The organism is Lactobacillus sp. B4026, from assembly GCF_026535825.1.
Lineage (GTDB): Bacteria > Bacillota > Bacilli > Lactobacillales > Lactobacillaceae > Lactobacillus > Lactobacillus panisapium.
Genome location: NZ_JAFNPD010000006.1, coordinates 57,672 through 115,342, shown reverse-complemented (window position 1 = coordinate 115,342; position 57,671 = coordinate 57,672). Strand labels below are relative to the sequence as shown.

At 39.6% G+C, this 57,671-nt stretch carries 46 protein-coding genes and 2 tRNA genes (2 of these 48 cut by a window edge); 43 read left to right on the top strand and 5 right to left on the bottom strand.

Translation table 11 applies throughout. The annotated features are described in order from the left end of the window. The 4 genes from J3U69_RS06535 to J3U69_RS06520 form a co-directional block, all read left to right on the top strand. A protein-coding gene (locus J3U69_RS06535) for an alpha-N-arabinofuranosidase (RefSeq protein ID WP_267413473.1) crosses the window boundary here: on the top strand, positions 1-1,168 show its 3' portion. It extends 335 nt beyond the left edge of the window; only the last 1,168 of its 1,503 coding nucleotides appear in the window; its start codon lies off the left edge, out of view; the stop codon is at positions 1,166-1,168. 72 nt (positions 1,169-1,240) lie between these two features. Further along, complete coding sequence (locus J3U69_RS06530; RefSeq protein ID WP_267413450.1) at positions 1,241-2,392, top strand: sialidase family protein; 1,152 nt, start codon at positions 1,241-1,243, stop codon at positions 2,390-2,392. A gap of 70 nt (positions 2,393-2,462) precedes the next feature. After that, the gene (gene araA / locus J3U69_RS06525; protein WP_267413449.1) at positions 2,463-3,887 is read left to right on the top strand and encodes an L-arabinose isomerase; all 1,425 of its coding nucleotides are present in this window, start codon (positions 2,463-2,465) and stop codon (positions 3,885-3,887) included. Between the two features lie 135 nt (positions 3,888-4,022). Next, positions 4,023-5,060, top strand: a complete 1,038-nt coding sequence (locus J3U69_RS06520; RefSeq protein WP_267413448.1) for an aldose epimerase family protein — start codon at positions 4,023-4,025, stop codon at positions 5,058-5,060. Between the two features lie 170 nt (positions 5,061-5,230). Here J3U69_RS06520 and J3U69_RS06515 read toward each other — a convergent pair whose 3' ends face one another. Beyond that, entirely contained in the window at positions 5,231-6,685 is a 1,455-nt protein-coding gene (locus J3U69_RS06515; protein ID WP_267413447.1) for an FAD-dependent oxidoreductase, read from the bottom strand. Between the two features lie 102 nt (positions 6,686-6,787). Between J3U69_RS06515 and J3U69_RS06510 the strand changes: the two genes are divergently transcribed. Further along, positions 6,788-7,702, top strand: a complete 915-nt coding sequence (locus tag J3U69_RS06510) for a LysR family transcriptional regulator (protein ID WP_220220084.1) — start codon at positions 6,788-6,790, stop codon at positions 7,700-7,702. A 33-nt stretch (positions 7,703-7,735) separates the two neighbouring features. Here J3U69_RS06510 and J3U69_RS06505 read toward each other — a convergent pair whose 3' ends face one another. After that, entirely contained in the window at positions 7,736-9,049 is a 1,314-nt protein-coding gene (locus J3U69_RS06505; protein ID WP_220220083.1) for an APC family permease, read from the bottom strand. 340 nt (positions 9,050-9,389) lie between these two features. On the opposite strand from J3U69_RS06505, the gene J3U69_RS06500 reads away from it, so the two are divergent. The 14 genes from J3U69_RS06500 (at position 9,390) to alr (ending at position 23,800) form a co-directional block, all read left to right on the top strand. Further along, positions 9,390-10,253: a PRD domain-containing protein gene (locus J3U69_RS06500; RefSeq protein WP_267413445.1), complete on the top strand. Its 864-nt coding sequence runs from the start codon at positions 9,390-9,392 to the stop codon at positions 10,251-10,253. Position 10,254: 1 nt separating this feature from the next. Next, on the top strand, positions 10,255-11,700 hold the full coding sequence (locus J3U69_RS06495) for a PTS transporter subunit EIIC (protein WP_267413444.1): 1,446 nt from the start codon (positions 10,255-10,257) through the stop codon (positions 11,698-11,700). A gap of 42 nt (positions 11,701-11,742) precedes the next feature. After that, a complete protein-coding gene (locus J3U69_RS06490; protein WP_267413443.1) occupies positions 11,743-13,455 on the top strand; it encodes a glycoside hydrolase family 3 protein in 1,713 nt (570 codons plus the stop codon). Between the two features lie 125 nt (positions 13,456-13,580). Beyond that, positions 13,581-14,495, top strand: coding sequence for a ribokinase (gene rbsK, locus J3U69_RS06485; protein ID WP_267384536.1), 915 nt, complete (start codon positions 13,581-13,583; stop codon positions 14,493-14,495). A gap of 153 nt (positions 14,496-14,648) precedes the next feature. Continuing rightward, on the top strand, positions 14,649-15,557 hold the full coding sequence (locus tag J3U69_RS06480) for an L-lactate dehydrogenase (RefSeq protein ID WP_103752335.1): 909 nt from the start codon (positions 14,649-14,651) through the stop codon (positions 15,555-15,557). A 390-nt stretch (positions 15,558-15,947) separates the two neighbouring features. Then, on the top strand, positions 15,948-16,607 hold the full coding sequence (locus tag J3U69_RS06475) for an amino acid ABC transporter permease (RefSeq protein ID WP_220232245.1): 660 nt from the start codon (positions 15,948-15,950) through the stop codon (positions 16,605-16,607). Then, a complete protein-coding gene (locus tag J3U69_RS06470; RefSeq protein WP_267413442.1) occupies positions 16,588-17,262 on the top strand; it encodes an amino acid ABC transporter permease in 675 nt (224 codons plus the stop codon). Before J3U69_RS06475 ends, J3U69_RS06470 begins: the two co-directional genes overlap by 20 nt. A 9-nt stretch (positions 17,263-17,271) precedes the next feature. Beyond that, on the top strand, positions 17,272-18,012 hold the full coding sequence (locus J3U69_RS06465) for an amino acid ABC transporter ATP-binding protein (protein ID WP_267413441.1): 741 nt from the start codon (positions 17,272-17,274) through the stop codon (positions 18,010-18,012). A 9-nt stretch (positions 18,013-18,021) separates the two neighbouring features. Further along, positions 18,022-18,864: a transporter substrate-binding domain-containing protein gene (locus J3U69_RS06460; RefSeq protein WP_267413440.1), complete on the top strand. Its 843-nt coding sequence runs from the start codon at positions 18,022-18,024 to the stop codon at positions 18,862-18,864. Between the two features lie 114 nt (positions 18,865-18,978). Next, positions 18,979-19,224 (top strand): type B 50S ribosomal protein L31, encoded by a 246-nt coding sequence (locus J3U69_RS06455; protein WP_103752340.1) that lies wholly within the window; start codon positions 18,979-18,981, stop codon positions 19,222-19,224. Positions 19,225-19,351: 127 nt separating this feature from the next. Further along, positions 19,352-20,719, top strand: a complete 1,368-nt coding sequence (locus J3U69_RS06450; RefSeq protein WP_103752341.1) for a UDP-N-acetylmuramoyl-tripeptide--D-alanyl-D-alanine ligase — start codon at positions 19,352-19,354, stop codon at positions 20,717-20,719. A gap of 10 nt (positions 20,720-20,729) precedes the next feature. Then, positions 20,730-22,235 carry a DEAD/DEAH box helicase gene (locus tag J3U69_RS06445; protein WP_103752342.1) on the top strand — a complete coding sequence of 502 codons (1,506 nt, stop codon included), beginning with the start codon at positions 20,730-20,732 and terminating at the stop codon, positions 22,233-22,235. Positions 22,236-22,313: 78 nt separating this feature from the next. Next, positions 22,314-22,667, top strand: a complete 354-nt coding sequence (acpS, locus tag J3U69_RS06440; protein ID WP_103752343.1) for a holo-ACP synthase — start codon at positions 22,314-22,316, stop codon at positions 22,665-22,667. 2 nt (positions 22,668-22,669) lie between these two features. Further along, a complete protein-coding gene (gene alr / locus J3U69_RS06435) occupies positions 22,670-23,800 on the top strand; it encodes an alanine racemase (protein ID WP_267413439.1) in 1,131 nt (376 codons plus the stop codon). 271 nt (positions 23,801-24,071) lie between these two features. Here the strand turns inward: alr and cbpA are convergent, their stop codons facing one another. Beyond that, on the bottom strand, positions 24,072-24,779 hold the full coding sequence (cbpA, locus tag J3U69_RS06430; protein ID WP_103752345.1) for a cyclic di-AMP binding protein CbpA: 708 nt from the start codon (positions 24,777-24,779) through the stop codon (positions 24,072-24,074). Positions 24,780-25,004: 225 nt separating this feature from the next. Here cbpA and pth point away from each other — a divergent pair, with 225 nt between their 5' ends. The 12 genes from pth to lysS all read left to right on the top strand — a co-directional run bounded on the left by pth (position 25,005) and on the right by lysS (position 39,686). Continuing rightward, on the top strand, positions 25,005-25,571 hold the full coding sequence (gene pth / locus J3U69_RS06425; protein WP_103752346.1) for an aminoacyl-tRNA hydrolase: 567 nt from the start codon (positions 25,005-25,007) through the stop codon (positions 25,569-25,571). A 3-nt stretch (positions 25,572-25,574) separates the two neighbouring features. Then, positions 25,575-29,066 carry a transcription-repair coupling factor gene (gene mfd / locus J3U69_RS06420; RefSeq protein ID WP_267413438.1) on the top strand — a complete coding sequence of 1,164 codons (3,492 nt, stop codon included), beginning with the start codon at positions 25,575-25,577 and terminating at the stop codon, positions 29,064-29,066. Positions 29,067-29,080: 14 nt separating this feature from the next. After that, on the top strand, positions 29,081-29,323 hold the full coding sequence (locus tag J3U69_RS06415) for an RNA-binding S4 domain-containing protein (RefSeq protein WP_103752348.1): 243 nt from the start codon (positions 29,081-29,083) through the stop codon (positions 29,321-29,323). 76 nt (positions 29,324-29,399) lie between these two features. Continuing rightward, a complete protein-coding gene (locus tag J3U69_RS06410) occupies positions 29,400-29,777 on the top strand; it encodes an FtsB family cell division protein (protein WP_103752349.1) in 378 nt (125 codons plus the stop codon). After that, a complete protein-coding gene (locus J3U69_RS06405) occupies positions 29,777-30,142 on the top strand; it encodes a S1 RNA-binding domain-containing protein (RefSeq protein WP_220220070.1) in 366 nt (121 codons plus the stop codon). The genes J3U69_RS06410 and J3U69_RS06405 overlap by 1 nt, the downstream gene beginning before the upstream one ends. Further along, complete coding sequence (gene tilS, locus J3U69_RS06400; protein WP_267413437.1) at positions 30,132-31,391, top strand: tRNA lysidine(34) synthetase TilS; 1,260 nt, start codon at positions 30,132-30,134, stop codon at positions 31,389-31,391. The genes J3U69_RS06405 and tilS overlap by 11 nt, the downstream gene beginning before the upstream one ends. Positions 31,392-31,477: 86 nt before the next feature. Further along, on the top strand, positions 31,478-33,715 hold the full coding sequence (gene ftsH, locus J3U69_RS06395; protein ID WP_267413436.1) for an ATP-dependent zinc metalloprotease FtsH: 2,238 nt from the start codon (positions 31,478-31,480) through the stop codon (positions 33,713-33,715). Between the two features lie 47 nt (positions 33,716-33,762). Next, positions 33,763-34,638 (top strand): Hsp33 family molecular chaperone HslO, encoded by an 876-nt coding sequence (gene hslO, locus J3U69_RS06390; protein ID WP_103752353.1) that lies wholly within the window; start codon positions 33,763-33,765, stop codon positions 34,636-34,638. Positions 34,639-34,712: 74 nt separating this feature from the next. Further along, positions 34,713-36,269 carry an ATP-binding cassette domain-containing protein gene (locus J3U69_RS06385; protein WP_267413434.1) on the top strand — a complete coding sequence of 519 codons (1,557 nt, stop codon included), beginning with the start codon at positions 34,713-34,715 and terminating at the stop codon, positions 36,267-36,269. A gap of 108 nt (positions 36,270-36,377) precedes the next feature. Further along, the gene (locus J3U69_RS06380) at positions 36,378-37,001 is read left to right on the top strand and encodes a histidine phosphatase family protein (protein WP_220220066.1); all 624 of its coding nucleotides are present in this window, start codon (positions 36,378-36,380) and stop codon (positions 36,999-37,001) included. Between the two features lie 102 nt (positions 37,002-37,103). Next, positions 37,104-38,141: a tRNA dihydrouridine synthase DusB gene (gene dusB / locus J3U69_RS06375; RefSeq protein ID WP_220220065.1), complete on the top strand. Its 1,038-nt coding sequence runs from the start codon at positions 37,104-37,106 to the stop codon at positions 38,139-38,141. Beyond that, positions 38,142-39,686: a lysine--tRNA ligase gene (gene lysS, locus J3U69_RS06370; protein ID WP_267413433.1), complete on the top strand. Its 1,545-nt coding sequence runs from the start codon at positions 38,142-38,144 to the stop codon at positions 39,684-39,686. It begins immediately after the preceding gene. Positions 39,687-39,765: 79 nt separating this feature from the next. On the opposite strand, the gene J3U69_RS06365 is transcribed toward lysS, so the two are convergent. After that, a complete protein-coding gene (locus J3U69_RS06365; RefSeq protein WP_267413432.1) occupies positions 39,766-40,584 on the bottom strand; it encodes a DUF2785 domain-containing protein in 819 nt (272 codons plus the stop codon). A gap of 228 nt (positions 40,585-40,812) precedes the next feature. On the opposite strand from J3U69_RS06365, the gene J3U69_RS06360 reads away from it, so the two are divergent. The 6 genes from J3U69_RS06360 to rpoC all read left to right on the top strand — a co-directional run bounded on the left by J3U69_RS06360 (position 40,813) and on the right by rpoC (position 52,130). Then, positions 40,813-40,884: transfer RNA gene (locus J3U69_RS06360), tRNA-Gly, on the top strand. Between the two features lie 43 nt (positions 40,885-40,927). Further along, positions 40,928-41,001, top strand: a tRNA-Pro gene (locus J3U69_RS06355). A gap of 687 nt (positions 41,002-41,688) precedes the next feature. Beyond that, positions 41,689-41,874, top strand: coding sequence for a hypothetical protein (locus tag J3U69_RS06350; RefSeq protein ID WP_103752366.1), 186 nt, complete (start codon positions 41,689-41,691; stop codon positions 41,872-41,874). Between the two features lie 212 nt (positions 41,875-42,086). Next, positions 42,087-44,594 carry an ATP-dependent Clp protease ATP-binding subunit gene (locus J3U69_RS06345; RefSeq protein WP_267413472.1) on the top strand — a complete coding sequence of 836 codons (2,508 nt, stop codon included), beginning with the start codon at positions 42,087-42,089 and terminating at the stop codon, positions 44,592-44,594. 212 nt (positions 44,595-44,806) lie between these two features. Continuing rightward, the gene (gene rpoB, locus J3U69_RS06340; RefSeq protein WP_220232231.1) at positions 44,807-48,448 is read left to right on the top strand and encodes a DNA-directed RNA polymerase subunit beta; all 3,642 of its coding nucleotides are present in this window, start codon (positions 44,807-44,809) and stop codon (positions 48,446-48,448) included. Positions 48,449-48,464: 16 nt separating this feature from the next. Next, entirely contained in the window at positions 48,465-52,130 is a 3,666-nt protein-coding gene (rpoC, locus tag J3U69_RS06335; RefSeq protein ID WP_103752369.1) for a DNA-directed RNA polymerase subunit beta', read from the top strand. A gap of 59 nt (positions 52,131-52,189) precedes the next feature. Here the strand turns inward: rpoC and J3U69_RS06330 are convergent, their stop codons facing one another. Then, positions 52,190-52,882, bottom strand: a complete 693-nt coding sequence (locus J3U69_RS06330; protein ID WP_267413431.1) for an A24 family peptidase — start codon at positions 52,880-52,882, stop codon at positions 52,190-52,192. A 179-nt stretch (positions 52,883-53,061) separates the two neighbouring features. Here J3U69_RS06330 and rpsL point away from each other — a divergent pair, with 179 nt between their 5' ends. From rpsL to rplD, 6 genes are all read left to right on the top strand, one after another. Further along, positions 53,062-53,469 carry a 30S ribosomal protein S12 gene (gene rpsL, locus J3U69_RS06325; RefSeq protein WP_103752371.1) on the top strand — a complete coding sequence of 136 codons (408 nt, stop codon included), beginning with the start codon at positions 53,062-53,064 and terminating at the stop codon, positions 53,467-53,469. A gap of 14 nt (positions 53,470-53,483) precedes the next feature. Further along, entirely contained in the window at positions 53,484-53,954 is a 471-nt protein-coding gene (rpsG, locus tag J3U69_RS06320; protein ID WP_103752372.1) for a 30S ribosomal protein S7, read from the top strand. Positions 53,955-53,977: 23 nt separating this feature from the next. Then, on the top strand, positions 53,978-56,074 hold the full coding sequence (gene fusA, locus J3U69_RS06315; protein WP_103752373.1) for an elongation factor G: 2,097 nt from the start codon (positions 53,978-53,980) through the stop codon (positions 56,072-56,074). A 430-nt stretch (positions 56,075-56,504) separates the two neighbouring features. Next, a complete protein-coding gene (gene rpsJ / locus J3U69_RS06310; protein ID WP_046307586.1) occupies positions 56,505-56,813 on the top strand; it encodes a 30S ribosomal protein S10 in 309 nt (102 codons plus the stop codon). A 25-nt stretch (positions 56,814-56,838) separates the two neighbouring features. Continuing rightward, positions 56,839-57,468: a 50S ribosomal protein L3 gene (gene rplC / locus J3U69_RS06305; protein WP_103752374.1), complete on the top strand. Its 630-nt coding sequence runs from the start codon at positions 56,839-56,841 to the stop codon at positions 57,466-57,468. A gap of 14 nt (positions 57,469-57,482) precedes the next feature. Continuing rightward, positions 57,483-57,671 carry the beginning of a 50S ribosomal protein L4 gene (gene rplD / locus J3U69_RS06300; RefSeq protein ID WP_103752375.1) on the top strand. Its footprint extends 444 nt past the window's final position, so only the first 189 of its 633 coding nucleotides appear in the window; it begins with the start codon at positions 57,483-57,485; the stop codon falls past the right edge of the window.

Sequence of the window (57,671 nt, the reverse complement as noted above, 5' to 3'; positions counted from 1 at the left end):
GTGTAAGACGATTAACGCTCAGGCAGATATGGCTATTAATCTTGGAACGAGAGGAATAGACGCTGCGCGCAATCTAGTTGAGTACTGCAATTTTCCAGCTGGCACTTACTGGAGCGATCTTCGCATTCAAAATGGTCAAAAAGCTCCGTTCAATGTTAAATTATGGAGTTTAGGCAATGAAATGGATGGAGAGTGGCAGATTGGTCATAAAACGGCTCATGAATACGGACGACTTGCTCACGAAACTGCTAAAGCAATGAGAATCGTTGACCCGTCAATTGAACTAATTGCTTGTGGTAGTTCGCTACATTCCATGCCTTCATTTGGCAGCTGGGAAGAAGAAATTCTCGATAATGTTTATGATGATGTCGATTATTTATCATTACACCAATATTATGATGATAATGATCACGACATTAAAAAGTTTTTATCTTCATCTGTTGATTTAGATAGTTTTATTAATGAAGTAATTTCAATTTGTGATGCGGTTAAAGCTCGCAAACATCAGACCAAGACCATGTATTTGGCTATGGACGAATGGAATGTTTGGTATCATTCAAAAGAATCTGATGCTAAACAAAAGCCGTGGCAGCACGCACCACATTTACTAGAAGATCATTATACTTTTGCCGATGCACTAGTGGTTGGTTCACTGGCACTAACTTTAATTAAACATGCTGACAGGATTAAGATCGGATGTTTAGCCCAATTAATTAATGTTATTGCTCCGATTATGACTAATAATCAAGGAACGCCAACTATTTGGTACCAATCAATTTTTTACCCATTTATGCAGGTTGCAAATTACGCTCAAGGAACTTCTTTAAAGGTAAATAGTGAAGTCGCTGATTATACTGTTTCCAATCGGGTAGTTCCATATGTTAGTTCTTCTGCTGTATATAACCAGTCTAAGGGTGAAGTTGTTCTATTTATCGAAAATAAAGCAGCTGAAGAGGCTAATTTCAGTTATAAATTAGCTAATTTCCCACAAGTTACGCTAAAAGAAGCTACTCAATTTGCAGGCTATGATTTAGACGAAACTAACGAAAAGCAAACTATGCAAATTGAAACCTTAAAGGATATTAATGTTGATAATCAGAATTGTGTTAACGGAAAAGTTGCGCCGTATTCCTGGAACATGATCTGTTTATCAGTGGCCAGTCATTAGACTGACAGTAACTAAAACCATAATCAAGATAGTTACCTTCTATCTAATTAAAGCAATTTTGAGAGGTTAACAATGAAATTAAATAAAGGAAAGGGCCTGCTCTTTTCATTAGGAGCTGTTGCATTAGGCCTATCACTTCTAGGTGGAATTAATGAAAAAGTCAGTGCTAATTCAAGTACGCCAATAACTACAATTGCTAGCAAAAGCCAAATACCGGGAACCAAAAGTCCAAGTTTTCTATATGGTAGGGGACTTGTAACTACTCATACCGATAAAAGTCACAACGGCAGATTGTATGCGACTTCCGAACACTATGTGAATGGTACGCCAACATTTTTAATTTTTGAAAGTCTAAATAATGCCAAAAGCTGGAAGAAAATTAGTGAAATCAACGATACCCACAATTTTTTAGCTAATAAAAAACCATGGGGTAATCGTTATCAACCATTTTTGTATGAATTACCGGAAAGAATTGGCAAAATGCCTGCCGGAACAATTATCTGTGCTGGCAACTCAATCCCTAATGATTTGAGTAAGACTTCAATTGATTTATATTTCAGTAAAGATCATGCCCGTAGTTGGCAATACTTGAGTACGATTGCTGTTGGTGGACACGCTGACGTTAATACTACAAGTAATGGCCCAGTTTGGGAACCGTTTGTCAGTGTAATTGATCACAAACTGGTCTGCTATTTCTCTGATGAACGTGATAAGCCACTTCATAGTCAAAAATTATCACACCGGGTATCAAAAGATGGTATCAACTGGGGTGACGAAGTTGATGATGTCGCCTTCAAAGAACCAGCAGCTCGTCCAGGGATGGTCACTGTAGCTCGGATGAAGAATGGTAAATATATCATGACATATGAAGTTGTTAATTCCGGTGAATGGCGGACTAACTACAAGATTTCTGCTGATGGCTTGAACTGGAATGCTAGCGACGAAGGAACCAGATTAGCTTATGGTGGTGCACCTTATGTAGTTACTTTACATAATGGTGACATTGTTGCTAATACTGATGGTAGCGGCGACTTGTATGTTAACAAAAACAATGGCGAGGCCGGAGCATGGCAAGATGTCAAAACCGGTATTCCTTTAGCTTATTCTCGCTCATTGACAGTTTTACCTAATGACGATTTGTTAATTGTAAGTGGTGGACCTTTAAAGGCACCAACAGATCCGAACAGTAACGATTTGACATCAACTATTTTTAGTTTTAAGTAAGAAAATTTAAGTATCTAATGAATTGCGACGATTCATTAAATATGTAATGTAATGCAAGGAGAATTTTGTAATGTTGGAAGTACCTAAATATGAATTTTGGTTTGCGGTCGGCAGCCAACACCTATATGGTGAAGAAGTTTTAAAAGAAGTTGCTGACGATGCCGAAAAGATTGTAGCTGGCTTGAACGAAAATGGTAACTTACCATATAAGATTGTTTTCAAACAAGTTTTAACTACAGCAGATGAAATAACCAAGTTTATGAAAGAAGCTAACTATGAAGATAAAGTAGCTGGTGTGATTACTTGGATGCATACATTTTCACCTGCAAAGAACTGGATTCGTGGCACAAAGCTTTTACAAAAACCATTATTGCACTTTGCAACACAATATTTAGACTATATTCCTTATGACACCATTGATTTTGACTACATGAACTTAAATCAAAGTGCTCACGGTGATCGTGAATATGGCTATATTAATGCCCGTTTGCAAAAGCACAATAAGATTATTTATGGTCATTGGCAAGATCCAAAAGTAATGAAACAAATTGCCGACTGGGAAGATGTTGCTGTTGCCTATGATGAGTCATTTAACTTAAAAGTTTGCCGGTTTGGCGATACGATGCGTGACGTTGCCGTTACTGAAGGCGACAAGGTTCAAGCACAGATCCAATTAGGCTGGACAGTTGATTACTATGGCGTAGGCGACTTAGTTGACGAGATGGCTAAAGTTAAAGAAGCAGAAATTGATGATGAGTATGCTGATTTAAAGTCACGTTATATCATGGTCCAAGGATCAATGGATAAAGACGCTTATGTAAAAACCGTTCGCTATCAATTAAAACAATATATTGCTTTAAAGCGGTTCTTAGAACGTGGCGGCTATACTGCAGTAACTAGCAACTTTGAAGACCTACACGGTTTAGAACAATTACCAGGATTATCGGCTCAATTATTAATGCGTGATGGTTACGGCTTTGCCGGTGAAGGTGACTGGAAGACAGCTGCATTATTACGGACAATTAAGATTATGACTCATAATCAAAAGACCGCATTTATGGAAGACTATACGTTAGACTTGCGCCCAGGTCACCAAGCAATCTTAGGCTCCCATATGTTGGAAGTTGATCCTTCGATTGCCTCTGAAAAACCACGCGTTGAAGTTCATCCCCTAGATATTGGTGGTAAGGCAGATCCTGCACGGTTTGTCTTTTCTGGCTCAGAAGGGGATGCAATCGATGTCACTTTAGCAGACTTTAGAAATAACTTTAAGTTAGTTACTTATGCTGTTGACGCCCATAAAGCTGAAAAAGAAACACCACATTTGCCAGTGGCTAAGCAAATGTGGACTCCAAAAGTTGGCTTAGAAAAAGGGTCGAAGCAATGGATTCAGGCTGGTGGCGGTCACCATACAGTCTTCTCATTTGCAGCAACTGAAGAGCAAATAACTGATCTGGCTACACTTTATGGTGTTGATCTTTGCAGCATTAACTAACTAACAAACACTCCTCACAGAAAAACGTAGATCCTTACATATCTCATGGAAAAATTAAAGTAATCCGTTTAAATACACTATTTCAATTATCTTGTTGAAGTAGTGTATTTTGCTAAAAAGAACAGGAGAACAAAAATGAAGGTAATTAAAGAATTTTTTGAAAAATATCAAGATCACGATGTTACCAAGGTAACTTTGGAAAATGACAATGGTGTTGCAATTTCGTGCTTATCAATGGGTGCAACATGGTATGAGTTCCTAGTACCGCGGGAAAATGGCCAACAGAAAAATTTGATTATGAATTTTGCTCATTGTGCTGATTATTATGCAAATGGACTTTGCTGTTGTCAGGGAATTGGTCGTGTAGCTGGCCGAATTAAAAAAGGTCAATTCACTTTAAACAACAAGCAAGTTCAAGTACCAACAAATGAGAATGGAAATACTCTCCATGGTGGTAATGGCGGTTTTCGCTTTCTGAATTGGTCAGTAGCAACAGAGCAGACCGATGACAGTGTCAGCGTCATTTTCAAAAAGACAATCGATGAAAAAACAGATGGCTTTCCTGGTGACTTTGAAGTGACAATCACTTACACGTTAAATAATCAAAATCAGGTAACAATTTCTGAAAAGGCAGTTAATGGTGGAAAGGCAACACTATTTAATCCAACTATTCATGTTTACTTCAATTTAAGTGATGCATCCAATCTAGATTCACATGAAATTAAAATCAATAGTCAGAAATACTTACAACTAGATTCTCAGTTGATTCCAACAGGCAAAATGTTAATGACCGCCAATACCCCATATGATTTTCATGAATTTAAAAACCTAGCTACTGCTATTAGAGAAAACGCTGGTTTTGATGATGCATTTGTTATTGATGGACCAGAAAATGAAATGAAGGAAGTAGCAATTCTGCGTGAAAAAGAAAGTGGTCGTCAAGTTAAGATTACTAGTGAATCAAACTGTCTTGTGATGTATACGATGTCGCAAGAACAGCCAGGAGTAAAGTTTGTGCGCGATCAGGGGATTGTTGCCCAGCCAAGTGAAGCAGTTGCATTAGAAGCGCAGGTTTTGCCTGATGCGATAAACCACAGCAATTTTGGCAATATTATTCTGCCGGTAAATGAAACTAAGACACATCAAATTACATTTAGCTATTTGCAAAAATAAGCTGGGGAGTTTGTGAGTAGTGCAAACTAAATTCTGTGGCAAAACTATTTTTTAATCATTTTTATTTAAAACAAAAGTCCTATTAAATCGATGTTTCTTAACACCCAAATTTAATAGGACTTTTAAAATTTTAAGTTTTACTAGAATTATTTAGGGATTGAATTCGTTAATTAACCCTTAATTTGATCGTAAACTACGTTAGCGACATGTTTGCCGGAATAGAATACAAAGCCAGCTTCAGTTCCTGGCATATTTGGACCATATGTATCACCAATTAACATTCCCGCTGCATCGTTACCCGCAGCGTATAATCCTGTAATTGGTTTACCATCTTTATCCAATACTTTGTGCTCAGTATCAGTTTTGAGACCACCCATTGTACAAAAGGCGCCGATTCCTAACTCAATTGCATAAAATGGTCCATTTTCGACGGGTATCATGAAGTCCGCTTTTTTACCAAAGTCTAAATCTTGACCATCATGAGCAAGTTGATTATACCGCGTAACGGTCTTTTCTAAATCGACCAACCCGATCTTTTGGGCCAGTTCGTGAACTGAATTTGCCTTAGTCAAGTAAGGTGCATTCTCGGCAAAGGCTTGCTGAATTTCTTCCTTAAGGTGCGGTAAACGAGTATCGTGGTAATCCCAAGTACCCATTGGCTTATAAATGTGTTCGTCATTCAAATAATCAATCGTGCTTTGATCCAAAATGGTAAAGACCTTACCCTGAGTAAAGAGGGCATTACCAGCTAGGGCAAAGTTATCGACGACCTCTTCGTTAACAAATCGCTCGCCGTTTTCGTTAACCCAAAGAAGAGATTGCTGGTCTGCTGCTCCGTTTAATTCGGAATAACGGTAAACGTAACCTGGCTTGGTGTGGTCTTTGAGGTAACCTCCAAAGAGCATGGCAGTTCCCATCGCATATTTTTGTGCACCAGCAGACCAAGCTAGTTTTAAACCATCTCCCGTATTCTTTTCAGAATTAACAGGAATTAATTGGTCCGGGTCATAATGAGTTTCGTTTTTAATTAATTCTTGATTGTTTAAATAGCCACCGGTTGCTAAAACTACCGCCTTAGTGGCAACGGTCTTTTGACTATGAGTAGCAAGATCTTCCAAAACTACGCTGGTAACTTGACCATCTTGATCCAAATTAACTTTGGTTACAGTAGTCGAAGTAACTACATCGGTCCCTTGCTCTTTTGCTTTCGGTTCTAAAACGTTGTGGATAACAGCCTTGCCTAATCCCTTGAATAAATGCCATGTGCGATAGCCGCTGCCTAAAGGAGCAACATCAAGATATTCTACGCCAAGATCTTTTAACCATTTAATGATATCTGCCGAAGCAGCAATGTATTCCTGCCAGACTTTTGTATCTGCACGATAATGAGAATAATTTAATTCCTCATTAAGGACATCTTCTTTAGTCAGCTTAACATGATGCTCTTTTTGCAAATATGAATCTACTGCAAATGCGCCTTCAATGTATTCACCACTGCCGCCAGTATTGTGCCCTTTTTCAACTACTAAAACTGACAATCCCCGGTGACTGGCCTGATAAGCGGCTGTAAAACCAGCAGCACCGCCACCAACAACTATAACATCATAATCATTTTTGATTTCCATATCAAAATCTCCTTTTCTCACCAAAAATTATAACCGCTTACAGCGTCAGTATGTTATAGTTATTTCAGTCGAGACTAGGACATTAAAGTACGGGTAAAACAAATGGATAGTGAACAAATAAAAGTATTTTTAGCGGTTGCTCAACAGGGTAGTTTTGGTCGAGTTGCTGAGCAGCGTTATGTAACGCAAAGGGCAGTTTCGCGCCAAATTTCACGATTAGAAAATGAAATTGGCGTAAAACTGTTTAACCGTACTAATAATCGCATCAGTCTTACACCAGCTGGTAAATATTTTGCTGGGCGAGCACAAGAGTATTTAAATAATTTTGATCTAACGGTTTCTGAATTAAAGCACATCTCTAAGTCAACGGAGCAGACGCTATCAATTGGCTATTTTTCGATTTTTGACGCATACATTATGGAAAAAGAGATTATTAATTATCGGAAATTACAATTGTCGCCGAAGATTTCCTTTTTTACGATGGAAGAAAGCGTTGAGCACTGCCTGGCGGATTTAGTCTTAAACAAGCTCGATTGTGCATACATTAACCATTATGGTAGTTATGATATTCCACAGGCAGAATTGTATGAATATGTTTCGGTGTATTCCAACGAAATGGTATTAGGAATTAGTAAACAGAATAAGTTAAGTCAGAAAAAATATATTGATGAAAATGATTTAGACGGGGCGACGCTTTTTTATTACAGTAGTGAAAACTCTGATTTTATGCGCAAGACATTTGCTGCTACTTTAAATAAAAATGAGCATAATTATCAAATTGAACGTGTCTCTTCAATTGAGCAGCTACTAACAAACACTGCGTTAAACCAGGGTATTTCTTATATTCCTCGAGGACTAATTGATTACATCATGCAGCCTAACTCGGAAATTGTGTACCGGCAGTTTCGTTCACAACAACAAAATCAAGAGTATGCGATGCAATTAATTTACTTAAAAAATAATCGCTCTCGTGCACTTAAAAGTTTTGTGCAATCGTTAAAGCAGTTCAGGATATAAAAATAAGCTTTGCCCACTTTTGGACAAAGCTTTTTATTCTAGTTGTTTATTCTTTTTTTGAACATAAAGGTAAACGGGCCAGCCACTCAGCGTCAATAAAATGCCAATGATTGCTAAAATTGGCTGTGTCAAAGTTGTGGTAATAACAACAAACAATGCACCGCAGATTGCCAAAATCGGTGGTAGTGGGTACCAGGGGATTTTATATGGCCGCTCTAAATCTGGATGTTTTTTGCGCAAAGCAAAAACGCCAGTGAACAAGAGAATTGAAAAGATCCACGAAACGTAAACTAGCATGTCAGTTAGTGAATCAAAGGTCCCTGAAAAAATCATAATTGTTGCGATGATGCATTCAAATAGCATGCTGTTAGTTGGGACGATTGTTTGATTATTTAACTTGCCAAAAAAGTTTGAGGCTGGCAGTTTCTTTTCTCTACCTAAAACATAGGGCATTCTTGAGCCTAACAAGAGGTGGCCGTTAATGGCACCAAAAACCGATACTAAGATTCCGGCAGCAATAATGGTTCCGCCTAGGTGGCCGAATAACTTTTGGGCCGTTAACAAGGCAGCACTTTGATTGCCCACTACTTGATTCCACGGAATAACTTTGACATAACTCCAGTTTAGCAAGGTATAAAAAATGGTAACGCCAAACAGACCCCAAATGATAGCCTGGGCTAAGGTTTTAGCGGGATTCTTGATTTCACTGGCAAGGTTACCTATACTAAGCCAGCCATCATAGGCAAAAAGAACTGCTAGCAAGGCTTGACCAAAAGCCGCTGTGCTACTGGCAGTAGTCAAATGAGGACTAGGCGCACCTGCTAATTGATTAGGGCCTTGATAAAAAAGTGCAAAAACAATAATCGCAATAATTGGTAACAGTTTAATTACCAAAGCTATTTTTTGCACCTGTGAACTTAACTTGGAGCCTAACCAGTTGATTACTAGCACTGTTAACATGACAAGCAAAGCAATAAGTGTTGTCGAACAATTTTTAAATTGTGGAATTTCTTTTAGTTGCGTTGCAAAGACAATTGAGAGGGCAGCAATGTTGGCTGGATAATAAATGATAATTAAGGACCAGCCAAATAAAAAAGAAACTTGCGGACCGTAAATCTTTTCGAGATATTTCACTGGTCCACCATCTTCAGGATAAACGGAAGCAAGTTCTGCAATACTGAGACCCGCCATTAATGTGATAAAACCAGCAAGTGGCCAAACTAAAATACTGAGCCAAGCATTGTGTGTTAGCGATGAGATATTTGCAATCTTGAAAAAAGCACCGCCCCCAATCATGGTTCCCATGACCGTTGCCAAAGCAGCGAAAAAGTTGAGTTGTCTTTTCATAATAATTACCCTATTTAAAAATTACAATAATTAATTGTAATTATAGGCTATGCCGTCCGAAATAAAAAGCAACAATTCACGGCAAATAGATTTTTAAGCAAAATTGGTCTAGTGCCCAAATTAGCATTAGGGTTGAAAACGCTCTAATTATTTCTGTGAATAGTATTTACAACTAGGTTTTTGTGTGCTAAATTAATTTTGACTATCGGATAGTTATTACTAGTAAATCACATAGTAAGCTAAACCTGTTTGTCACATAATAATAATCGTTGGACTAAGTCTGATTATGTTATGTGCACAAGCAGGTTTTTATTTTTCATTTTGGAAGGAGGGAAAAAGCGTGCATATTAAGCGTGGAATAAACAATAACGTTACCTTTGTAGTCGACGATGAAGGTAACGAACTAATTGTTACAGGTCGGGGAATCGCTTTTGGCAAGCATATCGGTGATGAAATTGATGAAAGTAAGATCGAGTATTATTTTCCAGTCTTACCCCATGAGATTTCTTCATCAATGGCGAAACTACTTGTCAACATTCCAATTGAGTACTATGCAATTGCCAATGATGTTGCTGACAAGGCAAAGGCAGACCTTAAACGGGAACTAAACCCAAGCTTGGTTCTTGCCTTAACCGATCACTTGTATCGGGCAGTCGAGCAAGCTAAAAAAGGGATTAGAATTACCAACCCGCTTTTTCTAGACATTAAAAGAATCTATCCTCAGGAATTCCAGGTAGGTCTTTTTGGGATTAATCTGCTTCAAAATATGACGGGCTGCCAACTTGATGATCAAGAAGCGGCTACAATTGCGCTTCATATTGTTAATAGTGAATCGGAAGGAGATAACCGTTTTAATAGTTACCGCATTGTGGAAATTGTGCACTGGGTTACTAATTATGTTTTCGATTATTTCAAGATCGATTTTGCTAAAAAAGCTGATCCCCTGTATTACCAACGCTTTGATACTCACGTTCGCTTTTTTGCTCAAAGAATTTTAAATAACGACTATAAAAATAATGATGACAACTCATCAATTTTATTCGTACTAACGGATAAACAATATCAAAGAGAAAAAGAGTGTGTGAATAGCCTTAGCGCCGCTTTTGAACAGAAATTTAACATTAAAATTTTTCTAGAAGAACGGGCGTATTTAGTGCTTCATATTCACAACATGTTAAGTAACATTATTTCAAAGGAGAAGTAAGATGGGAAAATATGCCGAATTAGGCAAATTTATTGTCAAAAATGTGGGTGGAGAAGACAACGTCGTCTCGCTCATCCACTGCTTTACCAGATTGCGCTTTGTGCTAAAGGATGATAGCAAAGCAAATTCAGCTGCACTTAAAGCCAATAAGGAAATAGTTGATACTATTGAAGCTAATGGTCAATATCAAGTTGTGATTGGCATGCACGTAGAGGCCGTTTTTGACGATATTAATCAAATTTATCATTTTAGCGGTGGTGAGGCCATCAAAGACGAAGCTGCTTTAGAAGAGGATTCGGCCAAAATCGCTAACAAAAAGTCTTTATGGGATAAAGCAGTTGACCTGTTATCAGGAATTTTTGTCCCAATTCTTGGTGTTTTGTGTGCTAGCGGAATGATTAAGGGCCTATTAGCCATTTTAACAACTGCTGGTATTTTAAAAGTGACCGATGGAACCTACATTATTTTATATGCGATCGGTGATGCCCTTTTTTATTTCTTCCCCGTATTTTTAGCTGTTACTGCTGGGAAAAAATTTCACGTTGATCAAATGACATCACTGGTTATCGCAACTGCCATCATTTATCCAACTTTGCTCAAGGCGATGACGGGCAAGCCACTTACTACGGTGATGCCAGGGACAATTTTACAAGCGAAGACTTATATCACATTTTTACATCTTCCGGTGTTGCTGAATAATTATACTTCGACGGTTATTCCGATAATTTTGGCTCTATGGGCAGCTTCATACGTACAAAAATTTGCTAAGAAAATTAGTCCTACTTCGGTGGCCAATTTTTTAGTCCCGATGATTACAATACTGGTAACTGTACCACTGACGCTGTTAATTGTTGGACCAATTTCAACTTGGCTTTCTAATATCGTTGCTTGGATTGTCCAAGCTTTATACCACTTTAGTCCAATTTTGCTCGGTGCCTTCATTGGCGGAACTTGGCAAATTTTAGTCATTTTCGGTATTCATAATGCAATCATCCCAATCGTCTTAAATAATCTTGCTACGCAAAAGTTTGATGTCATCTTTGCGGCAAACATTGCTTGTCCGTTTACTCAGCTCGCCGCTTTATGTGCATTAGCTTTAATTATTAAGAATACTAAGCAAAAAGATAATGCAATTGCTTCGATCTTTCCAGCAATCTTTGGAATTACTGAGCCTGCCATTTATGGAGTTACTTTACCACTGAAAAAACCTTTCATTATTAGTTGTCTTTCATCAGCTATTGGCGGAATTTTAGCCATGTTAATGGGAGTAAAATTTTATCAAATGGGTGGTCAAGGAATTTTTGCCTTTCCGTGCTACCTGTCACCGCATGCCACTAACTTTTCGGGTATTATCAGTGCCGTTATTGTGGTTGCGATTTCGATGGTCGTTTCTTTTGTTTTGACCTTAGTATTTTGTAAACCAAAGAAAGCAAAAGTTACAGCATAAATTGTCATTATCCTGTTGATAATAAGGAAAGGAAAATTATTGATGACTACAGTTGATTTACAAGGTAACCCCTTTTTTCTTTCAGATAAGCAAATCACCCATTTGAAGCAAGTACTAGCTAACATGTCAATTAGGCAAAAAGTGGGACAGATGTTTTGTTTACTTGGTAAATATGAAAATGAAGCTGAGTTGAAAAAGGTAATTGATACTTATCAGCCCGGTGCAATGATGTATCGACCACAAAAAAGCACTAAAATTCAGGCTTTGCAACGTTTTATTCAAGAATACTCACCTATTCCATTATTGCTTGGTGCCAACCTTGAGTCTGGTGGTGATGGTATCGGATTAGATGGTACATTTTATGGCCGCCAGCTTGAGGTGGCAGCTTCCGGTGATACCAAAAATGCCTACCGTCTCGGCTTGATTGCGGCACGAGAAGGTGGTGCCGTAGGGTGCAACTGGTCTTTTGCCCCTGTAGTTGATGTCAATCTAAATTTTGCTAACCCAATTATCAATGTCCGCACTTACGGTAACGATCCGGAAAAAGTAATTGCAATGGCTTTAGAGTATATGAGAGCATGCCAAGAAAGAGGCATGGCAGTTGCAATTAAGCATTTTCCAGGTGACGGTGTTGATGATCGGGATCAGCACTTATTAACATCTGTTAATTCCTTGAGCGTTTCTGAATGGGATAAAACATATGGTCATATTTACGAAGAAATGATTGCTCATGGGGCATTAACATTAATGGCTGGGCATATTTATCAGCCAGCTTATACCAGATACTTTAACCCTCAAATTGCGGATGAAGATATTTATCCCGGTTCGTTATCTTATGAACTATTGCATGATTTATTACGGCAAAAACTTGGCTTTAATGGTTTAATTTCTAGTGATGCAACTAATATGGCTGGCTTTAGCTGTCAGGGTAAAAGAAGTGAATTGCTTGTTCGGGCAATCAACGCTGGTTGTGATATGCTCCTGTTTACGCGAGACTTGGAAGAAGATTTTAATTTTGTTCTTGCTGCAGTTAACAATGGCACCATTTCTTCGGCTCGCTTAGATGAAGCCGTCACGCGAATTTTGGCAACTAAAGAAACGTTAAATTTATTTGTCAAACAAAAAAAGCATACTTTGGTGCCTGATCGCGAGGCATTGAAAGTATTAAAGTGCGAGCAGCATGTTGCTTGGGCCAAAGAACTGGCAGATGAATCGATTACGCTAGTTAAGAATAAGGAAAATGCTTTACCCTTAACCCTAAAGAAAAATAAGCGCATCCTTGTATTTGTGCTAGGGGATGTTGTTAGTGCCAGCGGGAAGCCACCTGTTTCGAAACTGTTTATTGAGCAATTAAAAAAAGAGGGCTTTGAAGTCACCTTGTTTGATGAACATGATGAAGAGCTCAAGCAGCTGATGGTTAATGGTGCAATTAAGAAGATTAAGTCTAAGTTTGATACCGTTATTTATTTTGCCAATGTCAAAACGGCTAGTAATCAAACAACGGTTAGGTTAAATTGGCTTAAACCAATGGGCTTTAACGTGCCATGGTTTATCCATGAATTACCGACAATTTTTATTTCTGTGGCCAATCCCTATCATTTACAGGATGTTCCAATGGTTAAAACTTATATTAATGCATATACTGCTAATGATTACGTACCAGTGATTTTAGTTGATAAATTAATTGGTAAGTCGCCTTTTAAGGGTAAAAGCCCGGTTAATGCCTTTTGTACTTACTGGGATACTCATCTTTAACTAGGCTGATTGATCATGCTTAAATAAACTGAAATAATGTAGCATATTTGAAAGCAATTTCAAGTGTGCTATTATTTTTTTAGAGAACTATTGGGCAAGGTTGCCTTGGGTAATAAGGAGAGAAAATGACTAAGATTACTGTTATTGGTAGTATTAATCTAGATACCAATTTGCGCGTTAAGCAAATGGTTAAACCAGGCGAAACGATTCATGCAAAAGAGCATTATTCTGCTGCTGGTGGCAAGGGAGCAAATCAGGCCGTTGCTGCTGCTCGCTCAGGCTGCGAAGTTAACTTTATCGGCGCGGTTGGAAATGATGCACCCGGAAAAGAAATGCTAGGGCTTTTAAAGCAAGAAGGAATCGATACTTCTGGTGTAAAAGTGATTAACAATGAATCAACGGGTCAGGCATTCATCACCGTTGATGATGCTGGGCAAAACTCAATCACAATTTATTCTGGAGCTAACTCTGGCTTTAATGCTGATGATGTAGCTGAAAAGCGTGACTTATTGGGCCAAAGCGATTATGTGATTGCCCAATTTGAGACGCCAGTTGAAGCCACAATTAAGGGCTTTGAAATTGCGCACGCAGAAGGAATAAAAACTATTTTGAATCCGGCGCCAGCGATGACCGAAATTCCTTCTGCTTTGTTAAAGCAGACTGATCTTATCGCACCAAATGAAACTGAGGCGGCTACAATTACCGGTGTTCAAGTACGTGATGAAGAAAGTGCTAAAAAAGCAGCAGCGAAGTTACATGCTCTTGGCGTCGAAGCAGTGATTATCACCATTGGTTCAAAGGGTGCCTTTTATGATTACAATGGTCAAAGTGAATTGGTGCCAGCGTTTAAGGTTAAAGCCGTTGATACTACAGCTGCTGGAGATACTTTTATCGGTGCAATGACTAGCATCCTTAAGCCTGATTTTTCTAATTTAAAAGAGGCAATTATTTTTGCCAATAAGGCGTCATCGTTAACCGTACAGCGTTATGGTGCTCAGCCATCGATTCCCTATAAAAAAGAAATAGAACAAGTTGACTAGATTTTTTCATAGTTTACGGGTCTTTTGACTAGCATAATCATTAGATTAGTAAAAAATAGTTTAACTTACACGTGGTAAAAATTATAATTAAGATGAACTTGTTGGTGCAGCATGAATTTAAGCTGTCCAATTAGCACAGAAAGGACATCTATTATGACTACTAAAATTGGTATTATTGGCGATGGGCACGTTGGCTGCACCGTTGCACATGAATTAATTGTTTCAGGATTAGTTGATGACTTGGTAATGATTGATCTTAATGAGGGCAAGGTTAACGCTGATGCTGTCGACTTTGAAGATGCAATGGCTAATTTACCCAACCACGTCAATATTACGGTTAATGATTACAGTGCACTTAAAGATGCAGAAATTGTGATCAGTACATTGGGTAAGATTTCGCTTGAATCAAAGGGCGATCGTTTCCAAGAGCTTGAATACAATAAGAAGCAATTGCAGCCAATCACTGAATCAATTAAAAAAAGTGGCTTTAACGGTATTTTATTGGTTATTTCTAATCCAGTTGATGCTATTACCAACCTTTATCAACAATTAACGGGCTTACCAAAAGAGCGGGTTATCGGAACGGGTACACTGCTCGATACTGCGAGAATGAAAAAAGTGGTTGCTCATAAATTTGATGTTGATCCCCGTTCAGTTAGCGGTTTTGCCTTGGGTGAACACGGTAATTCACAGTTCACTGCTTGGTCAACGGTTAAGGTATTAGAAAAGCCTATTTCTGAACTTGCTAAGTCCGCTTCTTGGGAACTGACAGATTTAGAAGATGAGATTGTCCGTGGTGGTCAAACCGTCTTCATGGGTAAGCACTACACTAATTATGGCGTTTCTGCAGCTGTTGTTAGAATTGCTCGGGCAATTCTGACTGACTCACGGACTGAATTGCCGGTTTCAAGTTATCAAGAAAAATATGGCACTTACATGTCATACCCAGCAATTGTTGGTCGGTGCGGTATTGTTGCTCGCGTTGAATTAAACTTAACGCCAGACGAAGAAAGTCTTTTGCAAAAATCCGCTGAAACAATCAAAGAAAAATCTCAAGCCTAGTTTAAATTGTAAGAAGTATTACTGGGTAAAGCGTCCTTTAAAATGGACGCTTTTTTATTGCCCTAATTGCTTGAACTACTAGGAAAAGTCGCGCAAAGCAATTTCATTGACAAAAAGTAAGTATAAGAATAGCATTAACTTTATCAACTGTTTTACTTGAAGGAAGTGCGATTATGGCTCAAATTTTAAACACTGTACAATGCAAAAATGTCTGTTTGTCTAACTCATTTGTATTTAGCCGGTGGGGAAATTTGTGTGTCGCTTAAAAACGGTTTAATTAGCAATCTGCAGTTCTAGTGTAATTTGCGGATTATTGTTTTTATTTGTTAGGTAAGACCCATGAATCCTCGCGATGATTGGGTCTTTTTCTTTTGGAGTGGGGGAGAGAAAATGAGCTGGCAGATCATTACTCAAAGTTTGCCAATTTTTTTAAAAGCCTTTGAACTGACCCTCTGGCTTTCCTTAATTGGAATCCTGGGGGCAATTATCGTTGGTGTGATTAGCAGTTTAGTGCAGTACTTTAAAGTGCCGGTCTTAAGCCAACTATTGGCGGCTTATGTTGAGTTGGCGCGAAACACGCCGTTATTAATTCAACTATTTTTCTTGTATTATGCTTTTCCAGTAATTGGGTTAAAAATGTCAGCGATGACTTGTGGCATCATTGGCCTGATTTTTCTTGGTGGAGCCTATATGGCGGAAGGATTTACCGGTGGGTTCACTGGCGTTAGTGCGACCCAAATTGATGATGGCAAGGCACTCGGGATGAATAATCTTCAGTTAGCCCGTTATGTGGTTTTTCCACAAGGTTTTGCCTTAAGCATGCCATCTTTAACTGCTAATATCATTTTTCTAATTAAAGAAACTTCGATTTTCTCAGTGATTGCAATTCCGGAATTAACCAATACGGCACTTGATTTAATTGGAATGTATTATCGTTCCAATGAATATTTGTTAATGCTGGTAATTGCCTACGCGATTATTTTAATTCCGGTAATCCTAATCCTGAACTACCTAGAAAGGAGAGTGCGCTATGGCACATTCGGCGATTGATGTCATTTTTACCGGCAACAATTTTGCCAGAATCCTCGATGGTTTATGGACATCTGTCTGGATTTCGGTAGTCAGCCTTGCGGTTGGTCTTATTTTGGGCACTTTATTTGGTATTTTACGTACAATGCCAAACAAAATTATTCGGTTTATTTTGCGACTTTATTTAGAATTTTTCAGAATTGTACCAACAATTGTTTTGCTATATTTGTTCTATTATATTTTGCCGCGTAGTTTTCATATCGATTGGCCAGCCAGCTGGATGGCGATTCTGGCTTTTGCACTGTGGGTCGCCGCGGAATTTAGTGATATTGTCCGCGGAGCACTTGAATCTGTTCCGCTTGTCCAAAAAGAATCGGGACTTGCGCTGGGACTTAGTCCGACGCAACTATTTCGGTATGTTTTATTACCGCAGGCAATGGAACTCGAACTGCCAGCTACGATCAACTTGGCAACCAGGGTTATCAAGACGACCTCTTTATTGATGATGATCAGTATTATGGATGTCATTGCGGTCGGACAACAAATAATTGAAGCCAATAACCAAAAATATCCGACAGCAGTCTTTTGGATTTACGGACTGATTTTCGTCCTGTATTTTGTAATCGATTATCCATTATCGCTTTGGTCAAAAAAGTTAGCTGCAAAACAGAAATAGGTGGATTAAATGACAAAAGAAATTTTGCACGTTGAAAATTTGAATAAGTATTACGGAGATCGGCATGTCTTGCATGATATTAACTTTACTCTCCATGAAGGCGAAGTACTAACCTTGCTTGGCCCATCTGGCTCAGGGAAAAGTACTTTGATCAGATGCTTGAATGGTCTTGAAGAATACAATGATGGGGCAATTTATTTTAAAAACCAAAAAGTTACGCCATCGGCTAAAAATTGGCAAAAATTGCGGCAGAAGATTGGCATGGTCTTTCAAAGCTATGACCTTTTTCCTAATCTAACGGTAATGGAAAACATTTTACTGGCTCCGACAAAGGTGCAAAAACGGCCTGAAGAAGAAGTCAAAAAAGAGGCGGAAAAACTATTAGCTAGAGTAGGTTTAACTGGCTATGTGGATTCATATCCACGGGAACTGTCAGGTGGACAAAAACAGCGAATTGCGATCGTACGGGCATTAGCTATGCACCCAGAAGTGATGCTATTTGATGAAGTGACAGCTTCACTAGATCCAGAGAAGGTGCGTGGTGTGTTACAAATCATGACAAACTTGGCCAAAGAAGAGCACAAGACAATGATTATTGTGACGCACGAAATGAACTTTGCCCGGCAAATTGCTGATCAAGTATTATTTTTAGAAAACGGACAGATTTTAGAAAATACTCCGGGAAAGGACTTTTTCGCACAGCCGCAAACAGCACGTGCGCGTGCCTTTTTGGCTAGCATGGATTTTTAAGGAGCAAGCATGAAAGTTAAAACAAAAAATAAGGTAATTAGTATAATTGTTGTTGCCGTAGTTTTAATTATTAGCTTTTTTGGGTTTAAATCCTCTTTAAATGAAAGTACGGGTGGCAGCGATAGCAGCGTTAGCGCAATCAAAAAACGGGGCGTTTTGCGTGTAGCAGTGTTTGGTGACTTGCCCCCATATGGTTGGGTCGACGACCACGGCTTTCGCAGGGGGTATGACTTGCGCTTAGCTAGAAAAATGGCTAAGGATCTTGGTGTAAAGATAAAGTTTACCCAGGTCAATGCCAATAACCGGGTTGATACGTTAAATTCAAATAAGGCCGATATTGTTCTTGCCAATTTTACGGTTACGCCTGAGCGAAAACAAGTGGTTGATTTTGCCAGACCTTACATGAAAGTTTCGGTCGGAGTTATTTCACCTAAAAGTGCGCCACTTAAAAGTGAGGCAGCTTTGAAGGGAAAGTCGATCATTGTTAATAAAGGGACAACCGCGGAAAACTATTTTACGGCAAGAGGCGGCGTCAATTTGCTGAAGTTTGATTCCAAAACGCAACAGTTTAATGCCCTGAAAAATAAGCGTGCGGCGGCTTTAGCCGATGACAACTCGTATCTTTATGCTTGGGTAAAGCGTAATCCGACTTATACGGTTGGAATTAAAAATATCGGGCCAAACCAGTATATTTCGCCAGCCGTGAAAAAAGGCAATAACTCTCTTTTAGATTGGACCAATAAAGAAATTACCAAGTTGACCAACCAGAAGTTCTTTACCGATGACTATAATAAGGAACTAAAACCGTATTTTGGTAAGGAAGTTAAGCCGAGTGACATTGTTTTAGATTAAAGATGCTGGTATAATAATTAAGTCTTGAAATATATTTTGGAAAATGTTATTGTATTAGACGTTAATCGATTAATCTATGACTTGCAATAAAGTCATGGCAAAGGAGTAATAAACATGAAACAAGGCATTCACCCAGATTACCAACAAGTTGTCTTTATGGATTCCGCAACAGGTGCTAAGTTTGTTGCTGGTTCAACCTTAAAGTCAAAAGAAACAGTAGATTACGAAGGTAAAACTTACCCATTAATTCGGGTTGAAATTACTTCAGATTCTCACCCATTCTACACTGGCAAGCAAAAGTTTGCTCAAGCAGATGGTCGAATCGAGAAGTTCAACAAGAAGTATGGTATGAAGAAGTAATATCTTTGATCTGGTGGAAGCAGTCCCATTGGGGCTGCTTTTTTACGTAAAACGTTAATATTATGCTGCTAACTAATAGTGTAATATTGATTTTAGCGGAATTTCTTTTTAGCTAGGAGAAAATTAGATGAAAATGCAACTGGCAGAAATTGCTAAAGCAATCAACGCGAATTGTGAGGGCAACGACCAAACTGTTATTACTTCTGTTGCCTTTGACTCAAGAAAAATCGCTGAGGGCGGATTATTTGTCCCGTTAGTCAGTGATCGGGATGGTCATGACTTTGTAAGCAGCGCAATTAATAATGGGGCTAGTGCTACTTTGTGGCAAAAAGGTCACCCTAATAAGCCCACAGATATTGCTGTCTTAGAAGTTGATGATCCATTAACAAGTATGCAAAAATTGGCGCAGTATTACCTAAATAAGGTTAATCCGACCGTAGTCGGCATTACGGGTTCAAACGGTAAAACTACTACTAAGGATATGACTGCGGCGGTTTTGGCCAAAAGATTTAATGTGCATAAGACAGATGCTAATTTTAACAATGAAATTGGCGTTCCAATGACCATTTTGGATATGAAGCCAAATACTGAAATTTTGGTTTTGGAAATGGGAATGGACCATGCGGGGCAGTTGCACCAACTTAGTGAATTGACTCACCCGGATGTTACGGTAATTACCATGATTGGTGAGGCTCACATTGAATTTTTAGGTTCACGTGAAAAAATTGCTGATGCGAAGATGGAAATTACCGATTTCCTGCGTGAGGACGGCGAGCTTATTTACAATGGTGACGAGCCGCTTTTGCGTGAGCGAGCTGAAAAGATTGACCAGTCAAAAGTTACTTTTGGTTTTGGTAAAAATGATACAGTGTATGCAACGGGTTTTAGAAGTTATAAACACCACGCCACATTCACGATTAACCAGTCAGACTGTAAGTTTACTATTCCAATGATTGGTAAGCATAATGTTTCAAACGCCCTGTCTGCTCTTTGCGTTGGTCGCCATTTTGGTGAAAGCGATGAAGAAATTGCTACTGCTTTAGCTAGCTTTACCCCAACTGCCAACCGGATGGAATGGGAAAAAGGCGATGTGGGTGAGGACATTATGAGTGATGTCTATAACTCGAACCCGACTGCTGTCCGTGCCGTTTTAAGTAGCTTTGGTCAGATCCAGGTTCCTGAAGGTAGCCGGCGCATTGCTGTCTTGGGTGACATGCTCGAATTAGGTGACAGATCAGCTGAGCTTCATGCTGGTCTTGCAGATTGCCTTGATCCGCAAGTGATTAACGAAGTATATTTATATGGCTCAGAAATGAAAAATTTAGCTGATGCTCTAAAAGAAAGTTACGAGCCAGAAAATCTACATTATTATAAAAAAGATCAGATGCAGCCAATGATAGCTGATCTGAAAAATGATATTAAGCCGCACGACATTGTTGTCCTGAAAGGATCACATGGTATGCACCTCGAAAAAGTAGTGGAGCGGCTTAGATAAGGAGAACTTAGTGAAATTTTCGGAATTAGGATTAAATGATGAGCTTCTAAAAGCAATTAAACGTTCAGGCTTTGAAGAAGCAACACCAATCCAAGAACAAACAATTCCTCTTGCTTTAGCAGGCAAGGACGTGATTGGCCAAGCTCAAACAGGTACTGGTAAGACAGCTGCCTTCGCTTTGCCAATTTTACAAAACTTAGACAAACACAATAAGGTAATTCAGGCGTTAATCATCGAACCAACGCGTGAACTTGCTATTCAAACACAAGAAGAACTTTTCCGCTTAGGCCGTGATGAAAAAGCGCGTGTTCAAGTAGTATACGGTGGTGCAGATATTGGCCGCCAAATTCGGTCACTTAAAAACCATGTTCCAGCTATTTTAGTTGGTACCCCTGGACGTTTGCTTGATCATTTAAAACGCAAGACCATTAATTTGGAAAACGTCAACACAATTGTTTTGGATGAAGCTGATGAAATGCTTGACATGGGCTTTATTCAAGATATTGAAAGTATTTTGGGCTATGTCAAAAACCGTAAGCAAACATTGCTCTTCAGTGCGACAATGCCAAAACCAATTCTAAATATCAGCGAAAAATTCATGCATGACCCTGAAATTGTGCGGATTAAGACTAAGGAATTGACGGCTGACTTAATTGATCAATACTTTGTCCGGTCAAAGGACTCAGAAAAATTTGATATTATGTGTCGTTTAATTGATGTTGAAAGTCCAGATTTAGCGGTTATCTTTGTTAGAACTAAACGCCGCGTTGATGAAGTAACGCGTGGACTGCAAGCTCGTGGGTATAACGCTGCCGGAATTCACGGCGACTTATCCCAAGCTCGCCGAATTAGCGTTTTGAAACGGTTCCGTTCTGGTAAATTAGATATCTTAGTTGCTACCGATGTTGCAGCACGTGGACTTGATATTTCAGGTGTTACCCATGTGTATAACTATGATATCCCTCAAGATCCAGATTCATATGTTCACCGCATTGGCCGTACTGGTCGTGCCGGTCAAAACGGTAGTTCAATTACTTTTGTTACGCCAAATGAAATTGGCTACATGCGGACAATTGAACAACTTACTAAGAAAAAGATGACACCTCTTCGTCCACCATCAGATGACCAAGCTTTCCGTGGCCAATTAAAGGTTGCCAAATCCAAGATTGAAGACCTGATGAAGGAAGACTTGACCAAGTATACTGACGATGCTAGTGAGTTGTTAGAAAACTATTCTGCAATTGATCTTGTTTCTGCATTCTTGAAGAACTTATCTAAGGACTCATCAAACGTTGAGGTTAAGATTAGTTCAGAAAAGCCGTTACCTTATAAGGGGGGCGGTCGTCGTGGCGGCGGCCGTGGTCGTGGTCATTATAGTCGCGGTCGTAATGGCGGTGGCCGCGGCGGCTATCGTGGTGGTGATCGCGGTCATGGTGGTCGTGGCAACTACCGTGGTGGTCGCTCGAACCGTTCCGGTGGCAGTCATAATTTCGTAATTAAGAACAAAAAAGATTAATAATTTTACTAAAAAAGAGTTGTGGTCATGTGCAGCTCTTTTTTTGTATTATAATTTTCTCAAGTGAGGTAAGAAAAAATGATTTTTGGCGTGGGCATTGATGCAGTTGAAGTTGAACGAGTAGCCAAGATTGTCGCTAAGGGTGATGGTTTTGCCAAAAAAGCTTTAACCCCGAAAGAATTCGCACAGTATCAAAAAATGGTTGGTAAACGAAAAGTTGAATATTTAGGCGGCCGTTTTTCACTGAAAGAGTCTTTTTCAAAGGCAATGGGTACTGGCTTAGGGGAAAAAGTCGGTTTAATGGATGTTGAAACCCTATGGGATGAAAACGGGCACCCGGTGACAACTTCGCCAAAATTCGATGGTCAAATTTTTTCGAGTATCACTCATGATAATCATGAAATAATAACTTTAGTTGTATTGGAGAAGTGAATATGGTTCCTGGAATACATCGTCCGGCAGCTGTTTATGTCGATTTAAGTGCAATTAAGCAAAATATTGAGCAAGAGTTAAACCACCTTGAGCCTGGGCAAAAATTATTTGCCGTAATTAAGGCTAATGCGTATGGTCATGGTGCCGTTAAAGTTGCTCAATTAGCCGCTAAAAATGGTGTCAGCGGTTTTTGCGTAGCAATTTTAGATGAGGCCCTTGAACTTCGCCGAGCGGGAATTACCCAGCCAATTTTGGTCCTGGGAGTTACCCCTGAAGAATATGCCACCTTGGCGGCCAAAAATGATATATCACTGACTGTGCCTGACTTTGAATGGCTAAATACAGCAGACCAAGCGCTTAACAATACCGGTTTGCAATTAAAAATTCATCTGGCGGTTGATTCAGGAATGGGGCGGATTGGTTTTAGCGAGGATGAGGAATTTCTCCAAGCTAATGACTTTTTGCTTGATAACCCGCACTTCGAAGTAGAAGGCTTGTTCACGCACTTTGCTTCTGCGGATAGCAGTGATGATACCTACTTTAAAACCCAGGTAGAACGGTTCGAGCACCTTAAAAGTTTACTGAAAGTAAAACCTAAATGGATTCATGTGGATAACACGGCGGCCAGTATCTATGGCAAAAAGGTGCATAGTGATTTAGTTCGGTTTGGTATCGGGCTTTACGGCCTTAACCCATCCTCAAATCCAAGTACTCCGGATTTACCAGCACAAATTAGACTTAAACCAGCATTATCTTTGGAGAGTGAACTAGTCCAGGTTCACACTATTCACAAGGGACAAGGTGTTGGTTATGGTTCAACTTATATTGCTGATTGTGACCAAATTATTGGTACAATTCCACTAGGTTATGCAGATGGGTTTATCCGCAAATTTCAAGGCTTTAAAATCCAGGTCGGAGACGAATATTGTCCAATTGTAGGGCGGATTTGCATGGATCAGCTGATGGTACGTTTACCCTATGAGATGCCGACCAAAACTAAAGTAGTTTTGATTTCAAATGATCCTACTGCTCCGAATAATATTAAGGCTGCGGCGGACTATGTTGATTCAATTCATTACGAAGTGGCTTGCTTACTAGACGACCGCTTGCCACGCATCTACCGTGAAGGATAAATTGGCTAGATATTTTTATTTAGTATTTCTAGCTTAAATGATTAAATAAATATCAGTCGAAGACTTAGAGGGACAATTTAGTCATGATGTATTAACTTATTTACTTGAAGAAAATAGTAAGGGTAGCCATCTATCGTCTAAATCTGTGTCCTTTAAAAGTTAAAAGCATATAAAAAGCGACTAATTTCTCAAATTAAGAGAAGTTAGCCGCCTTTTTGCTATTAGAAAATAGTTAATCTAACAAAGTTTTGCTAGTTACAATTATTGATAGTTAATCATCAATTGGCTTACTCATAAATACGCCAGGATTTTCATCACTCATAATCGTCATCCCTGCCTGCAAATCTTCGATTTCTGCTACTACGTAGCTCTTTGCTTCCAAGCGCTTCACGATCAATTTCATCGTGTCTTCTGTTACTCCGGCTGGCAAAGTAAAGAGAATTCGCCGAACAAAATTGTCATTAACCTCGGCCGAGGAGGCATCGAGACTCATTACACCAGCAATTTCTGAATATTTACTAATTGCTTTTGCCATTTTAACTAGATTACCGCGAGAATTATCGGTTAAAACAGTCAAAACATATGACCCAGTCTTGATGTTCCAAGCATCGGATAACATATCAAGCAAGCGGGAGTGCGTTAAAATACCATAAAATTTATTTTCTTCGTCTAAAACCGAAATATATGGTAAATCCTTAATTGTGAAGAAAACTTTAAAAAATGGTGAATTAACTTTAATTGTTTTGGTGGCGTTTTTGAGCAGGTAGGTAACCGGCAAACTCATGTCTTTACCCTGAGATTTATGGCGGTAGATGTGCATCTTATAAATGTTTCCGCGGAAAATCGTCCCAGTATCATCTAAGATAGGCACACACCGATAGCCAGAGTCTTCTAAAATTTTAAGTGCTTCTTCAAGTGTTGCGTGTTCGTTAACTGTAGTTAGATAATCTTTTTTGATAACTAAAGATTTAATCAGCATGAAACTGCCTCCATTTTAAAAATAATCTGATTAGTCAACCATCACTCAAATGGTTTTTATTAAATAAAAATTAGAATAATTTTATTGAACAAATAGAGTTTAGCACGAGCTTGCCAAATTAAAAAGCTTTTTTATCGACTGAAATCAAAGTGTAATAGTCTTGGGCAATTTGCTTTTGGCAGGATGTGCTATTATTAAGTGCGACTAAAAGTAAGGGGTAATTTGATGAAAATAATTGCTGGCCTGGGTAATCCAGGCAGAAAATATGATGGTACAAAGCACAATACTGGTTTTATGGCGGTTGACCATTATTTACGGAAAAATGCGCTTGAACTTGAACGGGAAAAGTTCGAGGGTAAATATACAAAACAAAAAATTAATGGTGAAGATATTATCCTGCTTGAACCACAAACTTATATGAATGATTCTGGACGATCGGTCGCTCAGTTTGCCCGTTTTTTCAAGGTTGAGCCACAAGATATCTTGATTATTCATGATGATATGGATATGCCATTGGGCAAAATCCGCATTCGTGCAAATGGTAAATCAGGCGGTCATAATGGTATTAAGAGCATTATCCGTGATCTAGGTTCTAGTAATTTCAACCGCTTGAAAATTGGAATTAGGCACCCAGATAATGTTACTGAAGCCAGTGTTATTTCGTGGGTCTTGTCCCCGTTTAATGCTGAGCAAAAAGACTTAATGGATGCTGCTTTTGAAACTAGCAGTGAGGTCATTGCCGATTTTATTGCTGGTAAAAGCAGTCAGTTTTTGATGAATAAGTATAACTAAATCATGCGTTTGACAGACTTAATCGAAAAAGATCAGGATTTAACCGCGTTTATTGCCAAAGCGGCACAAGTTAAAAACTCACTAATCACGGGCGCTAATGCCGGTGCTTTTAGTCTGCTCTTATGTCAGATTGTAACGACACTCAAGCAGCCTTTAATATTAATTGAGGAAAACGAAAATAAAGCTCAGAAACTGTATAGTGAATTAAATGCGGTTATGCCGGATAATACTGTTCAGATTTTTCCACTTGATGCAACAATTGCTACGCAAACCGCTGTTAGTTCTCCTGATGAATTGAGCAGCAGAATTCAAACGCTGAACTTTTTGTTAAGCAAGCAAATGGGAATTGTGGTAACGACGCCGCAAGGAATGCAGTATCAACTTTCACAGCCTGAACAATATCAAGCTACTAGAAGAGCCTTTACTCCGGGTAAAGAGTTTGAATTATCTGAACTAACCAACTGGTTAATTCAAGCAGGTTATCGGCGGGAAAACTTGGTTGCGCGGCCGGGTGAATTTGCTCTAAGAGGAGATATCCTTGATATTTACCCGCTTGATCGCGAAAATCCGATCAGAATCGAGTTCTTTGGTGACGAAATCGATACGATTAAGGAATTTGACCTAGCAAGTCAGCGCAGTCAAAAGCAGGTAGAAGAAGTTACGATTGGGGCAGCGCAAGACCGTGTATTTACAGCTGCTGACTTTAGTCGTGCGGCGAAAATGATTACGAAGGCAATGGGCGATGCCCCCGCTCCAGAAGAGGCCGTCAAAGACCACTTTACCCAAATTCTGGATGAATTAAATGGCGGGACTTTACCGCAAAATTATGCTTTCTTAGTTGATTTTTTACTAGCAAAACCAAGTAGCTTACTGGACTATTTAGATTCGGATGGGTTAATTTTACTTGATGATTGGCCGTTAATTGATCAAGCAGTAAAGACAGTTGACCAACAAAATGCCGGCTTTATCGATGATGAATTAAAAACCGGTGCAATGCTGCCAGGGCAGCAATTACGGGCTGACTTTCATCGCATTTGGTCCAAAGATCAACATCACCACATTTACTTTTCACTCTTTCAGCGTAGCATCGGCCGCGTAAGACTTGGACAGTTATTTGATTGGCAGACACGTGAGCCGCAACAGTTTTTCAGTCAAATGCCGCTAATCAAAACTGAAATTGAGTCGTACCAAAGAAACGGCCAAACGGTTGTCTTACAAGCAGATAATCCTAAACGGGCGCGGCAGATTAGTCAGACGATGGCCGAATTTGGGATGGATATTCCGGTGGTTAATGCGGCAGATATTTCTGAGCAGCAAACACAAATTATTGTGGGTTCATTTACTAGCGGCTTTACGCTGCCAAATAATAATTTAGTTTATCTAACAGAACATGAACTGTTTAATAAAACCACCCATCACAATCGCCGAATTAAAACACTGGAAAATGCCCAGCGTTTGCGCAATTATACGGAGCTTAAGCCTGGTGATTATGTTGTTCACGTCAATCACGGAATTGGTCGCTTTAAAGGAATTAAGACCCTAGAAAATAATGGGGTTAAACGTGATTATATTACAATCACTTATCAACATGGCGATCAGCTCTTTGTGCCAGCGGATCAACTGAAATTAGTTCAAAAGTATGTTGCTTCGGAAGGTAAGACGCCACATGTTAACAAGCTAGGCGGAACAGAATGGGCTAAAACCAAACGCAGGGTTCAATCGAAGGTGGAAGACATTGCGGATGACTTGATTGATTTATACGCCAAGCGTGAATCTGAAAAGGGCTTTGCATATTCTCCCGATGATAGTTTGCAACGCGAATTTGAGGATGCTTTTCCGTACGTAGAAACACCTGACCAATTGCGTTCACTGAAAGAAATCAAGCATGATATGGAGCAAGATAAGCCGATGGACCGCCTATTGGTGGGGGATGTTGGCTTTGGTAAAACCGAGGTGGCATTGCGCGCTGCTTTTAAGGCTATTCAGGACAATAAACAGGTAGCTTTTTTGGTACCAACTACCATTTTGGCCCAGCAACACTATGAAACAATCCAAGATCGGTTTAAAAACTTTCCGGTCAATTACGCTGTTTTATCCCGCTTTCAAACTCCAGCTGAAGCTAAAAAAATCACAACGGGGTTAAAGGATGGCAAAATTGATATGGTCGTTGGAACGCACCGGTTATTATCGAAGGATGTCCAGTTTAAGGATCTCGGATTGCTAATCGTTGATGAAGAGCAGCGCTTTGGCGTTAAACATAAAGAGCGGCTAAAGGAATTAAAGGCCAATATCGATGTCTTGACTTTGACGGCAACGCCAATTCCGCGAACGCTTCACATGTCAATGGTGGGAGTGCGTGATTTATCTGTTATGGAGACACCGCCATCTAACCGTTATCCGATTCAAACTTATGTGATGGAACAAATTCCTAGCGTCATTAAGGATGCCTGTTTGCGCGAAATGCAGCGCGGTGGCCAAGTCTTTTACTTGCACAATCGCATTGATGATATTGATGAAGTTGTTAGTCATTTAGAAGATTTGATGCCAACGGCTAGGATTGTGAGTGTCCATGGGCGCATGAGCAAGAACCAGATGGAAGATATTCTGTACCGTTTCTTGAATCGTGAATTTGATATTTTGGTGACCACCACAATTATTGAAACAGGCATCGACATGCCCAACGTTAACACAATGATTATTGAAGACGCCGACCATTATGGGTTAAGTCAGCTATACCAGTTGCGTGGTCGCATTGGCCGGAGCGCACGGCTAGCCTATGCTTATTTCTTGTATCAGCCTAATAAGGTGCTCACAGAAATAGGGGAAAAGCGGCTTGATGCCATTCGTGATTTTACCGAGCTTGGTTCGGGTTTCAAAATTGCGATGCGTGATTTGTCAATTCGCGGAGCAGGCAATATGCTGGGTGCCCAGCAGCACGGCTTTATTGATAGTGTTGGGTATGACTTGTATTCACAGATGCTGGCAGATGCCATTAAAACGCGTAAGGGCAAGAAAAAGCTTAAAAAGAGTAACGCAGAAATTGATCTGGGCTTGGAAGCATATATTCCAGAAAGTTATATCGCTGACCAGGAAGAAAAGATCGAGTTCTACAAGAAGATTAAGGCGGCTGATGTTGATGAAATTGCACAAATTCAGGATGAGTTAATTGATCGCTTTGGTGATTATCCGGAGCCGGTTGAAAACCTCCTCGCAATTTCAAAATTGAAGACTGAGGCTGATCTGGCACAGGCTTTAACTATTACTAAAAGCAATAATCAAGTCAAAGTTGAATTTGATAACGAGGCAAGCCGAGAGCTGGAAGGACCGAATATTTTTAAAGCCTTGGAACATGTGAGTTTAAAGGCTAGAATTAACTTATCGCCGCAAAAACGGTTAATTGTTTTATTAGAATTGCCAGCTAAAATTCAGAGCAGACAGCTTTTTAATGAATTAACAACATTTATGGCCGGCGCTAATGATATTATTCAAAGATAATTTGAGGTAAAAAAATGAGAATAGATAAATTTTTAAAAGTTTCCCGTTTGGTCAAAAGACGTCCTGTAGCTAAGGAAATGGCTGATCAGGGTCGAATCAAAGTTAATGATAAGGTGGTTAAGTCGAGTTACGATGTCAAGATTGGTGATGTTATTGAAGTCGGCTATGGCGCTAAAGAAGTAAAAGCCAAGGTCTGTGACATTAAGGAAACAACCAAAAAAGCAGAAGCAAGTGAACTATACGAATTAGTTGATTAATTACTTTGTTATTTAATGACTTTTATAAGTGGTCTTGCTATAATGAAATTAGTAATTTTAGTAATAGAAGGAAAAAATTATGAAAGGACCACGTATTTACAATTCGCTTAGTCCAGAAGAGCGAGTTGCACGCTTGAGAAAAAAGCAGGAAAAACGGGAAAAAGAAGTACATCGTGTTCGACGTAACAGGATTATTGCGGCTTTTTTAGTTTTGTTTGCCTTTTTAGGCATTCAACTAGCAGTTACGCATGCGCAAACTAACCGCATTAATGAGCAAGTGCAAACGTCTAAGAAATCGTTAAAGCAGATTAATAATCAGAAAAAGATTTTATTGGCTAAACGCGATGACTTGAAGGATCCTGACTACGTGGCCAAACTTGTTCGCTTCAAGTTCTTGTATTCTAAGCCAAATGAAACAGTTTATAATTTACCTGAGGACAAAGATAATAATTAATGAAATACCAAGTAGGACAGCGCGTTACTGGTAAAATTAACAACATTACCGATTTAGGCATCTTCGTATCGCTACCGCAAAATACTTCGGGCCTTATTCACCATAATGATTTTGGCGATAACTGGCTGCATGAAAAGCGCCACTATCAGGTCGGAGAGACGATTAGGGTAGTCGTAATTAATAACTTCAAAGGTAAAATAGGGTTATCAAAAACGCGGATTAATGATCCTAGTTTAATTGACCATACTAATGAATTTTCAACCACCAAAAAAGAAGACTTCTTAACCGTTTTAGCTAAGACAGTTGCTGATGCCGAAAAGGAAATTAACAAATTACAGCAAGAATTGACCGATTATGCTAGTTGATGATTTTTTTAAGCGTCATGGGTTGCCCCTTGAGAATAAGACGCTCGTAGTTGCTACTAGTGGCGGCCCCGATTCGATGGCACTACTAGATATGCTGGAGGAACTTCAGTCGCTGTATCATTTAGCCATCATTGCGGCCCACTTGGATCACCAATTACGTGCTGATTCCGCTCGTGAAAGTGAAGTAATTGCAGCTTATTGCCGTGACAAGCCAATTAAGGTGGTTAATGGGTTGTGGCCGACTGCTTTACATCCCCAAAAAGGAGTTGAAGCTGCCGCCCGCGAATATCGGTACCACTTTTTAGTGCAAGTGATGCAAGAAAACAACGCCGATTATCTCTTGACTGCACATCATTGTGACGATCTTTTAGAAAATATTTTATTGAAGTTTATTCGTTCGGGAAATCCAAGTGAAATGAATAGCTTACAGGCCGTAACTAAAATGAAAGACAGGACGCTCTTGCGTCCGTTTTTGTCTTTAGAAAAAGAAACGCTGCTGAAATATGATCAGGAAAAGCAGATTCCGTATGTGATTGATGAGACCAACAATGAAGACGACGTTTTGCGTAATCGTCTGCGCCATCACCTTGTTCCATTATTAAAACAAGAAAATCCTCAAATTGGTCAGAATGCTCTGCGCTTTACTAACCAGCTTAATTTGGTAGATTCATTGGTTGAGTTAGAATTTAGCCAGCTCGGACAGCCAGAGAATTTTTTAGGAATTGCTTACCGCTTCAAAACTTCGCATCTTGCATCTTTATCTAAAAAGCAGCAGCTTTTTTACTGGCAGTATTTTATTTGGCAAAAATTTCATATTCGCGTCAATGAGCATTTAGGCGAGTTTAACTTAATTACTTACCAAGCCTATTTTTATCTTTACCAAAATAATTTGCCACCGCAAGAAAAACTGCATCATGTTAGTGTGGGGCAAAAGTTCGATTTTAATAACCGCCACTGCTTAATTGCAACCAGGCCGTGTACTTCTGGCAAGCTAGTTGGACGGTTTTATGCTCCAGCTAGTGCAGCTCTAGTCGTTGGTTCATTAACTCCCGGCACGCGGCTGGAGTTAAAATCCGGGCAGCACGTTAAAAGCAAGAAAAAATTTGCTGCTAAGGGAATCCCCAATGTTTTACGCCCATACTGCTTGGCAGTGTTAGCAGATGAGGTGCCCGTTTTTGTTGAAAAAACGTATGTTAAGCAAAATAAGCGAACTGAATTGCAGCAATATTATTTATATGACAATATTTAATAAGATATTTTAAAATATTAGAGCATCACTGAAATTTGTGTTAAACTTTTATTCGTATATCCTTAGGAACTTTGCGGAGGTTTTTTATGAAAAATAACCGGAATCGGCTGTTTTCAAACGGCTTGTTCTATATTGTTGTTTTCCTGTTATTATTGGGGGGAATCAACTGGGCACTTGGTGGAACTGATAATTCCGGTGGTAGTGAAAACATTAGCTACTCGGAATTTGTGAAGGATTTAAATGACGGAAAAGTTAAAAACTTTAACGTTCAGCCTTCCAATGGTGTTTACACTGTATCAGGCAGTTACAAGACTGCACAGGGTACCAAGGGACAGTCAAAAAATAGTTTTGACTTCTTTAATGGTAATTCTGGTTCTAAAGTAACGCGTTTTTCGACAACGATGTTGCAAAATGATTCAAGTGTTTCGAATGTTCAAAACTTAGCTGAAAAGAGTGGTACAAAGATGACCACTCAGGGCGAATCACAGTCTGGTAATTGGATTTCCACGATTGTGATGCTTGTGCCAACCATTTTGTTCATCGTGATGCTTTGGATGATGATTAGTCAAAGCAGTGGCGGTGGCCGTGGTGGTAACGGCGGCATCATGAATTTTGGTCGCTCACACGTTAAGCCAGAAGATCCGAAGAAAAATAAAGTTCGATTCTCTGATGTTGCAGGTGAAGAAGAAGAAAAGCAAGAATTGGTTGAAGTGGTTGAGTTCCTTAAGAATCCAGCCAAATTCACCAAGCTTGGTGCTAAAATTCCGTCTGGTGTTTTGCTTGAGGGTCCTCCGGGTACTGGTAAGACCTTACTTGCGCGGGCAGTTGCTGGTGAAGCCAATGTACCATTTTTCTCAATTTCTGGTTCAGACTTTGTAGAAATGTTTGTCGGTGTTGGTGCCAGTCGTGTACGTGATTTATTTACCAATGCTAAGAAAAATGCACCAAGTATTATCTTTATCGATGAAATTGATGCAATCGGTCGTCGTCGTGGTAGCAATGCCAGCGGTGGTGGTAACGATGAACGTGAACAGACCTTAAACCAGTTGTTAGTTGAAATGGATGGTTTCGAGGGCAATGAAGGTGTTATTGTTATTGCCGCAACTAACCGGTCCGATGTATTGGATCCAGCTTTGCTTCGTCCTGGTCGTTTTGACCGGAAAGTCTTGGTTGGCACTCCGGATGTTCGCGGACGTGAAGCTATTTTACGGGTTCACGCTAAGAACATGCCGTTAGCTGACGACGTTGATTTAAAAGAAATTGCGCGCCAAACACCAGGTTTTGTTGGTGCCGACTTGGCCAACCTGTTGAATGAAGCTGCATTGCTTGCGGCTCGGCGCAATGGCAATGAAATTACTGCAAGTGATTTAGATGAAGCTGAAGATCGTGTCATTGCCGGCCCAGCTAAGCGTAATAGCATGATTTCTAAGAAAGAGCGTCAGCGAGTTGCCTTTCACGAAGCCGGTCACTCCATTTGTGGGCTGGTCTTAAGCGATTCACGGACAGTTCGTAAAGTTACTATCGTACCTCACGGACGGACTGGTGGTTACAACCTGATGTTGCCAAAAGACGATCAGTTCCTGTTGACTAAGAAACAATTAATGGAACAAATTGTTGGTTTAATGGGTGGTCGTGCAGGTGAAGAAGTTGTTGTTGGTGACCAATCAACTGGTGCCTCAAATGACTTCGAGCAGGCAACGCAAATTGCTCACAGCATGGTTGTTAATTACGGTATGACCGATTCTTTAGGAATGGTTGAGCTTGAAAAAGAGGGCGAAACTAATCCATACGGCTTTAAACCATATAGTGAAGCAACTTCTGCTAAGATTGATGAAGCAGTGAAGAAGATTCTTGACGAAGCTCATGAACAAGCGGTTGAAATTGTTAAGAATAACCGTGAAAAACACCGCATCATTGCGGAAGCTTTGTTGAAGTATGAAACTTTAGATGAAAAGCAGATTATGTCACTCTACACTACTGGAAAAATGCCTGAAAAGACGGTTGAAGAATATCCAAGTGAGTCTAAAGCGTCAACTTATGAAGAAGCAAAAGCTGCTGCTGAAAAGAAAGAAAATCATAAGGCAGATGGTGCAGATTCATTGCCACCAAGTGAGCAAAAACAAGAGCAAATTTCTGAAGAGGAAAAATCCGAAACTCCTTTAGAAAAGAATAAAGAAGCAGAAGAAAGAAATCCTGAGAATCCAGAAAAGCTTGAATTTCCTGAGGAAAATGGTTCAGAAAAAGCAGATAATGCTGAGTCTGAGCAAAACAAAGATTCTAATTTAAGTGATGACAATCACTCTGATGATCATTCACAAAATTAATAATTAATAGGGCCTGTGTTGGGCTCTATTTTTTTAGGAGAATAAAAATGAGCGACTATTTAATTAAAGCAATTGATAAAACTAAAAATTTACGTTTGTTAACGATTAATGCCAAAAATTTAGTACAAGAAGCACAAACTAGACACGACACTTGGTCTGCTTCTTCTGCCGTTTTAGGGAGAACTTTAGTTGCTGGTGTATTGCTAGCAGGGGCTGAATTGACTGATCAAGAAGAGTTAACTGTTCGCTTGCTTGGCAATGGTCCTGTTGGACCAACGATTGTTACGGCTAAGTCAGACTTAACGGTTAAAGGCTATGTGAAAAATCCGCATATTGCATTACCGCCAAAGGATGATGGTCATATTGATGTTAAAAAGGCAGTGGGTGATGGCTGGCTCGAAGTGACCAAAGATTTAGGTTTGAAAGAACCATACACAGGTCAAGTACCAATTGTTTCTGGCGAAATCGCCGAAGATGTTGCATACTATTTAACAAAGTCGGAACAAATTCCTTCTGCTGTTGGACTGTCCGTTTTTGTTAATCCCAATAATTCAATTGGCGCTGCTGGTGGTTTTATGTTGCAAGCCTTACCGGGAGCAAGTGATTCTTTAATCGATCATACAATTGAGCGGATTAACAATTTGCCAGCACTGTCTAGTTCATTCCTAGATGGGATGACGCCTGAAGAGTTAGCCAAGTTAATTTTAGGTGATGACTGCAAGATTTTAGCAAAAGACGATGTTGCATTTAAATGTGATTGCTCGAAAGAAAAATATGCCCAAATTTTGGCCACACTCAAAACGAGTCAATTGCAAGAAATGATTGCCAAAGATCATGGTGCAGAATTAACTTGCAATTTCTGTGGTAACAAGTATAACTATACAGAAGAAGAACTAAAGGCAATTTTAGCTGATAAAAAGTAATATTTGGTTCGACAAAAATTGGCGTGAAATAACGATATTTTTATAAACAGGTAAAAGTCATGATATCCAACTACTTGAAAAAATTAATTTTAAAAATCGGTGTTGCTCGGGTCATGGCTTTTATTGTGCTTTTAATTATTAGTTATGCGGTGTATTTTTTACAGCCTTATTTGATTAATCAGTTATTTGCGCAAAAGCAAACGCAAACTAACAGGGTAATTGTTCTGTTATTACTAGCAATTTCACTTATGATGATGCCGCTAATTAATTGCCTCAACAACGGTTTTATCCAGGCTGTGCGCAAATATTCCAAACAGGAACTATGGGCAGATATTACTAAAAAGCCGCTGAGTTATTTTGCTAGACAATCGGTTGGCAAAGTCCAGAGCTATATTAAGGATGTATCCTTTGCTTGTCGCGAATTAGAACAAACTAGTTTGGCTGTTGTAATTCAAATGGCTGTGATGTTGCTTTTATATACGATCCTGCTTAGCCTGCAAAATATTTGGCTTGGGGTGGCCTACTTATTGTTTTTTATCGGTTACCTATTAGTTTCGATAATGATGGCAAGGAAAAATCGGCAAAATGTGGCTTCTTCTTTAAGTAGTGCCTCTAAAGTCAATGAGTATATTGTTGATTATTATCGTAATGTTGAAACAATTATGTCGAGTGACGCTGCTAAATATGAACAGGACAAGATGGACAAAATTCTTGCCCACGAGCAAAGTTCATTTATCAAGGTCCAAGCAATTACAAACAAGGCAGCGCTGCTGCAACAATTAATGATTGTTATCTTAGCTTGTGTGATTGCAGGAATCAGTCAATTTTTATTAGGCACTCATGACTCACAGTCCCTTTCAATTGTGCTGATTTTATTGTATTCCATCTTAAATTTGTCCGGTTTTGGTACACAATATTTGGCAATTGAGGAACTGCTAAACCGGATTCGGGCAGGGCTTGCTGAACTTGAATACGGTAAAGCAGAAAAAGTTCCGCTCACTTGCTTCCACCTGGATGGCAGTAAACAAGAAATTATCATTAACGGCATCAGTTATTCATATCACGGACAACACCCGGTTTTAAGTAATTTAAAGCTCAATTTTAAAAAGGGCGAGATGTCGGCGCTGATTGGGCCGAACGGAGCGGGAAAGAGTACCTTGCTAAAAATTATCAGTGGCTTTTATCAACCGGATGAAGGGCAGATTATTCTTCCATTTAGTGACAGACCTACCATAATGTATGTTGCGCAGGATGCCTCCTTGTTTAATCGGTCCCTAATGGCTAATATCTGTTATCCAGACAATCAAGTTGATCTTCAGAAAATTTACGGCTTAGTCCAGGAAATTGGGTTAGATTCACTGATTAAATCCCCGACGGATTTAATTGATAAAACGCCTGGAGATTTTAAGAATAAAATTTCAGGCGGTGAGGAACAAAAAATCCTCTTTTTGCGGGCGATTATCACCAAACCACAAATTTTGTTGTTAGATGAATTTACGAGTAATTTGGATGAAAAATCGATTGCTACCGTCTATAAAATGCTTAAACAATATTTACCTAAGAGTACGATTATTAGTGTCATTCACCGAACAGCCGAACTTCGCTATTATAAACATGTGGTGGAGTTGTAAAAAAACTAGGGCTAGCACTTAATTATTCCTTAAAATTAGGGTGCGGCAATTACTAAATTTGATTATAATGGAGAAGTTGAATCGAAATAGAATAAGGAGTGTAACTAAATGCTAAACGTGTATATTGTGCGTCATGGTCAAACTGATACTAATAAAACCTTAGCCATTAATGGTTCAGGAACCAACCTGCCCTTAAACGAAACGGGAATTAAGCAGGCTGAAGCTTTACGTGATAGTTTTGACATTAATAAAATTGATTATGTCTACGCCAGCCCCTTAACTAGGGCTAAGCAAACGGCTGAGATATTGAATCAAAATAAGCACAACATTATTTATGATGACCGGCTTAAGGAAATGAATTATGGTAATTGGGACGGAAAATCTGCTGCAGATATTCGCTCGAAATACCCACAGGCCTTTGATGATTTAGGGTATTTTACTGAAAATTATACTAATTATTGTACCGGTGAAAGTTACGAGCATTTAGCTGCACGTTTAACCGACTTTTGGCATGACCTTGTTCAGCGGCATGTGAATGAATCAGTTGCATTGGTATTCCATGGTACTGCTTCGCGGTCGATGGTACAGAACATTTTAGGAAGCAAGAAAATTTCTAAAATTGGTGAAATGCAAAATGCTGGTGTCACCAATATTTCAGTTGACGATCACAGTAAAGAAGCCTTTTTGCGTTACTACAATCGGGTTGCACCGTGCAATTTCTTTATTGAATAATCAAAAATTAAATTACTTAAATTTTAGCATGCATAATAGCCAGAAATTTTGCTTATAAGATCCTTTTTGTTATGATGTTAAAGTATTTGAAAGGATGATTTGGTGAATAATAGCTGGAAAATTCGCGAAATAACCATCCCAAACCGGGTTGTTGTAGCGCCGATGGCCGGAGTATCGAATTCGGCTTTTCGGATGATTTGTAAGGAATTCGGTGCCGGCTTGGTTGTATGCGAGATGATTTCTGATCATGGAATCATTTATCGTAATAAAAAGACAATGTCGATGATGCAGGTTGATCCGCGTGAACACCCAATGAGTATTCAAATTTTTGGTGGTACAGAGGAAACACTGCTTGAAGCGGCACAATATATTGATCAACACACGGCGGCTGATATTATTGATATTAATATGGGGTGTCCGGTGCCAAAAATCACTAAGACCGATGCGGGGTCGAAGTGGCTTTTGGATGCTAACAAAATTTATCAAATGGTGCACGCCGTAGTCCAAAATGTTTCTAAGCCCGTTTCCGTTAAAATGCGGATTGGTTGGGATCGTAAGCATATTTTTGCGGTTGAAAACGCCTTAGCTGCCCAAGAAGCTGGTGCCAGTATGATTGCGATGCACGGCAGAACGCGGAAACAAATGTATGCCGGTGAAGCAGACTGGGAGACGCTTCATGAGGTAGCTCAAGTACTTGATGTGCCATTTGTTGCTAACGGCGACATTACAACACCTGAACTTGCTAAAAAGGCCTTAGATGAAATTGGCTGTACTGCCGTCATGATTGGCCGCGCTGCTTTAGGTAATCCGTGGATTGTCAAAGATATGGTGCATTATTTGGACACTGGTGAAAAGCTCGCACCTCAGACGGTTCGTGAGCGGGTAGCAACTGCTAAACACCAGTTGAAGGGCCTAGTAGATCTTAAGGGTGAAAAAATTGCTGTCCCAGAGTTTAGGCAACAAGCAGCATATTATTTGAAGGGAATTCCCCGTTCAGCCCGTACTCGTGCTAAAATAAATGAAGTTTGGACGGCACAAGAGGTTTATGACTTACTTGACAATTTTGTTGAGGACTATGAAACAAGGCAAGCACAAAAGGCTGCTAGAAGCGAAAATAGAAAGATAATGGAGGAAAAGTAATTGGCTAAAAGTGAAATGAACGACCAATTAATCGTTCGCCGCCAAAAAATGGAAGAATTACGCGAAAATGGGATTGAGCCATTTGGCATGAGAAAATTTGACCGGCAAGATTCGGCTCGAACTTTAAATGAAAAATACGCACAAGATGATAAGGATGAGTTAAATAGCGAGCTCCCTAAGACCAAAGTTGCTGGCAGAATGTTGGCAAAAAGAGGTAAGGGTAAAGTTGGTTTTGCTGATCTTTATGACAGAACTGGTAAGATTCAGATTTACGTTCGTAAAGACATCGTCGGTGAAGAAAACTACCAGATTTTCAAAAAATCTGATATTGGTGACTTCTTAGGTATCGATGGCGAAGTGATGAAGACCGATACTGGTGAATTAACCATTCGGGCTTTGCACGTAACTTTCTTATCTAAAGCTTTACGGCCTTTGCCAGATAAATACCATGGTTTGAAGGACGTTGAACAAATCTACCGTCAACGTTATTTGGACTTAATTACTAATCACGAAAGTTATGAACGTTTTGTTAACCGGACTAAGATTATTCAAGCAATCCGTGATTTCTTGAATGGTAAGGACTTCTTGGAAGTTGAAACGCCAGTTTTACACAATATTCCTGGTGGTGCTGAAGCTCGGCCATTTATTACTCACCATAATGCTCTTGATATTGACTTATACATGAGAATAGCACTTGAATTACCTCTTAAGCGCTTGATTGTCGGTGATATGGAACGGGTCTACGAAATTGGTCGTGTGTTCAGAAATGAAGGTTTAGATACTCACCATAACCCAGAATTTACCGAACTGGAAACCTATGCCGCATACTGGGACTTCCACGATGTGATGGATGAAGCAGAAGGCATTATTCGAGCAGCTGCTAACGTTGTTACGGATGATGGTAAGGTAACTTACCAGGGTACCGAAATTGATCTTGGCAAGCCATTCCGTCGTGTTCACATGGTTGACTTGATTAAAGAAAAAACCGGCGTTGATTTCTGGAAAGAAATGAGCGTTGAGGAAGCAACTAAGATTGCTGAAGATCATGATATCAAGGTGGAAAGTTTCTGGAAGGTTGGTCACATTATCAACGCTTTCTTTGAAAAATATTGTGAAGAAACAATTGTTGACCCAACCTTTGTCTATGGTCACCCAGTTGAAATTTCACCATTGGCTAAAAAGAATGCTGATGATCCTCGGTTTACTGATCGTTTTGAAATCTATATCATGGGTGAAGAATACGGTAATGCCTTTTCTGAATTGAATGACCCAGATGATCAACGTGAACGGTTTGAAGCACAAATGGCAGAGCGTGAAGCCGGTAACGATGAAGCTGATATGATTGATGAAGATTACTTGCGGGCAATGGAATACGGAATGCCGCCTACAGGTGGTCTCGGCATCGGTATTGACCGTTTGGTAATGCTTTTAACTGATGCACCAGCAATTAGGGATGTTTTACTCTTCCCAACAATGCGTCCTGAAAGAATTGAAGACATCGAACGCGAAGTTGAAGAAGACATGAAAAAGAAAAAAGATAATTAAACAGTAAAAGACAAGCCTTTGATGGCTTGTCTTTTTGTTTGTGATTAATAATTGATAGTTAACTAAGAAAATGACGTGTTTACTCATAGCCCATTTCAGTATAGTATTTCGTGATTTTTTCCTTTAAAATGACCTGTAAATCTTTGGTAGCATCAAAGAAGAAGTACCAGTTTTGTAAAAGCCGTAACCAAGTACTTAATTTACGCCATGACAGCAGATCGTCTTTTTGCAATTCCTGATATCGCGCTACGTCGCTTTGATTAATAAGTTCAATGAAGCTGCTAAGGGCAATTTTTTCAGCTTTAACACCTTGGTAAAAGGCAAAAGCAAGGCGCTGCTCCTCATCATCGACAAAGGGCGCGTCCATCGTTTTAAAAATTGTCGGGATTATTTGCATAACCCTGCTTTGCTCCTGTTTCAAAAACTTAGGATGGCTTAAAGCTGCCCCCAGAAAGTCACTACCGTGGGCAATGCTATGGGCCCAGCCTTTGCCTTCAACATAGCCGCGATAATCTTTTTCACGCAGGAGGTAGTCAATGCTCCATGCAAAGAGCTGCTTGCGCTGCTCGTTCGTCAAAATTTCTGTTTCCTGATCTGTTTCGAGTATGACGGAGCCTAATAAGGCACTGAATGATCTTAAAAAAACATTGTCATTTTGTGGTTTAGCAATATCTTTAAAGAGCTTCTTTTCTGTTATAAATGTATTAATAATAGTTTGTTCTTGCTCATGAGTAAATGCGCGTTCTAAAAAGCCGCGGGCAAATAAAGTATAAACAAGATCATCGCGAATAACTGGATCTAAGTTACCGATATTGCCCAGCAACAATTGCACTTGATTATCCGTAAATTTTAATTCGCCTTCGGGGCATCTGACTAATTTTTCTAGGCTATGTTTCATTTTTAATCACCAACCTTAATACAGAATTTTTCATTAATTATATATCTTGATCGAGTATCAGAGCTATAGGTGGGGGTAATTATTACTAAAAGATCGTAGAAGTTCAAAGTTTTTTCCTTTGCTGACCCTTAAAAACGCTAGGTTTGATGTGCCAGTTGCAATTTCGTGAATTTTTTTGTCAAAAAGGGTTGCAAATCAGATAGGGTTTGCTATAATAATATTTGTCTTGCGGAAGTAGTTCAGTGGTAGAACATCACCTTGCCATGGTGGGGGTCGCGGGTTCGAATCCCGTCTTCCGCTCTAAAAAATAAAAACTCACCGCGCGGTGAGTTTTTTTGTTAATCGGGAAATAGCTCAGCTTGGTAGAGCGCTACGTTCGGGACGTAGAGGTCGCAGGTTCGAATCCTGTTTTCCCGATAAAGAAAATCTGTCTTAGTATCAATGACTTGAAGCACTGATGCTAAGGCATTTTTTTTGCTTTTTAAGAAAATTGCTTAAGATGAGGCAAGATACTTCATATCGGGCTTCATATTTTTAAGTAGAAGTACAAGTGAATTAATCAAAAGTATTTAATAAGGGATGTATAGCATCCCTTATTTTTATGCAAAACAAAAGGCTATTCACTGTGTTCTTGAAGAGCAATGTGAATAGCACAAATTTAGAGTACAAAAAAAGTAGTCGTTTGGCGGCTACCTTAATTGATTGCATGTTTCTCATATGTTCGGTGAACTAATGAACCACATTCAATGTCCTTTAGAGATATTATAGCATGGTATAATTTTAAGTGCATGTTTTTTAGCATGTAAATTTAAAGAGTTTTCTCTTTAAAGGAGGTGAAATTAATGTCTAGCCTCAATGTCCTTTTAATAGTTGCTGCTTTAGATGAACTTAGATTAATCTTGAAAGAAATTAATAAGTTGCTGAAGAAGTAGTAATGCAATTAGCCGTTCAAGTGTGACCCACTTGAACGGTTTTTGGTTTTTGTATAGTGGCGGTTAAGCTAGGATTGAAGCTTGCGCATTTGGTTTGTAACCGGAAGTGGAAACAATTATAATTTGAATAAAATAAAAAATGGTTCTTAAAGCAAGTAAAGGAGCATTAGCAATGGAAAATTATATCTGGGCAGGCCTTGCCAACGGGGTTTTTGCTTTGGGTTATAGCTTATTAATTGATCAGCGTGTTACTTTTCCCAATGCTGCCATACGTCACATTTGTATGTTAGCGGCTGGTGTTTCCTTTTGCTTGCTGACACAATTTCTGCTAGATTACTTTAATCCACCTAAAAAATAATTTTCTGAAGAATAAGTTAGCGATAGCGAACTTATTCTTTTCTTTTATCTTAAATTCAATTAGAATGTAAATTCGCATCAAAAGTTAGTCTCTGCTATAATGAGAGCAATGTTTTTAAGTACAAAACGATTAACAAGCTTGGATCAAATTATTTTACATTTTTGCAAAAAAGTTTATAGTGTATACACGTCATTTTTAAAGGTGGTGCTATGATGAAAAAATCTTATACTAGAAGTGCAAATCAAGTCTTAGAAATTGCACGTGAACAAGCACAAAGTTTTCATCATCGCTTGATTGGTACTGAACACGTACTGCTTGCGATGGTAATTGAATCTGATGGCGAAGCAGGCAAGAACTTGCGCGCTTGGGGTGCAACGCCAACAGCTATCCGTGAAGAAATTGAGCGTTATACTGGTTATGGTTCAGCTGGCAAAACCACTTACATGGAAATGTCGCCGCGTTTAAGTATGGTATTGGCTTATGCCGGTACATTGGCTGAGCGAGAGGGCTCTTCGAAGATTAAGACCTGTCATATTTTGCTCGGACTAGTTCTTAATGATCAAATTTTAGCGTCGACCATTCTGCGTAATTTAAATATCGATTTGAGTGGCTTGCGCAATGATCTTTTCCATAGCTTAGGTGCAGACTACGATAGTATTGAGGATAATGATCAGCCTGATAATGGTAATGGTTGGTCTAACTTTAATGGTCCCGAACTGAATAGTCAATCTAATTCCAACAGTAGTACGCCTACCCTGGATCAAGTTTCAGTTAACCTGAATGAGCGAGCTGAAAACGGGGAAATTGACCCGGTAATCGGTCGTGACCGTGAAGTTGCTCGGGTAATTGAAATTTTATCTCGTCGTAATAAAAATAATCCTGTGTTAATTGGTGAACCTGGTGTGGGAAAGACAGCTGTGGCTGAAGCGATTGCTACAGCAATTGTGAACAAAAAAGTACCACACGACTTGATGGATAAGCAGGTTGTTTCTCTTGATTTAGGTGGTCTTGTTGCCGGTACAAAATACCGGGGCGAATTCGAAGACCGAATGAAGAAAATCATTAAAGAAATCACTGAAGATGGTACGATTATTCTTTTTGTCGATGAAATGCACACATTAATTGGTGCAGGTGGTGCAGAGGGCTCAATTGATGCAGCAAATATCTTAAAACCATCATTGGCACGTGGTGATATTCAAATGATTGGTGCAACAACCTTTGATGAGTATCAAAAATACGTTGAAAAAGATCAGGCTTTAGCTAGACGATTCCAGATCGTACGGTTGAATGAACCTTCAAGAACTGAAACTAAGGCGATTTTGTCAGGATTAAAGCCGAAGTATGAAAAGTTCCACCACGTCAAGATTACCGATTCCGCAATTGAAAATGCAATTGATTTATCAAGTCGTTACATTTCCAACCGTTATTTACCAGATAAGGCAATCGACTTAATTGATGAGGCTAGTGCCGCAGTTAAAATTAAGTCAGGTAAGGGTTCAAACAATCAATTAATTCAGATTAATGAACAAATTAAAAAGGTCATTGAGCAGAAAAATGAAGCTGCCGTTAACCAAAACTTCGTTAAGGCTGCTCAATTGCAGGATCGACAAAATAGTTTACAATTGCGCCAAGATCAGCTCTCTAACCGTCTAGATCAATCTACTAGTAAAAAATCAACGGTTCAGCCAGAAGATGTTGCTAAAGTAGTTTCTAATTGGACGGGAGTACCTGTCACGCAGATGAACCGTGATGAAACTAAGCATTTAGCTAATCTGGAAAGCGATTTGCATAAGCGGATTATTGGCCAAGATAAAGCAGTATCAGCTGTTAGCCGTGCGGTTCGCCGTAGTCGTAGCGGTATTAAGGATGAAAATCGACCAATTGGTTCCTTCCTATTCTTAGGACCAACGGGAGTTGGTAAAACGGAACTAGCTAAGGCAATTGCTGCTTCTATTTTTGGCTCAGAAAACAACTTGATCAGAATTGATATGTCTGAATACATGGACCAAATTGCTAACAGTAAGTTGATTGGTTCTGCACCGGGTTATGTTGGCTATGATGAGGGTGGCCAATTATCTGAACAGGTCAGACGTCATCCTTATTCCGTTGTTTTATTGGATGAAGTTGAAAAAGCGCATCCAGATGTTTTCAATTTGCTATTGCAAGTTCTTGATGATGGTTTCTTGACTGATTCTAAGGGACGCAAGGTTGATTTTAAGAACACAATTGTGATTATGACCTCTAACCTTGGCTCACGGTCTCTGTTTGAAACTAAGGAAGTTGGCTTTACGGCTGATAATTCAAGCCAAATTGAAATGCGAAAAGATCGTGTACGGCAGGCTCTAAAACAGTTCTTCCGTCCAGAATTTTTGAACCGAATTGATGAAACAATTATTTTTGACGAACTTGATCAAAAACAGCTTCGTCAAATTGTTACCTTGTTGACCCGCAAGTTAATTAACCGGTTAAATAAACAAGGTGTTCAATTAAAAATTTCCCGTGCCGCTTTAGATAAGATTGCTAAAGACGGTTACAATCCTGAGATGGGGGCACGGCCACTTCGCAGAGCTATTCAAAAGGATATTGAAGACGAAATAGCTTCAATGCTAATCAAGGGCGACCTTAAAGAAGGCGACTTGCTCAAAATTGGTTGTAATCATAATAAATTAAAGTTTGACATTGTTAAGGCAAATGACAAAAGTCTTGTTGGCTCTAAGTAAAATTGATTGACAAGTCTATTAAAATTTGCTATATTTATGCGTGATTAAAAAGGCTGATTTTCAGGATTTTGCTGATATATTGTCCAGCAGAATAATAAAGGACAAAAACGACTACAGTTGTTTTTGTCTTTTTTATGCTTAAAAATCCCGCTTTTTGAAATTGTAACCAAAATGTAATATTAGCTTTCTCTGACAGAAAGGATGTTTTCTCCTTGTTAAATGGACACGTAGTGAATTTTGGTCAACATCGTACAAGACGTAGTTTCTCTCGTATTAAAGAAGTATTGAAACTACCTAACTTGACTGATGTCCAAACTGAATCATACAAATGGTTTTTGGATGAAGGTATTAAGGAAGTCTTCGACGACATTATGCCAATTAGTGACTTTTCAGGTAAGCTTTCGCTTGAATACGTAGGCTATAAACTGCAAAAGCCAAAGTATACTGTTGATGAGGCACGTGATCATGATGCAACTTATGCTGCACCAATGCATGTAACCTTAAAGTTGACTAACCAAAAAACCGGTGAAATTAAGACCCAGGATGTTTTCTTCGGCGATTTACCATTAATGACCGAATCCGGTTCATTTATTATCAATGGTGCCGAAAGAGTTATTGTTTCGCAATTAGTTAGATCACCAAGTGTCTACTACTCAGGTGACTATGATAAGAATGGTCGGCAAATCTTTGGGACCACAGTTATTCCTAACCGTGGAGCATGGCTTGAATACGAAACTGACGCTAAAAATGTGTCATATGTTCGTGTTGACCGTACCCGTAAGTTGCCTTTGACTGTTTTAATTAGAGCATTAGGAATCGGCTCTGATGGTGAAATCACTGACATTTTCGGTGATAGTGACACATTACAGTTTACTTTAGATAAAGATGTGCACAAGAATCCAGCTGATTCCCGCGTTGCCGAGGCGTTGAAGGATATTTACGAACGTCTGCGTCCAGGTGAACCAAAGACAACCGATTCTTCACGTTCGCTACTTTACGCTCGTTTCTTTGATCCACGCCGCTACGACTTAGCACCTGTTGGTCGTTACAAGGTTAATAAGAAGTTATCATTAAAGAATCGTCTTTTCGGTCAAACTTTAGCTGAAACTCTAGCTGATCCAGATACTGGTGAAATCATTGCTAAAAAGGGTACTGTTGTTACTCATGAAGTAATGGACGGTTTGGAAAAGTACCTTGACCGTGATGACTTCAAGATGGTTACTTATGAACCTTCTAAAGAAGGTGTTTTGCCAGATCCAATTAACGTGCAAGAAATTAAGGTTTACTCAAAGGTTAACCCAGAACGTGTTGTTAAGTTAATTTCTAATGGTCATATTGCTAAGGATGTTAAGTACTTAACTCCAGCTGATGTTTTGGCATCAATTAACTACTTCTTCTTATTACAAGATGAAATTGGTAATACTGATGATATTGACCACTTGGGTAACCGTCGTATTCGTCGTGTTGGTGAATTATTGCAAAATCAATTTAGAATTGGTTTAGCAAGAATGGAACGTGTTGTTCGTGAAAGAATGTCAATTCAGGATCCTTCAACAGTTACACCACAGCAATTGATCAATATTCGGCCAATTGTCGCCAGCATCAAAGAATTTTTCGGGTCTTCACAACTATCACAGTTTATGGACCAGCACAACCCGCTTGGCGAATTAACGCATAAGCGTCGTATGTCTGCTTTAGGGCCTGGTGGTTTGACTCGTGACCGTGCTGGATACGAAGTCCGGGATGTTCACTATACTCAATATGGTCGTTTGTGCCCAATTGAAACACCAGAAGGACCAAACATTGGGTTGATCAACTCGCTTGCAACATATGCAATTATTAACAAGTACGGTTTTATCGAAACACCTTACCGGCGCGTTTCATGGAAGACACACAAGGTTACCGATAAGATTGACTACTTAACAGCTGATGTTGAGGATAACTACATTATTGCCGGTGCTAACACTAAGTTAAATCCTGATGGTTCATTCAAGGATGACTTAATTTTGGCAAGACACAAGGAAGATAACGTCGAAGTTAGTCCAGATAAGATTGATTACATGGACGTTATTCCTAAGCAAGTTGTTTCTGTTGCATCTGCATGTATTCCATTTTTGGAAAACGATGACTCTAACCGTGCATTGATGGGTGCCAACCAGCAACGTCAGGCAGCACCTTTAATTAATCCACACAGTTCACTTGTTGGTACCGGTATGGAATATCGTGCCGCTCACGATTCTGGTGCAGCTATTGTTGCTAAAGCTGCTGGTACAGTTGAATATGTTGACGCTAACACAGTTAGAATTAGACGTGATGACAGTACTTTAGACAAGTACACTCTTGAAAAGTACCGTCGTTCAAACAATTCTAAGTCATACAACCAAACACCAAACGTTAAGTTGGGTGATCGAGTTGAAGAAGGCGAAGTAATTGTCAATGGTCCAACAATGGATCACGGAGAACTTGCTTTGGGACAAAACCCAGTTATTGCCTTCATGACTTGGAACATGTACAACTACGAAGATGCCATCATGTTATCAGAACGTCTGGTTAAAGATGATGTCTACACTTCAATTAGTATTGAGGATTATGAGTCTGAAGCACGTGACACTAAGCTTGGACCTGAAGAAATTACTCGCGAATTACCAAATGTTGGTGAGGATGCTTTAAAGGATCTCGATGGTCAAGGAATTGTTCGCATTGGTGCTGAAGTTCATGATGGTGATATTTTAGTTGGTAAGGTTACACCAAAAGGGGTAACTGAATTATCAGCAGAAGAAAGATTGCTACACGCCATTTTTGGTGAAAAAGCACGTGAAGTTCGTGATACTTCCCTTCGTGTACCTCATGGTGGTGGCGGAATTGTTCGCGATGTCAAGGTTTATACGCGTGAAAATGGTGATGAACTTTCACCAGGTGTAAACACCTTAGTTCGCGTTTACATTGCCCAAAAGAGAAAGATCCAAGTCGGAGACAAGATGTCTGGTCGTCACGGTAACAAGGGTACGGTTGCTGCTGTTGTTCCTGAAGAAGACATGCCATACTTACCAGATGGTACTCCAGTTGATATTTGTTTGAACCCAATGGGTGTTCCTTCACGTATGAACATCGGACAGCTGTTAGAATTGCACTTAGGTCGAGCAGCTAATAGTCTTGGTATTCACGTTGCCACTCCTGTATTTGATGGAGCCAGCGAAGATGATGTTTGGGATACTGTCCACAAGGCTGGTATCGATAAAGATGGTAAAACTGTTCTTTATGATGGTCGGACGGGTGAGCCATTCCATAACCGTGTATCTGTCGGAATCATGCACTACTTGAAGCTGACTCACATGGTTGATGATAAGATTCATGCTCGTTCAATTGGGCCTTACTCATTAGTTACGCAACAACCTCTTGGTGGTAAAGCACAATTTGGTGGTCAGCGTTTCGGTGAAATGGAAGTTTGGGCACTTGAAGCTTATGGTGCTGCTTATACTTTGCAAGAAATTTTGACTTACAAGTCCGATGATGTTGTTGGACGTGTTAAGGCTTATGAGGCAATTGTTAAGGGCGATAGAATTCCTAAGCCAGGTGTGCCAGAGTCATTCCGCGTTTTAGTCAAGGAATTGCAATCTTTAGGACTAGATATTCGTGTTCTTGACATGGACCACAAGGAAATTGAATTGCGCGACATGGATGATGATTCAAATGAACATTTGAATATTGATACTTTGTCGAAGATGGCCGAAGAACAACAAAAGAAGAAGTTAGCCGAAGAAACCACAAAATCTGAAGATGAAGAAACTGAGGAATCAACACCGGTTGATACTCCTGTGGATGAATCTGATGACGATAATAAGATTTCTAAATAAGTAGGGGGTTAAACTTTTGATCGACGTAAATAAATTTGAAAGCATGCAAATTGGTCTTGCTTCGCCAAACAAAATTCGGAGCTGGTCGTATGGTGAAGTTAAGAAGCCAGAAACGATTAACTACCGTACTTTAAAGCCAGAAAAGGATGGTCTGTTTGACGAAAGAATCTTTGGACCAACCAAGGATTGGGCCTGTGCATGTGGCAAATACAAGGGTGTAAGATACCGCGGAATCGTTTGTGATCGCTGTGGGGTCGAAGTTACTTCCTCTAAAGTTAGACGGGAACGGATGGGTCACATTGAGTTGGCCGCTCCAGTTACTCATATTTGGTACTTTAAGGGTATTCCATCACGGATGGGATTAATTCTTGATATGTCACCAAGATTGCTGGAAGAAGTTATCTACTTTGCAGCATATATCGTGATTGATCCAGGCGATACAGACCTTGAATTTAAACAATTGCTGACGGAAGCTGAATACCGTGAGCAAAAAGCTAAGTTTGGTAGTCGCTTTGAAGCCAAAATGGGTGCCGAAGCAATCCGTGACTTATTGCGCAAGGTTGACCTTGAAAAAGAAGTTAAAGATTTAAAGAAAGAATTGGAAACTGCTACAGGTCAAAAACGGACTCGTGCAATCAGAAGATTAGATATCTTGGATGCGTTTAAAGATTCTGGCAATAAGCCTGAATGGATGGTGATTGACGCTGTTCCAGTCATCCCACCAGACTTGCGTCCAATGGTACAACTTGAAGGTGGCCGTTTTGCCACTTCAGACTTAAACGACTTGTACCGTCGGGTTATTAACCGTAATAACCGTTTGAAGAGATTACTTGACCTGAATGCGCCAAACATTATCGTTCAAAACGAAAAGCGGATGTTGCAAGAAGCAGTCGACGCTTTAATCGATAACGGTCGTCGTGGTCGTTCAGTTGTTGGGCCTGGTAACCGTCCACTTAAGTCACTTTCACACATGCTTAAGGGTAAGCAAGGACGTTTCCGTCAAAACTTGCTTGGTAAGCGTGTTGACTACTCTGGTCGTTCGGTTATCGATGTTTCACCAAAATTGAAGTTCTATCAATGTGGTGTTCCTCGTCCAATGGCACTAGAATTATTCAAGCCATTTGTTATGCATGAATTGGTTAAACGCAAGATTGCTTCTAACATTAAGAGTGCTAAGCGTAAGATTGATCGTGAAGACGATGATGTCTGGGATGTACTTGAAGATGTAATTAAGGAAAGAACGGTTTTACTAAACCGTGCGCCAACATTACACCGTTTGAGTATCCAAGCCTTTGAACCAGTTTTAGTTCCTGGTAAATCAATTCGTTTGCACCCACTTGCCTGTGAAGCTTACAACGCTGACTTCGATGGTGACCAGATGGCCATTCACGTACCTTTGTCAGATGAAGCTGTCGCAGAATCACGCTTGTTAATGCTTGCAGCTCATCATATTCTTGCTCCAAAAGATGGTAAGCCAATCGTTACTCCTTCTCAGGATATCGTTTTAGGTAACTACTGGTTGACTCAAGCTGAAAAGGGTCGTGAAGGTGAAGGAATGATCTTTAATTCACCTGACGAAGCAACTGTTGCATACAATAATGGTGATATTCACTATCACTCAATTATTGGAATGTCTGCTGACTCAATGCCAAAGAAGGCATGGCCTAAAGGTTATGAACACGGCATTTTCATTACTACCTATGGTCGTGTGATTTTCAACCAAATCTTCCCAGAAGATTACTTCTACGTTAACGAGCCAACTGAAGAGAACCTGAATAATCCACTAGCTGCTAAGTACTTCTTAGAGCCAGGTGAGGATATTCATGAAAAAATTGATAATGTTGCTGGTGATTTAATTGCTACGCCATTTAAGAAATCATTCTTATCTGACTCAATTGCCACAATTTACAAGTACTACAAGGTTCAAAGAACTTCAGAATACCTTGATGACTTGAAGACACTTGGTTACACAAGTTCAACTACTTCTGGTATTACAATCGGAATGACCGATGTTCCAGAAATTGATGACAAGGATGAAAAGGTAGCTAAGGCCCACAAGCAAGTTGACGTCGTTTCTAAGCAGTTTAGACGTGGTTTAATTACTGAGCAAGAACGTCACGATCGAGTAATTAGTATTTGGAATGAGTGTAAGGACCAGGTTCAAAATGAGATTGCACAGATCTATGATCCACGTAATCCTATTACAATCATGGCTGACTCCGGTGCTCGTGGTAATATTTCTAACTTTACTCAGCTTGCCGGAATGCGTGGTTTAATGGCCACTCCTAACGGTGGTTTGTTCGAAATTCCAGTTACTTCAAACTTCAAGGAAGGTTTGTCAGTTCTAGAATTATTCATGTCCACTCACGGTGCACGTAAGGGAATGACTGATACGGCCTTGAAGACTGCTCAGTCAGGTTACTTAACTCGTCGTTTGGTTGATGTTGCTCAAGATGTTATTATCCGTGAAGATGACTGTGGCACTGATCGTGGTATCAATGTTCACTCAATCATGGAAGGTGACGAATTAATTGAGCCATTATACGATCGTTTACTTGGTCGGTTCACCGCTGAAACTGTTAAGGATCCACAAACCGGTGAGGCGATCGTTGGACCAAACGTAATGCTTGATGAAAATCTGTCACATAAAATTTGTGATGCCGGTGTTACAGACGTGAAGATTCGGTCAATTTTAACTTGTGATACCCCTCACGGTGTCTGCCGTAAATGTTATGGTATGAACCTGGCTACGGGTGAAGAAGTTGAAGTTGGTGAAGCAGTTGGTACTGTTGCCGCTCAATCCATTGGTGAACCTGGTACGCAGCTTACTTTACGTACTTTCCACAACGGTGGGGTTGCCGGTGCTGAAGATATTACTCAGGGTCTTCCTCGTGTGCAAGAATTGTTTGAAGCTCGTAACCCTAAGGGTCGTGCTGTTATTTCTGAAGTTGATGGTGTTATTGACTCAATCCAAGAAAACCCAGCAGAGCACACACGGGAAATTACTGTTAAGGGTAAGATCGATACTAGAAGCTACAGTGTTCCTTATACTGCTTCAGTTGCAGTCAGTGAAGGTGATGAAGTTCGCCGTGGTAACAAGCTGACTCTTGGTTCAATCGATCCTAAGGAATTAATTCAAGTAACTGATACGTTGACAACCGAAGAATACATCTTGGTTGAAGTACAAAAGGCTTACCGGATGCAGGGTGTTGACATTTCAGATAAGCACGTTGAGGTCTTAACTAGACAAATGTTGCAAAAAGTTCGTGTTCTTGATCCTGGTGAGACTAACTTGCTTCCAGGTGAAATCATGGATATTGGCGAATTCAAGGAACGCAACACTTCAGTAATTATTTCAGGTGGAATCCCTGCAACTGCTCAAAGTGTAATTCTTGGTATTACTAAGGCTGCCCTTGAAACTAATAGTTTCTTGTCAGCTGCCTCATTCCAGGAAACTACTCGTGTGCTGACTGATGCTTCAATCAGAGGCAAGAACGATCCACTTCTTGGTTTGAAAGAAAATGTTATCATCGGTAAGATTATTCCAGCCGGTACTGGTCTTCCAATTTACCGTGATATGGAACCTGAAGCTGATGTGAAGAAGCCTAAGTCTGTTTACTCAATAGCTGATATTGAGAAAAAGATGAAGGAAGCTGATCAAGCTGGGGAACCACAAGGATAAGTAAAATTTATTAATAAAAATAGCTTTTCTACTAATTAAAGTAGGAAAGCTATTTTTTGCTATTGCAGAAGTAATTGAATGATTAGTCCAACAAAAATATACGGTACAAAGGCAATTTGCTTTTGCAATGACCAAGTTTTTCTTTTTAGAAAGAATTGAAAGAGAAGTAGAAAAGAGCCAAAAAGAAAAACTAGGTTAGCAAAGTGAGGGGTAAAGAAAAAGGCTAAAATTAAGTAGATAATTAAATCACCCGAACCCAACTTCTTTTGCATAGTATAAAAAAGCAAGACTAGCAAAATAGGAATTAGTTCAATTAAATCGCCTAATTGCAACTTAAAGAAATGCTTGAACCTAAGTAGTGTTAATAAAAGCGCGGGAAGAATCATTGCTAGGTGAAATTCTAGCCTGTCATAATCGCAGATTGCGGCCAATAGTAAACAAAAAATGACAATCGCAGTGGCAATTCCGGTCATCTGACTAAAATCAATCTTAAGATATGCTAAACCACCCAAAAATTCGATTAACGGTAATTTAATTGGAATAGTGCGCTGGCAGTAGCGACATTTTCCGTGTAAAAAACAATAGGACAAAATTGGCAACTCGTCCACCAAAGTAAGTTTAGTTAAACAGAAATCACAGCGAGAACGTCCCCAAATGAAGTCACCAGTATCAAAGCGGTCACAAACAACACAGGCGTGGGATGCTAAGCAGGTTCCAATTAAAAAGTTAGTAAGTTGATAAATCCAAGCCATTTTTTACCTCCCATAATTAGTTACGCTAAAAATAAAAAAACTTTTTTGCCAAAATAATTTTGCTTTTTGGTAAAAAGGGAGTACAATGTCAATTGTGCATTTTGAAGATAGATTCAGGACTAAAAAAGAAACTCCTGGATGTGTGAACAAGATAATCAAATTTTAGGAGGAACAATTTAATGCCAACCATTAACCAATTGGTAAGAAAAGGCCGTCACTCAAAGACGACTAAATCAAAATCACCAGCCTTAAGCTACGGCTACAACAGTATGAAGAAAGAATTAGTATCAAACCCAGCACCACAAATGCGTGGAGTTGCAACTCGTGTTGGTACTATGACTCCAAAGAAGCCAAACTCAGCTTTACGTAAGTATGCTCGTGTTCGTCTTTCAAACTTAATTGAAGTTACTGCTTATATTCCAGGTGAAGGCCACAACTTACAAGAACACTCCGTTGTTTTAATTCGTGGTGGTCGTGTAAAGGACCTTCCTGGTGTACGTTACCACATCATCCGTGGTGCACTTGATACTGCCGGTGTTGACGGCAGAAAGCAAGGCCGTTCTAAGTACGGTGCCAAGAAAGATTAAGGAGGAGTTAAATAATGCCTAGAAAAGGACACGTAACTAAAAGAGATATTTTAGCGGATCCAGTTTACAATTCAAAGCTTGTTACTAAGTTGATCAACCACTTGATGCTTGATGGTAAGAGAGCTAAGGCATCTTCAATCCTTTATGATGCTTTTGACATCGTGAAAGAAAAGACTGGTAAGGAACCACTTGAAGTCTTTGAAGAAGCTATGAACAACATTATGCCAGTTTTGGAAGTTAGAGCTCGCCGTATCGGTGGTTCAAACTACCAAATTCCAGTTGAAGTTCGTCCAGAAAGAAGAACTACTTTGGGCTTAAGATGGCTTGTTTCATATGCTCGTTTACGTAATGAGCACACAATGGATGAGCGTTTAGCTAACGAAATCATTGATGCTTCTAACAACACTGGTTCAGCAGTTAAGAAGCGTGAAGATGTACACCGTATGGCTGAAGCTAACCGTGCATTTGCTCACTATCGTTTCTAATTTTTTAAGGAGAGAAATAATTTATGGCTAATAAGCGTGAATTTCCATTAGAAAAAACACGTAATATTGGTATCATGGCCCACATTGATGCGGGTAAGACTACCACTACTGAGCGTATTCTTTACTATACTGGTAAGATTCATAAAATCGGTGAAACCCACGAGGGTGACTCACAGATGGACTGGATGGACGAAGAAAAAGAACGTGGTATTACCATTACGTCAGCTGCTACTACAGCTCAATGGAATGACTACAGAATTAACATCATTGATACACCAGGACACGTTGACTTCACAATCGAAGTTGAACGTTCACTCCGTGTTCTTGATGGTGCCGTAACTGTTCTTGATGCTCAAGCAGGTGTAGAGCCACAGACTGAAAATGTTTGGCGCCAAGCTGAAACTTACGGTGTTCCTCGAATTGTTTTTGTTAACAAGATGGACAAGATTGGTGCAGATTTTGATAAGTCTGTTAAATCTTTACATGAACGTTTAAACGCCAATGCTTTAGCTGTTCAAATGCCAATTGGTTCTGCTGATACCTTTGAAGGTGTTATCGACTTGATCAACATGGTTGCCGATGTTTACGATGAAGACAAACTTGGTTCAAAATGGGACACTATTCCAGTTCCTGACGAATACAAGGAAGAAGCAGAAAAGCGTCGTAACGACTTAATTGAACAAGTTGCAGACGTTGACGATGACATTATGGAAAAATACCTAAACGGTGATGAAATTTCCATTGATGAATTAAAAGCTGCTATCCGTAAAGCAACTTTGGAATTGAAGGCATTCCCAGTATTTGCTGGTTCAGCTTTCAAGAACAAGGGTGTTCAAATGATGCTTGATGGTGTTGTTGATTACCTACCATCACCATTAGATGTTAAGCCTTATGTTGCTCATGATCCTAAGTCTGGCGAAGAAGTTGAATTGATTGCCGGTGACGACAAGCCATTCTCAGCTCTAGCATTTAAGATCGCAACTGACCCATTCGTTGGTCGTTTAACTTATATCCGTGTTTACACTGGTTCTCTTGAATCAGGTTCATACGTATTGAATGCTTCTAAGAACAGTCGTGAACGTGTTGGTCGTTTGCTTCAAATGCACGCTAACTCAAGAAGCGAAATTTCAGAAGTATTTTCAGGTGATATCGCTGGTGCGATTGGTTTGAAGAACACTACAACTGGTGACTCATTAACTGATCCAGATCACCCATTAATTTTGGAAAGTTTGGAAGTTCCAGACCCAGTTATTCAAGTTTCAATCGAGCCAGAATCAAAGGCTGACCGTGACAAACTTGATGTTGCTTTGCAAAAGTTAACTGAAGAAGACCCAACTTTCAGAGCTGAAACTAATGCTGAAACTGGTCAAACTTTGATTTCCGGAATGGGTGAATTACACCTTCAAATCATGGTTGAACGTATGAAACGTGAATTCCACGTTGAAGCTAAGATCGGTGAACCACAAGTTGCTTACCGTGAAACCTTCACTAAACCTGCTAAGGCACAAGGTAAATTTGTTCGTCAATCAGGTGGTAAGGGTCAATACGGTGACGTTTGGATTGAATTCACACCAAACGAAAGAGGTAAAGGTTACGAATTTGAAGATGCCATCGTCGGTGGTGTTGTTCCTCGTGAATTTATCCCTTCAGTAGATGCTGGTTTGCAAGAATCAATGAAGAACGGTATCCTTGCTGGCTACCCATTAATCGATGTTAAGGCTAAGCTTTATGATGGTAGTTACCACGAAGTCGACTCTTCAGAAGCTGCCTTCAAGGTTGCTGCTTCACTTGCTTTGAGAAATGCAGCTCCTAAGGCTGGTGCTGTTATTCTTGAACCAATTATGAAGGTACAAGTTATCACACCTGAAGAATACTTGGGTGATGTAATGGGTTCAATTACCGCTCGTCGTGGTACAATGGACAACATGGTTGACCGTTCAGGTGCTAAGGTCTTGAACTCAATGGTTCCACTTGCTGAAATGTTTGGTTACGCAACTACTTTGCGTTCATCAACTCAGGGACGTGGTACTTTCACAATGGTATTTGACCACTATGAAGCAACTCCTAAGTCAATTCAAGAAGAAATTATTAAGAGCCGTGGCGGCAACAACGCTGACTAGTTTTTAATAACTGATAATAAAATTAAACAACAATTTTAATCGAGCTATTGGTAAATCCGATAGCTCTTTTTTTATTTAAAAATGAGTCTATTAGCTACCATAAAAAATTAAGAATGGCATTGCTCAAATTCTAAGCAAAAAAATTTACAAAATATATTTGGTAGAGTAAATTTTTATTTTGCTATTGCTTGTTTTCAGAAAATCATGAAAAAATTAAAGAAAAAGTCCTAAAACCCTTGATATTTAGGCTTAAAGTAAGTATACTAGTTTTTGTGCGCTTAGGGCATAGTATGCTCTATTGCACATATTTGTTGTAAAGCGTTGATGCAAAAGGTTGCGGCACACCAGGCTGCATTGCCACAGAGGTGGCGCCGGGAATTTTTGCGGAAGCTAGTCATCTTTTAAAAGAAGACGTTGAGGAGGTAATTCAATGGCAAGTCAATCAATTCGTATCAGACTTAAGTCTTACGAACATGGTATTCTCGATGAATCGGCTGCTAAAATTGTAGAAACAGCTAAGAGAACTGGTGCTGAAATTTCAGGTCCAGTTCCTCTACCAACAGAACGGGTATTATTCACTGTTCTTCGTTCACCACACAAGAACAAGGACTCACGTGAACAGTTTGAAATGCGTACGCACAAGCGTTTAATCGATATTTTAAGCCCTACACCTAAAACTGTTGATTCTTTAATGAAGCTTGATCTACCAAGCGGCGTTGACATCGAAATCAAATTATAATTTTTAAAGAGAAAGAGGTGTAATCATGACCAAAGGAATCTTAGGAAGAAAAGTCGGTATGACTCAAGTCTTCACCAAAGATGGCATCCTTGTTCCTGTAACTGTTGTCGAAGCAACTCCTAACGTTGTTATGCAAGTTAAGACTGTTGAATCAGACGGTTACGAAGCAGTTCAATTGGGATACCAAGACAAGCGTGAAGTTTTGAGCAACAAACCAGAAAAAGGTCATGCTGCAAAAGCAAAGACTTCGCCTAAGCGCTTCATACGTGAAATCCGCGGAGTTGAGCTTAAGGACTACGAAGTCGGCTCAGAAGTTACTGTGGACACATTTAAGGAAGGTGACGTCGTAGACGTTACTGGTACTACAAGAGGTCATGGATACCAAGGTAACATTAAGCGTTGGGGCCAATCACGTGGACCTGAAACTCACGGATCAAGATACCACAGAGTTCCTGGTTCAATGGGTTCCATCATTAACCGTGTACCAAAGGGCAAGCGTTTGCCAGGTCACATGGGTATGAAGAAAGTTACCATTGAAAACTTAGTAATTGAAAAGGTTGTAGCTGACAAGAACGTATTACTTATCAAAGGTAATGTTCCAGGTGCTAAGAACTCATTAATTACTGTTAAATCTGCTGTTAAGAATAATAAATAGGAAGGAGGACTAGAATGGCTAATTTAAAAGTTATCGATCAAAAAGGTAAAGATGCTGGTGAAGTTACTTTAAAAGATGAAGTATTTGGTATTGAACCAAACGAGAGCGTTGTTTTCGATGCAATCATCAGACAAAGAGCTGGCAAGCGTCAAGGTACCTCAAAGGTTAAAAATAGATCTGCTGTTCGTGGTGGTGGTAAGAAG

What these genes read in the sequence shown, in the direction of transcription:
- J3U69_RS06495 (WP_267413444.1), top strand. Translation starts at nt 10,255, where the DNA reads ATGGGAAAATATGCCGAATTAGGCAAATTTATTGTCAAAAATGTGGGT.
- J3U69_RS06490 (WP_267413443.1), top strand. Translation starts at nt 11,743, where the DNA reads ATGACTACAGTTGATTTACAAGGTAACCCCTTTTTTCTTTCAGATAAG.
- J3U69_RS06465 (WP_267413441.1), top strand. Translation starts at nt 17,272, where the DNA reads ATGACAAAAGAAATTTTGCACGTTGAAAATTTGAATAAGTATTACGGA.
- J3U69_RS06475 (WP_220232245.1), top strand. Translation starts at nt 15,948, where the DNA reads ATGAGCTGGCAGATCATTACTCAAAGTTTGCCAATTTTTTTAAAAGCC.
- alr (WP_267413439.1), top strand. Translation starts at nt 22,670, where the DNA reads ATGGTTCCTGGAATACATCGTCCGGCAGCTGTTTATGTCGATTTAAGT.
- acpS (WP_103752343.1), top strand. Translation starts at nt 22,314, where the DNA reads ATGATTTTTGGCGTGGGCATTGATGCAGTTGAAGTTGAACGAGTAGCC.
- J3U69_RS06405 (WP_220220070.1), top strand. Translation starts at nt 29,777, where the DNA reads ATGAAATACCAAGTAGGACAGCGCGTTACTGGTAAAATTAACAACATT.
- J3U69_RS06460 (WP_267413440.1), top strand. Translation starts at nt 18,022, where the DNA reads ATGAAAGTTAAAACAAAAAATAAGGTAATTAGTATAATTGTTGTTGCC.
- rplC (WP_103752374.1), top strand. Translation starts at nt 56,839, where the DNA reads ATGACCAAAGGAATCTTAGGAAGAAAAGTCGGTATGACTCAAGTCTTC.
- J3U69_RS06480 (WP_103752335.1), top strand. Translation starts at nt 14,649, where the DNA reads ATGACTACTAAAATTGGTATTATTGGCGATGGGCACGTTGGCTGCACC.
- rbsK (WP_267384536.1), top strand. Translation starts at nt 13,581, where the DNA reads ATGACTAAGATTACTGTTATTGGTAGTATTAATCTAGATACCAATTTG.
- J3U69_RS06530 (WP_267413450.1), top strand. Translation starts at nt 1,241, where the DNA reads ATGAAATTAAATAAAGGAAAGGGCCTGCTCTTTTCATTAGGAGCTGTT.
- rpsG (WP_103752372.1), top strand. Translation starts at nt 53,484, where the DNA reads ATGCCTAGAAAAGGACACGTAACTAAAAGAGATATTTTAGCGGATCCA.
- ftsH (WP_267413436.1), top strand. Translation starts at nt 31,478, where the DNA reads ATGAAAAATAACCGGAATCGGCTGTTTTCAAACGGCTTGTTCTATATT.
- cbpA (WP_103752345.1), bottom strand. Translation starts at nt 24,779, where the DNA reads ATGCTGATTAAATCTTTAGTTATCAAAAAAGATTATCTAACTACAGTT.
- tilS (WP_267413437.1), top strand. Translation starts at nt 30,132, where the DNA reads ATGCTAGTTGATGATTTTTTTAAGCGTCATGGGTTGCCCCTTGAGAAT.
- mfd (WP_267413438.1), top strand. Translation starts at nt 25,575, where the DNA reads ATGCGTTTGACAGACTTAATCGAAAAAGATCAGGATTTAACCGCGTTT.
- J3U69_RS06510 (WP_220220084.1), top strand. Translation starts at nt 6,788, where the DNA reads ATGGATAGTGAACAAATAAAAGTATTTTTAGCGGTTGCTCAACAGGGT.
- fusA (WP_103752373.1), top strand. Translation starts at nt 53,978, where the DNA reads ATGGCTAATAAGCGTGAATTTCCATTAGAAAAAACACGTAATATTGGT.
- rpsJ (WP_046307586.1), top strand. Translation starts at nt 56,505, where the DNA reads ATGGCAAGTCAATCAATTCGTATCAGACTTAAGTCTTACGAACATGGT.
- J3U69_RS06365 (WP_267413432.1), bottom strand. Translation starts at nt 40,584, where the DNA reads ATGAAACATAGCCTAGAAAAATTAGTCAGATGCCCCGAAGGCGAATTA.
- araA (WP_267413449.1), top strand. Translation starts at nt 2,463, where the DNA reads ATGTTGGAAGTACCTAAATATGAATTTTGGTTTGCGGTCGGCAGCCAA.
- J3U69_RS06330 (WP_267413431.1), bottom strand. Translation starts at nt 52,882, where the DNA reads ATGGCTTGGATTTATCAACTTACTAACTTTTTAATTGGAACCTGCTTA.
- pth (WP_103752346.1), top strand. Translation starts at nt 25,005, where the DNA reads ATGAAAATAATTGCTGGCCTGGGTAATCCAGGCAGAAAATATGATGGT.
- rpsL (WP_103752371.1), top strand. Translation starts at nt 53,062, where the DNA reads ATGCCAACCATTAACCAATTGGTAAGAAAAGGCCGTCACTCAAAGACG.
- J3U69_RS06380 (WP_220220066.1), top strand. Translation starts at nt 36,378, where the DNA reads ATGCTAAACGTGTATATTGTGCGTCATGGTCAAACTGATACTAATAAA.
- J3U69_RS06515 (WP_267413447.1), bottom strand. Translation starts at nt 6,685, where the DNA reads ATGGAAATCAAAAATGATTATGATGTTATAGTTGTTGGTGGCGGTGCT.
- J3U69_RS06455 (WP_103752340.1), top strand. Translation starts at nt 18,979, where the DNA reads ATGAAACAAGGCATTCACCCAGATTACCAACAAGTTGTCTTTATGGAT.
- J3U69_RS06345 (WP_267413472.1), top strand. Translation starts at nt 42,087, where the DNA reads ATGAAAAAATCTTATACTAGAAGTGCAAATCAAGTCTTAGAAATTGCA.
- hslO (WP_103752353.1), top strand. Translation starts at nt 33,763, where the DNA reads ATGAGCGACTATTTAATTAAAGCAATTGATAAAACTAAAAATTTACGT.
- J3U69_RS06520 (WP_267413448.1), top strand. Translation starts at nt 4,023, where the DNA reads ATGAAGGTAATTAAAGAATTTTTTGAAAAATATCAAGATCACGATGTT.
- J3U69_RS06350 (WP_103752366.1), top strand. Translation starts at nt 41,689, where the DNA reads ATGGAAAATTATATCTGGGCAGGCCTTGCCAACGGGGTTTTTGCTTTG.
- J3U69_RS06450 (WP_103752341.1), top strand. Translation starts at nt 19,352, where the DNA reads ATGAAAATGCAACTGGCAGAAATTGCTAAAGCAATCAACGCGAATTGT.
- J3U69_RS06470 (WP_267413442.1), top strand. Translation starts at nt 16,588, where the DNA reads ATGGCACATTCGGCGATTGATGTCATTTTTACCGGCAACAATTTTGCC.
- J3U69_RS06415 (WP_103752348.1), top strand. Translation starts at nt 29,081, where the DNA reads ATGAGAATAGATAAATTTTTAAAAGTTTCCCGTTTGGTCAAAAGACGT.
- J3U69_RS06505 (WP_220220083.1), bottom strand. Translation starts at nt 9,049, where the DNA reads ATGAAAAGACAACTCAACTTTTTCGCTGCTTTGGCAACGGTCATGGGA.